This is a genomic window from Candidatus Thiopontia autotrophica, assembly GCA_014384675.1.
Taxonomy (GTDB): domain Bacteria; phylum Pseudomonadota; class Gammaproteobacteria.
Window position 1 is genome coordinate 1 of record JACNFK010000024.1, and the last position, 56,882, is coordinate 56,882.

Genomic DNA, 56,882 nt, shown 5'->3' on the forward strand with positions numbered 1-56,882 from the left:
ATAGGGGATCGTGTGCGCTTCTTCTGTACTGTATATGATCCTGCCAGTGGCGGTTATCGTTTTGATTACTCGATTTTTGTCAGTATGTTTATCGGCTTCATGATTATTGCCATTGGGGTCTATTTTCTGATCAAGGAGTTTGTGATTAACAAACGCAAATAACATTATGGAAATATTTTAGAAATATTTGAATAGTAATGTGACACGTGCAATATAATAAAGAGCTAAGTAAGGCCCAATAAAATTATCACTTATGACTAATCGTATACAAAAAATCAGAGAGTACACCGTCTCTACGATGGAGGGTTGGTTTAATATGTTCTTTACCAAAGAGCTGAACCCCATGTACCATCTGGGAGCCCTTACTGTATATCTATTCTGGATTGTTCTGGTAAGTGGAATATATGTTTTTGTGCTTTATGAATCCAGTATATTCGGGGCCTGGTCATCACTGGAATATATGAGCAATGAGTTGTGGTGGTCTGCTGGAATCATGCGTAGTCTCCACCGATATGCGTCTGATGCCGCAATCATTACCATTATCCTTCACCTGACTCGTGAGTTTGTGTTGGATCGGTTCCGCAGTTTTCGTTGGTTCTCATGGTTTTCCGGGGTGCCACTGCTCTGGATGACAGCATTGCTGGGTATCTCTGGGTACTGGATGGTATGGGATACCATGGCCCAGTATGTTGCAATTGCATCATCAGAGATGATGGACTGGCTGCCTATTTTTACCGAGCCCATGGCCAGGAACTTCCTGACCAACGATGACATGAATGATCGGTTCTTTACCCTGATTGCATTTATCCACGTTATCGGTCTGCCAATCTTTCTACTGTTCGGGATCTGGATTCATCTTCTGCGTATAAGCCGTTCAGTGATTAATCCACCACGTGGACTGGCTATTGGAACACTCGTTGCCCTGGTTGCGCTCTCACTGTACAAGCCTGCAGTGAGCCATGAACAGGCAAATCTTGATACTGTACCAACCGATATAAACCTGGACTGGTTCTATCTGAATATATATCCACTGGCTGATAATTGGCCAATGTGGGCGGTATGGTCTCTGGTGTGGGCAGTTAGTGCTCTGTTGATTATCCTTCCATGGTTCCCCAAGAAGAAGCAGCCACCAGTTGCCGAGATCTTCCCGGAGGAGTGCAATGGCTGTGGCCAGTGTGTGGATGACTGTCCATACAGTGCAATCACAATGGAGCCAAGAACTGATGATCTCCCTTATGATGAAGTTGCAGTAGTACACGATAGTTACTGTGCAAGTTGTGGTATCTGCGCTGGCTCTTGTCCATCATCAACTCCATTCAGAAAAATGGATCCACTGGTAACCGGCATCGATATGCCTCATGAGTCAGTCAATATGTTGCGTGAGGAGTGTAACTCCAAACTGGAAGAGCTGGATGGTGACACCAGTATTATTATCTTTGGTTGTGATCATGCAGCAGAGCTGGAGAGATACAAAGGTGGCGATACCGCAGTAGTTACCCTCCCGTGTACAGGAATGTTGCCAGCCTCATTCATTGATTATGCATTCAGGCGCGGCAATGTCGATGGTGTATTTATAACCGGTTGTCTGGAGAATAACTGTCACTATCGTCTAGGTAACCACTGGCTTGATGGGAGGATTCATAAGGACAGGAAGCCTGCGCTGCGCTCACGAGTTGATCGTAATCGTATCCGGATTTTCCGTGCCGAGAGCCCTGACCAGAAAAAACTTGATTCACAGATCAACGAGTTCCGTGATTATCTGCAGAGTTATAGCGGTGAGCAGGATGGTGAAGATGGCAGTGGAGAGGAGACTAAACAATGAACAAGGTTATGCAGATAATCGGTCAGGTTGTGCTCTATGGACTGTTTATGGCGGTAGTTGGATACCTCTCTACATCACCGTCATATAACCACATGGGTCCTGATACAGCACTGATCAAGATCAGTCTCGCTCACACCAGTGAACCAGCCGGGGAGTGTGTTAAACAGACCCCTGAGCAGCTCGCCAAACTTCCGCCAAACATGCGAATGCCTGTGGTATGTCCCAGAGAGCGTTCTCCAATTTTTATTGAACTGGAGCTTGATGGCGAGGTGGTTCACTCGGAGACCATCATGCCGTCAGGGCTACACCACGATGCTGCAGGCTATACCTATCAGAAGATAACAGTGCCGTCTGGTAAACACAGGCTTGGAGTGAAGATGCGTGATAGTGTAGACAGTGACGAGTTTGACTATATTGCTGAGAAGGATATTGAGATGGCTCCGGCAGAGATCGTAGTGGTGGATTTTGACGCAAAACATGGGAAGTTTATCTTTGAGTAATATTTATCTAAATTTACCGGAGGGGAGAGTATGGGGATACTGAGTAATTTTTTTGGTAAGAGACGTTGCCCAATGTATACGTACAAGGCAGTTGTCGATATATTCAAGAATGAGGACTACTGTGATACAGACTGCGAGGGTGGCTTCTACTCGGATATGACGATTCACTACTATGCAGATACTCTATGTAGTCTCGGAAGATTGATGAGAGTACGTGAGCCTGATCCTGGTAAGGTGACAATTTTTGAGATCAAGAATGGTAGAGAGATTGAGGTTCCCAAAACAAGCTATACCCAGGAGAATGGCAGCTGGCGCTCCAAGAACTCTCTGTGCGAAAGCAATAAGCGTTATGGGGTAAAGGTAAAATCCAATCAATAAAGTCTGGTAAATAGTCTCTGGTTAAGAGATTTGGACTCTATCGGCCAGACCATGGATAAGAGCCATTGTTCAGTAGCGCTCCATCTTCCGGCATCATGATATTCTCCATAATACTGAAAACAGTGACAGCAAGTATCAGGATAATCACAAAGAATATAACGCTTCTGTATGGAAGCACTTTTCCGTACATTGACTCCAGGTAACCTAGAATTCTGTCTGATACCAGATAGAGCACAACTGCTATTACTGTGTAGAGTACCATTTCCATACTTGCTATCTCCTATTGCAAAGCCATATATTAACGCCAACTAACCTCGTTTGGCACGAATTGATTTCCAGCATACCACCAGAAAAAGCACTCCGCCAACTACGGCCAGCAGTCCGCCAATGCGGGTAAAGCTGACACTCAGCGCACCGTAAAAATTATCTGCCCCTATAGAACCACCGACACTCTTTCGGGCTGCACCGTGGCCACCTGACAGCGCCAGTCCTGCAACATGCATAAGCTGCCCAACGGCATATATGTAAGGCTGTAGTGTGGCCATTTTTCCGCTTGGGGCGGTAAACCCAACTTTTGGCAACAAGATGTAAACCAGCCCCATGAAGGCGAGTGTTACCCCAACAATGGATCCATGATAATGGGCGGGAATAATGGTGTTGTATCCAGAGATCATAAATCCAATAATGCCGCCGGCGGCGAACAGGATGAATGATGCAACCAGGGAGGCGTGAAGAGGTCGCTGCTCAGCACTCTTTATACTGGTGCGGAACAGTCCAGCCAGCAGGAACAGCGATACAAGTATCGGCGCCACACTATTGCCATAACGCATCAGCCAGGTAAACCACCCACGGTACTCTGCAGAGAGCACCCCAAATGAGGCAAGAATCCAGGGCACAATAATCAGTGGGATAAAGCCGACAACCAGCATGGTTGCAGTGCTTCCTGGAGAGGGAAGAGTCTCCATCTTGAGCGCAGAACCCAATGCCAGCCAGGCAATTACCAGCAGGGTCGTATAGGTAAATTGCAGGATGTGTCCATCTGACCAGAACAGGATCTCATAATAGGTGACGGCCGCTCTATCTGGGTCTGGAGGGATGGATGTATAGGTATGGATAAATGTTATTGCCGCAATAACTGTTGCCAGCATGGCAAGCCATCCACCAAGCTGTATCAATCCCTTCCCACTATCTGGAAACAGCCTGGGGGGTCTCTTCATGATGGCTGGGGCCAGAAGGAGTATACCGACCGCAAAGAGACCAAGACCAAGATGAAAGATTGGATGGTCCAGTACCGGAATATAGTTGTTCATTATCGGAGTGGTTGCCCCCAGTAGTGGAGCAATTGATATGATCACCGTGCCAGCTACCGCCAGACGCAGCGACCATCTGGCAGCCATGGTTGGTGATGACAGCATGCTGGTCCACAACGCACCCCCGATAGCAAGAAACCAGACAAAGACAGAAAGGTCTACATGGACAACCAGTGCAGTACGAAACAGATCGGTCCATGATGCCGAATCAACTACCAATGTACGCAGCAACACCAGAAGTACAGCTGTCAGTCCGGGGACGATAAGTGAGGCCAACGCCAGATATATCCACCCTCTGATTAATGGCTGGACAGCTTCAGGGATGGTGGGTTGGTAATCGGGTTGTCTGTTCATTGTGGTAACTCTTCAGCACTTGCTCTACCGCAACAGTTTGTGATCCACTGCAGCAGGCAAGATTGTTGTTATTTGTTGCGGTTTTGCTCTTTAGTCTGTTTGTCTGGACGTTCCATTATTTTGAAGAGCCAGACAAATGCGGATATAACAACCCCAAGATTTAAAATGATGCCGATAATCCAGAACGTACTTAGCTCTCTCATCTCTTTTCTCTGTATTTGTGCCCGCAGTTAAAGATCCCCTAATTGTACATACCTTCACCTCTCGGACGATAGAATGTTTTGATCGCTCAACAGGTTGAAAAAATAGTATACTGCGGGCCACATATTCAGATCGCAACAAGCGATACCTGATCACCAAAAACTTGTCATTAGGAAATTTATCGGCTATGAAAAAAGTAATAGGCTTGATCCTGTTCCCACTATTTTTGATGGGATGCGAAGGGCTCACAGATGAGGATAGAAAGATCCGTGAGGAGAACTTTGTCAGAGTAACTGCAGATGGATCTGTGTACAGTGGTAGTGGAAATTATGCTGATGCCCCATGGGAGTGTGTATATGACAAATCAACAGGGCTTCACTGGGAGGTAAAGAGGCCTGAGCCAGGTGAGCTACGTTCTGCCGACAACACCTATACCTGGTATGACCCCGAGATGAGAGAGAATTTCATAGGTGTAGCCAATGGAGGCAGCTGTGCAGGGAGTGATTGTGATGCGATCTCTTATGTGGCAGAGGTTAACAAGGAGGGAATCTGTGGTCTGAATGATTGGCATCTGCCAGAGAATATAGAGATGGGTTCTATAGCATTTATCAGCAAGGACAGAAGTATTGACCCGAACTTTCGTAATTTCTTCCCTAATGGACATGCCGCTGATTATTGGACAGCTTCAACCTATGCGTTCCAGGGAGGAAGTGCATGGGCCTGGGATTTCAAGCTGGGCTATGATCATGTGGATTGGCAGAAAAACCCCAAACATATTCGCCTGGTTGCTGGAAAGGTAGATAACGAATATATTCAAGACAATAAAAATGAACTCTTTGGTGAGAGGCCAGAACGAAGAGAGCAGTAATAGATGAGGTTGAATATCCGTTATCTGGTTGTAATAACAGTTCTGCTGGTGGTGACCCTCAACTTTACCAGCTCGTATATCAGGCATGTAAAGTCCGGGCTGGAGTGTGTTGAACGGCCACTCTGTTATGGTGAGGTTGGAGTAACTGGTGAGGCCAAGGGTTTTGCCGGTATTGCCGAGGGTGAATACCATTTAGCAACCATGACACACCGCACCCTGGCTGGTGTTATTGCAATACTTGTGTTGCTGGTAAATATTGTATTGATTAGGGCTGGAGAGAGTGATGCCAGATTAAGGAAATATGCCGTGACCATGGGCGGTACTGTATTGTGGCTCGCAGGGCTGGGGATAACCGCAGGTGGATCACTTGGTCTCTGGGTGGTTATGGGTAACCTTTTGGGGGGAATGATTCTGTTGGGTTCTTCTGCCCTGTTGATGGCTGGAGTTTTTGGCTGGGAGCAGAGATTCTCATTGCAGAGGGTGGTTATGCTGGCCGGTGCCATGTTGCTACTGACCATGTTTATGCAGGGCGGGATGGTCTCTGCCAAATTTGCAGGCATGGCCTGTACAACCCTACCTGACTGCAATGGATATTGGTGGGCAGAAAATCCTTTAATTCAGATGCATATGATGCACAGATTCTCGGCAGCGGTTGCTATTCTCTATTTTGGGGTAATGTTGCTGCGTGCCCTCAGGAGAGGTGATTCAGGTCAGAGAAATTTTCTACTCATATTGCTACTGCTGCTATTTGTACAGATCAAGCTTGGTGGCCTCATGGTGGAGGAGCAGCTTCCACTGATTGTGACCTCAGTTCACTCTACACTTTCCCAATTGCTTATAGCTGCTCTGCTGATCTATTCTTCGGTTACTGGTGTGAGAACAGAGAAGGGGATAGAGAGCGGTGTATAGTTCTCTTTCAGCATATAACCACAATCGCCAGATCGGGATCTGGCTCCTTGCCGTCTGCCTGCTTATCTATGCGATGGTGGTGCTTGGCGGGATTACTCGTCTGACTGGCTCCGGCCTCTCAATGGTGGATTGGGATCCACTGATGGGGTGGATTCCGCCACTGACTCAGATGGAGTGGGAGCGTGTGTTTGACCTCTATCGTCAATCCCCCGAGTACCAGAAGATCAATATGGGGATGGACTTGGCAGGCTTCCAGTCAATCTTCCTGTTAGAGTATCTGCACAGGGTTCTGGGGCGTCTGATTGGCCTCGCCTTCCTGCTGCCATTCATCTACTTTTGGGTTACCGGCAAGATTCAGCGTTCGGCTATCCCACGATTTATTCTGATGTTCATCCTGGGTGGTCTTCAGGGTGTGTTGGGATGGTACATGGTCAAGAGTGGGTTGATTGATAACCCTCATGTTAGCCAGTATCGTCTGACTGCACATCTTGCGGCAGCATTCCTGATCTATGCATACCTGTTCTGGACCGCGCTTGGCTATCTGCTTCCTAATGCCAAATTCAGAATGGGCAGAAATCTCTCGGCTAAACTATATGGAACATCACGCTGGCTAACTATCCTGATTGTGATCACTATACTCTCGGGCGGGTTTGTTGCAGGTCTCAAGGCAGGGTATGGTTACAATACCTTTCCGGACATGAATGGAATGTATATCCCTGATGGTCTCTTCAGGGAGAGCCCGCTCTGGATCAACTTCTTTGAAAACAGAACCACAGTACAGTTTGACCACCGCATCCTGGCAATTACCGTATTGATAGCAACCATAACTGTCTGGTTCCGATATCGACAGGCAGAGCTCTCTAAATATGCCCGTAGCGGGATGAATGCACTGATGGTAATGGTGCTGATTCAGGTGGCTCTCGGAATCAGTACGCTTTTACTGGTTGTGCCAATTCATCTGGCATCAACCCATCAGGCAGGTGCTGTGGCACTCTTCACCATAACCCTGTTTGTCACCTATGCAGCTCGTCGTGGGATGAGATAGAGTTTCCGAGTACTAGTGGCTGGTACCCTCGGATTTGGTGATCTTGTTGAAGACATTATACTTGCCGACAGGTTTCTTCATGGGGATTCGTTTTATCTCCTCCAGGGTATCTCCGTCGTACACTATCAGAGCACCATCCTCCTCCCAGATACTGAGCAGGGCATAACGTCCATCACGGGTAAACTCGATATGGGCAGCGGTTTTCCCGGGGGCGGGACGTACTGTTTTGACAATCTCCAGTGACTGCTTGTCAATAATATGTACCAGGTCACGGTTGGGGCCGAAGAAGACATCAGCCCAGGCGTAACGGCTATTCTCATGGCTGCGCATAAAGAATCCAGGCCCCTTGGTCTTGATTTCCTCAATGGTTTTCCAGTTATTAACATCAATGATGGTAAGAGCACTTTTGCGCAGGTTTGGGGATGCCATTACAGTTTGATTACCACGCCTCCAGCTAATTCCTGATCCCAGATGGGGCATCCCCTCTAGTGAGATGTCTGCAATCTTTCTGCCCAGATCAAGATCAATTACCTGGCCCTGGCCTTTTCTGGATGATCCGATCAGATGTTTGTACTGTTGATCAAAGAAGAAGTCATCCAGAGTCTCTTGTAGCATGATTTTTCTGATGACGGGTTCTGGCTGAGCATCGGTAGGGAAGGGGATCTCCCATACCTCAGGCAGATCTTTGAGTGCAAGAATAAAGCTGTTACGTGGTGTGGCATCATAGACCGCACTGACCCGCGAGCTCTCTCCTCCAGACGCCACCTGAATCACACTCTTTAGAGATAGATCGTTGGCATTCAACAGAACCAGGTTATGTGGAAGGTAGTTGCCCACAGCAACTGTATTGCCATCACTGGAGACAGCAATATTACGGGTATTGATACCGGCTCTTATCTCGGCAACCATCTGCATGCTGTGGAGATCAAACAGGGTCACCCATCCATCACGTGAGGCAAAATAGACAAAACGTCCATCAGGTGAGTATTTGGCCCCTCCATGAAGCGCGAAGCGGGTCTTGAAACGGTGTATTGGTTCCAGTTTGTCGCCATCCAGAATAGTGGCATGGTGGTCTCCTGCCTCCACCACAAAAAAGAGATTTAGTGGGTCAGCATAGTGTTGAGGCTCTGTTGGTAGAGCGGTGAGAGGGGTGTAACTAATATAGCTCTTCTCTATCTCACTCTCGCCCCAGTCAGGAATATCCATTAGTGGAGTATAGATGTGCGAGACCAGTGCCTTGATCTGCTCACCACTTAACTTTTCGTCAAAAGGGGGCATCTGGGTGGACGGGCGTCCGTTGGTTACTGTCTCGATGGCAGCCTTCTTGCGCAGGCGTTTCAGGTTTTCCGGAAGCAGTGCAGGTCCTACCAGTCCAAGTCGATCGGCACCATGACAGGCAGCACAGTTCTGTTGATAGAGATCTTCATTAGCCAGGGTTGCTGACTGCTCTGCAGCCTGGAGGGGCGTTAGTATAAATAGTAGAGAGGCTATTAATGTTTTCATAAAACCCCAATCTCCTCATCAGTCAGATAACAACCGGGATCCTCTGCCCAGACATCACCACTGAGCTGCAGTGCACGTACTCTGGTGTTGCCGCCACATATTTTCAGATATGCGCACTCTCTGCAGCGCCCCTTCACATCTCGTGGTTGCTGTTTGAGACCAGCCATCAGAGGGTCACTGGTATCTTCCCAAATCTCGGAGAAAGGCCTCTCCCTGACGTTGCCAAGGTTATAGTCCCACCACATGGTGTCTGGATGTACATTTCCCAGATTATCGATATTCGAGATATTCACTCCAGACTGATTTCCTCCCCACTGCATCAGCTTCTCTTCAATATGATCAGCATGTTCAGGATAATTTTTTCTCGCCCAGTGCAGTAGATAGACGCCATCCGCATCATTGTTGCCAGTCACATACTCTCGTTTAATACCGTGCTGTACAGATTGCATGGCTGACTCAAACAGCAGATCCATAGCCCGTCTTGTGCTCTGGTGGTATGCATCATCCTCACGATTTTTGTTTCCCCGTCCTGCATAGTTGAGATGTGACAGATAAAACTTCTCGATATTTTTCATCTCCAGCATCTTCAGCATCTGGGGAAGTTCATTCTCATTGTCCTGGGTAAGGGTGAAGCGTAATCCAACCTTGATCTGATGTTGCATACATAGCCGTATTCCAGTCATTGCCTCCTCATAGGCTCCCTCTTTGCGACGAAACTGGTCATGGGTCTCACGCATCCCGTCGATACTGATTCCCACATAGTCATACCCAACAGCTGCAATCCGGTCTATGTTGTCATAGTCGATCAATGTTCCGTTGGTGGAGAGGCCGACGTAGAACCCCATCTCTTTGGCTCGGTGAGAGATCTCGAAGATATCCGGTCTCATCAGAGGTTCCCCTCCAGAGAGGATCAGCACCTTTACTCCATACTGTTTAAGATTATCCATCACCGTAAAAATCTCCTCAGTGGAGAGCTCTCCCTTGAAGTTGGTATCAGCAGAGATTGAGTAACAGTGTTTACAGGTTAGATTGCAGCGTCTGATCAGATTCCAGATCACAACTGGACCAGATGGAGCCCGAGTCGGTTGAATGGGTGTTGGAGTACGTAGCTCCTTCATGTATTGGCTGATTCTAAACATCCTGCACTCTCTACTCTTGGTTTTTATTATGTGCCTTGAGCAGGCGCAGCCCGGTTTTTTTCAGTACAGCATCACTGAAGAGAATGTCATGAGAGCGCACCGATTGCCCCATAATATCCTCAATCTGTTTAGCTTTTGACATTACCTCATTGCGGGTTTTTCCATGAACCATGGCAAACAGGTTATATGGCCATTCCGGCAGATGGCGAGGTCTCTGATAACAGTGGCTGACAAACTCAAGTTTTCCAATAGACTTGCCAAGAGTATCAATCTCCTCATCAGGTACATCCCATACTGTCATTCCATTGGACTTGTAACCAAGCTTGTAGTGGTTTGGGATTATACCGATTCTACGGATAATGCCACTCTCCAGCATGGCTCGCATTCTCTCCATTACATCCTCTGCAGAGAGTCCAAGCGACTCTGCCACCTCATGATAGGGGTGATTTACCAGGGGCAATCCAGACTGAGTGGCGGCAATTATTTTACGATCTATCTCATCCATATAAACTTCTCAGACGAAGAGTTTGAGCTCCAGAAAGTACTCTTTCTGCTTCGGCATATTGTAGACCTCGAGCCCGGTCTCCTGCGCTATCTCATCAAGTACCACGCTAATCTCCTCGCTACTCTCGGTTGATAGCACAAACCACATATTGAGGGGGGATGGTGAACGTCTGTAGTTATGGGCTACCTCATCATGGGCATTAACCAGTTCGGTTACACGTTCGAAATCATCCTCAGGCACCTTGATCGCAGCCAGAGTAACTGCCCCTCCAAGGGCCTCGGCATTATAGAGCGGCCCAAATCTTGAATAGATCTGATCGGTTTTCATAACCTCAAGCCGCCATAACAGCTCATCTTCCGTGATTCCGATTTTAAAGGCAATATCGCGGTATGGGGACTCAGTAACAGGAAACCCGCCCTGCAGGTTGTTTATGATTCTGCGATTAATAGTATCCAGAACAGGAGCATCTTCTCTCCTCATGATTATTCAGGCTTTAGCTCAGGAGCAACTGCAGTTGCCGCTCTGCTTGTGGATGAAAAGTAACGAGCACCTTGCTGTTTGAAGCGGCGACTACTGAATAGAATCTGGTGGTCAATATCCTTAACCGGAGATAGTGACAGCAGGGTATTTACCCTCTTCATTACACTCTCCCGGTCCTTGCCGTGAATCATGGTGTAGAGATTATATGGCCATACATCAGGATCAGTTTTTCGTTGATAACAGAGGGTAACAAAATCCAGCTTGGAGACCTTCTTCCCAAATTCGTCTACAAGAGTGGTCGGAAGGTTCCACACCACCATGGCATTTGCGTTGTATCCCAGGGGGCGGTGGTGGACGATAATTCCCATCCGCCGGATGATTCCGCCAAGCTGTAGCTGCTGAACCCTGTCAATGACCTCATGCTCACTCATCCCGATCATCTTGCCGATATCATCATACGGTCGTGGGGTGAGGGGTAATCCAGTCTGGATCGCAGCCAACAATCTCTTGTCCGCTTCTGTGATTTTCTTGATGGAGACATCCTTGTTGCTGATCATGAGAATGCCGCCGGGTGTACAGAGCCTGACTGTATGCTGAATGGATGTTTCCAGTCCAGCTTGAATCCCAGATCAATATGGAAGTCTTTTACCATGGGAAATGAGTGGACCTGGTATCCAGTCTCTCTCTCGATCCTCTGCAGAATCAGGTTTAGACTGTTTTCATCTTCAGCTGTTACCACAAACCAGATATTCATCTTGTTCTCTCGTTCATAGTTATGGTTAACCTGCGGTAGCTGGTTGATAAGCTCCACCACATCCTCGATTTTATCAGTGGGAATGCTCATTGCAGCCAATGTGCTGTAGCCAATGGTGTGGGGCTGAATTACCGCCCCTACCCGGCTGATCAATCCATCACCCTGGAGTCGTTTTATCTGTCCAAGTACCTCCTCCTCACTAGTGCCCAAGCGCTCAGCCAGATCTGCATAGGGGTGCGGGGAGAGGGGAAAGTGGTGCTGAAACTCATTCAGCAGGCGACGATCCTGTATTGATAATGGTTGGGACATATAGTGGACATTATCTACCTAACTGGAGGTGTCTGATTTGTTCTGGATCAATTTGTTAAGCAAAAATATCAGCAGATATTTCGGACGGTTTCTCTATTTACGAAAAAACCTTATAAAAAATATGTGTAACTACATGTTTTATATAATATCAGAACATAACTGTCATCTTATTTGATCTGTGTCAAATCAAAATTTAACTATACAGCGCTAAAAGATACCTGCTAAGAGTTATATGAGATTTTGGCTATTTGATGATGTGTCGGGTGGTCTGTTTCTCAAAAAGTACAATTTGTAATTGGATTTATAAAGTAATGAATATCTGTAGCGTAATCATACATGTCCGGCCAGAGAGAGCACCATCTGTAACTGCAGACATAGAGAAGCTACAGGGGGCAGAGGTTCATGGAGGTGCAGAGGATGGGAAATTGATCGTAACCGTTGAACATGATGATGATTCAGTAATGTCAGATACAGTCAATGGTTTTACCAGTATAGATGGTGTATTGAATGCCTCAATGATTTACCACCACTATGAAGAATTTGAAGTAGAGCAAGGAGTAGTCTAGATGAGTATGAATAGAAGAGATTTTATCAAGACCAATGCAATTGCTGCAGCAGCAGCAACTGCAGGGATCACCATTCCTGTCGTCACCCAGGCAAAGGATGGCATGGACAAGGACGGTATTCGCTGGGATAAGGCGGCATGTCGTTTTTGTGGTACAGGATGCAGTGTATTGATCGGAACCAAGGGCGGCAGGGTGGTTGCTACCCAGGGTGACCCGGATGCACCGGTTAACAAGGGGTTGAACTGTATTAAGGGATATTTCCTCTCCAAGATTATGTATGGAAAGGATCGTCTCACCAAGCCACTGCTTCGCAAGACCAATGGCCAATATGACAAGAATGGCGAATTTGAGGAGATCTCCTGGGATGAGGCCTTCAAGACCATGGCTGAGAAGTGGGTGACTGCCCGTAAGAAAGGACCAAAAGGGGTCGGTATGTTCGGCTCCGGTCAGTGGACCATATGGGAAGGTTATGCCGCCCAGAAGCTACTCAAGGCAGGTTTCCGCTCCAATAGTCTTGAGCCAAATGCCCGTCACTGTATGGCATCGGCTGTGGGATCATTTATGCGTACCTTCGGTATTGATGAGCCAATGGGTTGTTATGATGACCTTGAGCATGCAGATGCATTTGTACTCTGGGGTTCAAACATGTCTGAGATGCATCCAATTCTCTGGTCACGACTAACTGATACCCGTCTGAGCAAGAAGGATTCTGAGGTTCATGTGCTCTCTACCTTCAGACATCGTAGCTGTGACTTGGCTGATAATGAGCTTATCTTTATCCCCAATACTGACTTGGCAATTGCCAACTATATTGCCAACTATATCATTCAGACCAAGGCCTACAACCAGGCATTTATTGATAAGAATGTAAACTTCAAAAAGACCCCAACTGATATCGGTTATGGTCTGCGTGCATCACACCCTCTGGAGAAGGCAAAAACCGGAAAGGGCGGCAAGCTCTCTGGCATCACCTTTGAGGAGTATGCAAAGTCTGTTGAGCCATATACCCTGGAGCATGCTTCCAAGATCTCTGGCGTACCAAAAACCAGACTGAAGAAGTTGGCAAAACTCTACGCTGACCCCAACAAGAAGGTCACCTCATTCTGGACTATGGGAATGAATCAGCACACACGTGGTGTCTGGATGAACAGCCTGGTCTATAACATCCATCTGATGATGGGCAAGATCTCAGAGCCTGGCAACAGCCCATTTTCTCTGACCGGACAGCCATCAGCCTGTGGTACTGCACGTGAGGTTGGTACCTTTACCCACCGTCTGCCTGCTGATTATGTGGTCAAGAAGGATGCGCACTGTAAGTTTGCCGAGAAGATATGGAAGCTGCCGGCAGGTACCATCCCAAGAGCCAATGGCAAGACCGATGGTGCTGACCAGACTGACATCAGTGGCAAGCCAATGGGCAAGACCATGATCCATGCAGTTGCCATGCATCGTGCACTTAAAGATGGTGTGATGAACTGCTTCTGGGTTATGTGTAACAACAACCTGCAGGCTGCAGCAAACTTCAATGAGGAGTCTCTGCCTGGATGGCGTAATCCTGATAACTTCATTACTGTCTCTGATCCATATCCAACGATATCTGCGATGGGTGCAGACATGATTCTACCTACCTCAATGTGGGTGGAGAAAGAGGGTGCATACGGCAACTCCGAGCGTCGTACCCAGTTCTGGCGTCAGCAGACCAAGGGGCCTGGTGAGTCAAAATCAGATCTCTGGCAGGTTATGGAATTTGCCAAGTATGTGAAGACTGATGATGTTTGGGATGCGGATCTTCTGGCTGCAGCACCTGAGTACAAGGGTAAGACCCTATATGATGTGCTCTATGCCAATGGTCAGGTTGACAAGTTCCCTGCTCAGGAGGTCAAGGATCCAGAGGGTAATCTCTACGGTAATGATGAGATGGAGGACTTTGGGTACTATGTACAGAAAGGTCTTTTCGAAGAGTACCGTCGCTTCCAGTTTGAGGGTCCAAAGAAGGGTCATGAGATGGCACCATATGAGGACTACCATGCATCCCGTGGTATTCGCTGGCCGGTAATTGATGGCAAGGAGACGCTCTGGAGATATCGTGAAGGTTACGATGCTCTTGTACCCAAGGGTGCTGGTGTTAAATTCTATGGTAAGCCAGATGGCAAGGCCAATATCATTACTGCACCTTATGAGCCACCTGCGGAGAGTCCTGATAAAGAGTACGATCTCTGGCTATCCACCGGGCGTGTTCTTGAGCACTGGCACTCTGCTTCCATGACTCGCCGTGTACCTGAGCTCTACAAGGCTATGCCGGACGCAGTGATCTACATGCATCCAAAAGATGCCAAGAAGCGCAAGCTGCGTCGAGGCAAGTATGCCAAGGTAGTTAGTCGTCGTGGGGAGATTATGGCCAGGGTTGAGACCCGTGGTCGTAACAAACCACCACAGGGATTGATCTTTGTGCCATGGTTTGATGCCGGACGTCTGATTAATAAGGTAACACTGGATGCCACTGATCCACTCTCGAAAGAGACGGATTACAAAAAGTGCGCAGTTAAAGTGGTCAAGGCATAACAGGGAGAAGACAATGAAAAAATCAATTAAACTAATTGCTGGCGTTGCACTCTCCTGTTTTGTAGTGGGTGTTGCTGGTGCAGACGTAAGTTCACTTCGTGGTGGAAACGCTCTGGATGCAGGTGCGGAGAAGACCAAGAGGGCAAAGATAGAGAAGGTCTCTGGTGGTATTGCCCGAACCTGGGCAGAACAGCCTCCAATGATTCCTCATGATGTGGACAAATATCGGATCAGTATCAAGAACAATGGCTGCTTGAAATGCCATGGTGCTGCAACTTATGTGAAGGAGAAATCTCCCAAAGTTGGTGACAGCCATTTCTTGACCCGTGAGGATAAAGCTCTTGAAAAGGTCTCTAGTCGACGTTGGTTCTGTAGCCAGTGCCATGCGACACAGAAGAAGTTGACACCACTGGTTGCCAACACTTTTGAGACCGTTGATCGATCTGACTAGGATGTAGCAGGTAACAGCCGGTGGACCAGGATAGATATAATCCTGGTTCGCCGGTTTTTTTAGCAGACAAATTACCAATAGATAAGGAAAACCAGGCTATGAACAAGTCTTCAAAATTATTACTGACTGGGGGTGTGTTGGGCGTTATCTTCTGGGGCGGTTTCAATACTGCCATGGAGGCAACCAATACTGAGGCATTCTGTATATCCTGTCACGAGATGGAGGAGAATGTTTATCAGGAGTATCAGGATACTATCCACTACTCCAATCGTACTGGTGTTCGTGCTACCTGTCCGGACTGTCATGTTCCAAAAGAGTGGATACATATGGCGGCGTTCATGAGGATTTCGGCAATTCTGGGGAGGGCGTTCTGAAGGCCGTCGTCGAAAAGGAGATTGATGAGTTGATGCTGGTGGGTAGTCTGTTTGTGTTCGTCCATGGCTGGTGCTGTTTTGGTTTGAGCACCTTCAGTGTCCGGTCTTGGACGGACGCCAACAACCCCGGTTGTGGTGGGGGAGGTCGGCGCGCCGCCGCACTGGCAGCCGATTCCGCTACGCTCCATCGGCTGCCAGTGCGGCGAGCCTTTGCTGTGTAGCGGACTTTTACAGACGAATCTTTACACTACCAGTCCGCTTGACAGGATGGCCCAGCTGCCATCAGATCATGACAGTCATGGAAATGCCCCCAAGAGTCCTCGTTGTGGATAGCATGCCAATATGGGCGGTTATACGGCGTGCCGCCGTATATCATGCCAAAACGGGCCATTCTGGCGCGATGCGCGTCCAGTGGAAGAGCGCCAACAGGCTGAATACAAGGGAGTTGGGTTGATTTCCGAGAAAACAATGAAATCGAAAAAATGGAATGCTATACGGCGGCACGCCGTATAATCCAATGTTCGGCAACAACAACGAAAGGAGAAAGACAATGAGTTACGCAGGTTTTTGGAAGAGAGTAGCAGCAGCCATCATCGACGGAGTCATCACGACGATTGGTGGTTTCGTGATCGGCTTCGTGTTTGGCATGGTCATGGTGGTTGGTGGGACTGACGACCCCGCAGTTCTGGAAGGTATGGGGAATATACTTGGAATCATTCTTGGCTGGGTCTACTTTGCCGTGATGGAAAGCTCCCCCACCCAGGGAACCCTTGGGAAGATGGCTCTCGGCATTAAGGTGACTGATCTTGAAGGGAACAAGATCGGCTTTGGCAAAGCCACCGGAAGACACTTTGGCAAAATCATATCTGCCCTCATTTTGCTCATTGGCTTCATCATGGTCGCATTCACACAGAAGAAGCAAGGGCTTCACGACATGATGGCTGGCTGTCTCGTAGTAAACAAATGAAATGCCGAACAAGGCGCTGCACTGGACAGGGATTTCGCTGCGCTACATCCCCGCCAGTGAGCTTTAGCGGTAGCTGCTTTGCTCCATCACCTCTTTGTCTTTGATCATGAGTTGTGACATTTCAGCCATTCGGCCCTTGGGTGCTTCGTTGGTTGCGGGTCCATTCGATATGATCGCTTTCGGGCATCACCAGTTTCCAGGTCTTGCGACATACAGAGAGATTCTTGGTTCTTCGGATACGTCTTGCAGCTACCAAGCCAGTGGAGTCAACCGGGTGAGCCGGGTTCACGGGAGCTTCATTCACTCCTCGACTCCTTTTCTCTTCACGCCCGGTGACTCACTTTCACGGTAGCCCCTGAAACCATGTCCGCTCTACTTGCATACTTCGTCGCTCTTTTCGTGTGCCATATAGCGTACCTATTTGCGCAGATACCATTCGGCATACTGGCATTCGGCATACTGGCACCGATTGCGCGTCGTAGTCCCGGCGCCGCCAGCTATATCGGGACGCTCATGGGCTTTGGCGCAGCTTACGTCTCCGTGCCAGCATTGCTGTTGTTCTCATTGCCGTTCACCAAGACATGCCTTATCGCGCCTGCACTTGTTCGCCTCCTTTCTGATTTGTCGCGTTGGAGTCGATCGAGTGCCGCGTTTGCGGAGGCAGATCCAGCCACACAAAAGTAGTACGCAAGATCAAGGCATCCAATGAGCTCTACCACAAGATGATGGGGACTATAGATACTCCAGAGAAATTTGAAGAGAAACGGATGGAGTTGGCACAAAATGTCTGGAAAACAATGAAAGATACTGACTCAAGGGAGTGCAGAAACTGTCACGGCTTTGACTACATGGATTTTGATAAACAGGAAGAGCGTAGTGCAGACCGTCATGATGAGGCGATAGAGAACAGAGATCCGGATAATGAGGAGACTCATGGAGAGGGAGAGACCTGTATCGATTGTCACAAGGGAATCGCACATCGCCTGCCTGAGGGGTATGACCCTGCAGAGGATGACTCCTGAGGGGTCACAGGATGAAATACTATTGAAATATTTCAGTGAAAGAATAGCTGGTAAGGAGGGATGTAACAGGTAAGGAGTTTTAATGTGACAATGGGGAAACGTCTGGGCCGTAGAGAGTTTATGGTCGAAAGTGGAAGAGTGGTCGGTGGAGTTTCCCTGCTGGGGGCAATTATAAGCCTCTTTGGCAAACAGGCTGCATCAATGCCAGCTTATGCCATCAGGCCGCCAGGGGCAATTGCGGAAGAGAGCTTTCTTGGGGCCTGTACACGTTGTGGGATGTGTGTAAGTGATTGTCCTTACGATATTCTTCACCTTGCCGAACTTCAGGAGGGGGTTGCTCTTGGCACTCCATATTTTGTTGCACGTGAAATACCATGCGAGATGTGTGATGACATTCCCTGTGTCCGTAACTGTCCGACTGGAGCATTGGACAGGGATATGGAGGATATTGAAAAAGCAGAGATGGGGATAGCAGTTCTTGTTGACCGCGAGACATGCCTGAATATTCTGGGGCTGCGTTGTGATATCTGCTACCGGGTCTGTCCGGTTATGGATGAGGCCATTAGTCTGGAGCGGATCCCCAATCTTCGTACGGGCACCCATACTATTTTTGTTCCCACAGTTCACTCCGGCCGCTGTACTGGCTGCGGTCTCTGTGAGCATGCCTGCCCACTTCCTGTGGCAGCAATCAAAGTACTTCCTGAAACTATAGCTAAGGGGCAGATGGGAGAACACTATCGTCTGGGATGGAATGAAAAGGAGAAGGCAGGCAAGGCTCTGGTTACCCCAGATATTGAGCATAAATACAATCTCCCTGAGGGGTTCAGTTATGAGCTAATGGGCGAGGGTCTGATTGAGGTGCCGGACAGATGATCAAGGAGAGAGAGTAAAATGGCACGTAAGGAGATTGGCGCAGCAGCAATCGAAGAGAAGGGGTGGATCCGTTCCCACAAGTGGCTACTAATGAGGAGGATATCCCAGCTCTCCATTATAGGGCTGTTTCTGCTCGGTCCATTAGCCTCAATCTGGTTTTTGGGGAGGCTGGAAGAGGAGTTCTGGATCATCAAGGGCAACCTGGCATCCAGTGTAGTGCTGGATACAATTCCACTAACTGATCCCTTCATCTACCTGCAGACTCTGTTTGCAGGACAGGCCTTTGAGGCAACAGCCCTGGTTGGCGCTCTGATTGTGACAATCTTCTACCTGGTAGTGGGTGGACGAGTCTACTGCTCTTGGGTCTGTCCCATGAATATGGTGACCGATGCGGCGGGCTGGTTACGGCGCAGACTAGGGATAAAGAAAAAATGTGACTCCTCCCCCAATATTCGCTTCTGGATTCTTGGGATGGTGATGATCATAGCCATGTTCAGCGGTATTATGTTATGGGAACTGATAAATCCAGTCACTCTGTTGCAGCGAAGTATCTTCTATGGTTTTGGAATGGGTTGGATTATTGTGGTTACTCTCTTTTTCTACGATCTACTCTGGAGTCGTAATGGGTGGTGCGGTCACCTATGCCCTATGGGTGCTTTTTACAGTCTGTTGGGAAAATTCAGCCTGCTACGGGTACGTGCAGCAGAGCGCGCTGCCTGTGACGACTGTATGGACTGTTTTGCTGTCTGCCCGGAGCCTCAGGTTATAAGGCCGGCACTCAAGGGGGAGAGTGGAGAGAGCCCGGTCATTGATCACTCTCAGTGCACCAACTGTGGCCGCTGTATCGATATATGTGGACCAGATGTGTTTAGTTTTGGGAGTAGATTTAACAACAGACAGTATGATTTATAAGTAATATATTGCATTAATATCTTCTTAAAACATTATGTTCCTGCTGCCATTCTAAGGGATGTTGCAGTTATTAGTTGAATCTAGGCTAAAGCCCGATCTGCCCGGCACGGTTGGTAAAGAAGATGCCGCTGGGGCTCTCCATTGGCAGGCTCTTCAGTAGCTCAAATGTCTCTGTGTCATAGATCTCTACCAAGTTTTTGTCACGCACTGAAACCCATACCTCTTCACCTCTGGGGGTGAACTCCATATGCAGAACCCCTTTGCCTGGGTGCATCTGGTGGATTATATTCAGACTCTCTGCATCAATAATTTGCAGGGTGTCGTTGTGCGGGAATGCAAAATTTACCCAGATCTGACGGCCATCCGGACGGCTTATGGCAAATACGGGCTGGCTATGTACCTGAATTCGTCCGCTCTCTTGCCAGCTTCCGCTATCAACAACCAGTAGTTCGTGACGGCCCACAGCTGGCAGAAATGTTTTATCTCCAGCCTCTGCCCACCCCTCAAGATGAGGCATTTTGTATACCGGGAGTTTCTGTTCGCCACGTCCATAGTGGTCAAGAATACGTTTCACCCCATTTTCCGGGTGCCAGAGATCGAGCAGGGCGAGCCCATCCTCGCCAAACAGCCCGGCAATGTAGATTCGGCCATCAGGAGTAATCAATCCATCATATGGTTGTCGGCCGATATCGGTGAATTTTTTGATGGATGATGAGCCATCATCACTCATCTTGATAAGCCATATCTCGCCACTATCAAACAGACTGAATACAAAATGGTTTCCGGGGGCATCTACCAGACCAACCGTGCGAGACCTCTTCTGCTCTGAGAGTGCAGTTGCCTCGATATCTGCTACCAGCTCAAGGGTTTTGCTGTCAAAAATGCGTACACCACCAGGCTCATAGTTTGATACAGCAACCCATCTGCCGTCCTGAGAAATTGCCCCACCAATACTGTTGCCGCCCTGAATAATACGTTTTTCTATCTTTTTGCAGAGCAGGTCAATCTTGGTGAGGCCACCATCTCTACCGAAGATAAAGGCGTAGCGTGCATCGCGAGAGTAGACAGCGGAGGCGTGGGAGAGGTCACCAAGCTCCTCAACTCTTCCCAGTGATATACGTTCTGTGGTATCGACTATCTGCACAGAGCCACTGGCACGTTCGATTATTATGCCAAGGTCGCCGGTTCCTCTGGTCTCACAGGCGAGCAGTGAGGTATGAATAGTTCCCAGCAGGATAATTATTGGTATCAACAGGTTATTTCTCATACCAGGTGCCTTGCAGTAGATGTGTAGCAATATAGTGGATCTCATTGCCGGTTAAAATAGGGGCCCATGGAGGCATTGGAGTGCCGGGACGGCCATGAGATATGGTTATCTCCAGAAAATTCTCAGGGTATAGGTTGAGCCGGACCGGATCCAGACTTGGGCCCAATCCTCCCTTTAGGGTCAGGCCATGGCATGAGCCACAATCCTGTTTGACCATATGGGCAATCTCGGCCTTCCTCTTTTCAGTCAGGCCATTATCTGAGCTGTTATCTCCAGCCCCAATAGATACGGGAGAGATTGTGATGAGGAGTGGAATCAGCAGGAGAGATAGATATTTCATCCACAATACAGCCTGTTAGCCATGCAGGGAAGTGGTGGCAGATGGGTTCAACTCTTCATCAACCATCCCAAACCAGTCAAGCTCGTCACTGAGTTTTACAACCTTGCCTACAACAATCAGGGCAGGGGATTTTAACCCCTCTCTTTTGACCGCATCTTCAATGGTGTGGAGGGTTGCAATAGCCTTGCGTTGCTCCCTAGATGTGCCGTTCTCGATAACAGCGACAGGGGTGTCGGCAGAGAGTCCATGTCTGGTTAGATTGTCAGCAATCATGGATAGATTATGCAGCCCCATGTAGATCACAAGGGTTAATTCCGGGTTGGCCATTCCTCTCCAATCCAGCTCAACAGCCTCATCATTCTTGAAGTGCCCGGTAACGAATAGAACTCCCCTGGAGAGTGATCTATGAGTGACCGGGATCCCGGCATATGCTGAGGCGGCAATTCCAGAGGTGATTCCCGGGACGATCTCAAATCGGATCTTCTCTCTCTTGAGAACAAGAGCCTCCTCACTGCCACGACCGAAGATAAATGGATCACCTCCCTTGAGTCTAACAACACTACGCCCATTTTTGGCAAGATTAACCAGGGTCTGATTTATCTCATCCTGGGTCATTGAGTGTTTGCCACAACTCTTGCCTGCATATATGCGTGGCACCCCCTGGGGTATAAGATCAAGAATTTCCTGGCTTACCAGACGGTCATGAACTACTACCTCAGCCTGCTCAATACGTCGTAATGCCTTGATTGTAAGTAGGTCTGGGTCTCCAGGGCCGGCACCAATCAGGGAAACTACCGGTTCTCTATTAATACTCTTGTTCATATAGGCAAATGTAGTAGATAACAGAGTCTCCGTAATTGATTCATATCAATAACAATGCTCCATTATCTTCATAGAATGGATACCTGTAACCGCACTCGGAAGGGTTAATTTATATTAGTAATTTGTGGTTTGATCTAGATCAATGAACTGCAGGTGACTTTTGGTGGATCCTTAGTGGCGTGTGAAAAAACCTGACAACAGGAATGGGAATTATCTTTGTTCTCTACCTGCTGTTTTAACTTCTGTAAATTGTAAAGAGGGATATCCAAGATGATTGATGGTAAGAAGAGGAGTTTCAAGAGGGGTGCAACCCTGGGTCTGGCAATAGCCATTACTCTGGGATTATCAGGGTGTGGTGACTCTGGTGATTCAGGCGCATCAAAAACGGCAGCACCAGCACCGGCTCCAGCAGCAGCCCCAGCACCGGCTCCTGTCCCAGCAGCACCAGTCAAGGTGGCTGCGTCCGGGCCATCACTATCAGAGGCTGATTTTGAGCACTCCAAGAAGCTCTACTTCCAGCGCTGTGCAGGTTGTCACGGTGTACTGAGAAAAGGGGCGACAGGCAAGAGTCTGGAGCCAAAAGATACTCGTGAGCTAGGTCAGGAGCGTCTGGAGAAGATTCTGACTTACGGAACAGACGGTGGAATGAACAACTTTGATGATATCTTCAGCAAGGAAGAGATCTCAATGATGGCCACCTACATTCAGTTGGAGCCACCAATTCCACCAGAGATGTCACTGGCGATGATGAAGGAGCGTACCGAGGTATTTATTGATCCCAAGGACTATCCAACCAAGCCACTACATGGACGTAACTGGGAGAACTTCTTCGTAGTTATCGAGCGTGATGCTGGTAAGGCAGCAGTAATCGATGGTGATACCAAAGAGATTATCGACCATATTGACACTGGTTACGCAGTACACGTAATCAAGGCTACCGAGCACCATGAGACCGAGCATCCTGTTGGCGGTGTTGCCGGACGCTTCTGGTACACAATGGGTCGTGATGGCGTAATGAGCAAGATCGATCTGTGGCAGAACCCAGGAAGCATGCTGGTTGCCAAGACCCAGATTGCATATGATGCACGTGATGTTGCGATCTCTGGAGATGGTAAATATGTAATTGGTGGAGGCTACTGGCCACCACACTTCGTAATTGCCGATGCTGTTACCATGGAGCCACTGAAGGTAGTATCCACTCGTGGGGTAAATGTTGATGGTGAGTATGTAAATGAGTCACGTGTAGCTGCGGTCTACACCACTCCAAACGAGCCAACCTTCCTGGTTGCGGTCAAGGAGCTGGGGCAGATGTGGCAGGTTGACTACAGTGATATCGAGAATTTGGATATCACCAAAATCGACTCTGCGAAGTTCCTCCATGATGGATTCTTTGATCCAACCGGACGTTACTTCCAGATTGCGGCAAATGCATCCAACAAGATGGTTGTAGTAGATACCAAGACCCGCAAGCTTGAGGCGATGATTGATACCACTGGCAAGAAGCCACACCCTGGCCCTGGTGCAAACTGGGATGATCCAAAACATGGTCCTGTAGGTGCTACGGTCCATCTGGGAACAGGTATGGTAACTGTATGGGGTAATGATCCAGCCGGTACACCAAGCAAGGCCTGGAAGATCGTACGTGAGATTGAGACTGATGGAGCAGGTGCATTTATCCGTACCCATCCAAACTCCAAGTATGTATGGGCAGATCAGGTCAAGAACCCTGAGCCTGAGATACAGCAGTCTGTACAGGTTATCTCCAAGGAGACCGGCGAGATCGTCAAGACTATCCGGGTAACTGAAGAGCAGGGCAAGGCGGCACTCCATATTGAGTTTAACAAGGATGGAAGTGAGGCTTGGGTATCTGTCTGGAACCGTACAGATAACTCTAACCCAACTGGTGAGATCGTAGTCTACGATGCAGATACTCTTGAAGAGAAGGCTCGTATCAAGGGGCTGACCACACCAACCGGTAAGTTCAACGTTTATAGTAGAACTAACCACGTAACTTGATGAGAGAGGCCCCTTTAACCTGACTGGTGAAAGGGGCTTTTTACAAGAGGAGGTTTTTTGTTTTGTTTAGGAGAACTATAAAGATGAAGAAATTATCATTGACTGCATTAAGTCTTGCAGTAGGTGTTGCAATGGGAGGGGTTGGCACTACAGTAAGTGCTGGGCCATCACTATCAGAGGCTGATTTTGAGCACTCCAAGAAGCTCTACTTCCAGCGCTGTGCAGGTTGTCACGGTGTACTGAGAAAAGGGGCGACAGGCAAGAGTCTGGAGCCAAAAGATACTCGTGAGCTAGGTCAGGAGCGTCTGGAGAAGATTCTGACTTACGGAACAGACGGTGGAATGAACAACTTTGATGATATCTTCAGCAAGGAAGAGATCTCAATGATGGCCACCTACATTCAGTTGGAGCCACCAATTCCACCAGAGATGTCACTGGCGATGATGAAGGAGCGTACCGAGGTATTTATTGATCCCAAGGACTATCCAACCAAGCCACTACATGGACGTAACTGGGAGAACTTCTTCGTAGTTATCGAGCGTGATGCTGGTAAGGCAGCAGTAATCGATGGTGATACCAAAGAGATTATCGACCATATTGACACTGGTTACGCAGTACACGTAATCAAGGCTACCGAGCACCATGAGACCGAGCATCCTGTTGGCGGTGTTGCCGGACGCTTCTGGTACACAATGGGTCGTGATGGCGTAATGAGCAAGATCGATCTGTGGCAGAACCCAGGAAGCATGCTGGTTGCCAAGACCCAGATTGCATATGATGCACGTGATGTTGCGATCTCTGGAGATGGTAAATATGTAATTGGTGGAGGCTACTGGCCACCACACTTCGTAATTGCCGATGCTGTTACCATGGAGCCACTGAAGGTAGTATCCACTCGTGGGGTAAATGTTGATGGTGAGTATGTAAATGAGTCACGTGTAGCTGCGGTCTACACCACTCCAAACGAGCCAACCTTCCTGGTTGCGGTCAAGGAGCTGGGGCAGATGTGGCAGGTTGACTACAGTGATATCGAGAATTTGGATATCACCAAAATCGACTCTGCGAAGTTCCTCCATGATGGATTCTTTGATCCAACCGGACGTTACTTCCAGATTGCGGCAAATGCATCCAACAAGATGGTTGTAGTAGATACCAAGACCCGCAAGCTTGAGGCGATGATTGATACCACTGGCAAGAAGCCACACCCTGGCCCTGGTGCAAACTGGGATGATCCAAAACATGGTCCTGTAGGTGCTACGGTCCATCTGGGAACAGGTATGGTAACTGTATGGGGTAATGATCCAGCCGGTACACCAAGCAAGGCCTGGAAGATCGTACGTGAGATTGAGACTGATGGAGCAGGTGCATTTATCCGTACCCATCCAAACTCCAAGTATGTATGGGCAGATCAGGTCAAGAACCCTGAGCCTGAGATACAGCAGTCTGTACAGGTTATCTCCAAGGAGACCGGCGAGATCGTCAAGACTATCCGGGTAACTGAAGAGCAGGGCAAGGCGGCACTCCATATTGAGTTTAACAAGGATGGAAGTGAGGCTTGGGTATCTGTCTGGAACCGTACAGATAACTCTAACCCAACTGGTGAGATCGTAGTCTACGATGCAGATACTCTTGAAGAGAAGGCTCGTATCAAGGGGCTGACCACACCAACCGGTAAGTTCAACGTTTATAGTAGAACTAACCACGTAACCTAAGTAGAGTAGTGGCCGGCACCTGCATATCAGGTGCCGGTTTTTTTATATAATTTATTTGTACTGCCTGAGGAGCCTTTAATGCCGATTCCTGAAAGACCAAGTTTCAAAGAGAGAATAAAGGTGCTGTTTTCGCGTCGTTTGATCCTCAATACGACACTTGGAGGTGGTCTGGTGTTTGCCCTGTTTGGAATTATCTTTTGGGGTGGATTCAATACGGCAATGGAGGTAACAAATACCCTGGAGTTCTGTATCTCATGTCATGAGATGGAGGACAATGTATACAAGGAGTACCAAAAGACTATCCACTATGCGAATCGTACTGGAGTACGGGCAACCTGTTCGGATTGTCATGTGCCTGATCCATGGATACATAAGGTAGCCAGAAAGATTGAGGCCAGTAACGAGGTGTTACACAAGATGTTGGGGACTATTGATACCCCTGAAAAGTTTGATGCAAAACGTCTGCAGTTGGCAAAAAATGTATGGCGTTCGATGAAGAGTACTGACTCCAGAGAGTGTCGGAACTGTCACAATTTTGAGGCGATGAATGGAGACATGCAGAAGCCTCGTGCGATGAATCAACATACCAATGCGCTCAGGTCAGGACAGACCTGTATCGACTGCCATAAGGGTATTGCGCACAAAGGGGTTCATAAGCTGTTGAGTGATGAAGAGAAGGAGGCGATGGAGGCCCCTGATGAGTCACTGGCGAAACCTGAGGCAAAACTGTTCCAGCTGGCTGATCTGGATCCGGTAGCTGCGGCAGCAGCCAAGGCTGCAGCAGAGAAGGCAGCAGCAGAGGCAGCAGCAGAGGCAGCAGCCTCGGCCCAGGCAGGTAATTGGGAGACTATTGTGGGACGAGAGATTCACCTCATCTATCCTGGCCAGACATCCATAGAGTGGGTGCTGAATGGAACAGATCACGGTGGAGCAAATGCCTTTAAAAAGGGTGGAGATCGATGCGTTACCTGTCATGACAAAGAGGCCAAGATTATGGGCGACCGTATAGTTGGTGGCACGCATGAGAAGGCGATGGAGCCAACTCCGATTGCTGGCAAGCGGGGTGGAGTTCCTGTCATGGTGAAGGCCGCTCATGATGGCGATAATCTATACATGCAGTTTACCTGGCATGATGTTGACCACCATACAGCGGGGCATAAGTCGGTTGTTGAGGCTGAGCGGATGGATCCCGAGAACCCTGTCAAGCTGGCGATAATGTTTGCGACCGATCAAGTAGAGTTTGCAGACCGTTCAGGATGTTGGGGAACTTGTCACCATGATGCCAATGGCATGCCCCATCAGCCAGAGGGTACAGATGTAACCAAGTACACCAAGGAGTCACGCACCAAGATTGAGGTCAAGGGGCGTCGTGGCAAGAAGCGTGGTGGCTGGGACAAGTTGAGAAAGCCTGAAGAGATTAAGGCTGCACTTGATCAGAAAAAGATCATGGATCTTGTGCGCTACAAGGCTGGCAGCAACCAGGCAGAAGATGGAATGATCCTGGCCAGCCGTGATATGAGTGGTAACAGTGATGACCTTGAGTTTGAGGGCAAGAGAGATGACCAGGGAAACTGGGTGGTAGAGATGAAGCGTAAGCTGAATTCCGGTGATGCAGATGATCTGTCACTGGCGCTGGACCAAGTCTATAATTTTGGTTTTGCTATCCATGATGACTACACCAATGGACGCTTCCACCATGTCTCATTTGGTTACAAGCTTGGGTTTGATGACCCAAAAGCGGAGATCAATGCTGTAAAATGGTGAGATGATAATTATTAATTACAGGCCTCTCATGCTTCTGCTGGGAGGCCTTTTTTTTGTTTCAGGATGTTCAAATGATCTGCCTGTGCCAAAGGTGGTTGAGATTGAGATCATTAATTATGGATACCAACCACAAACTGTGACCATTAATCCCGGTGATACAGTACGCTGGATTAACCGTGAGAAGAGACAGTACCACTCGGTAAAACTTGATGGTGATGGTGGCGGTGGTTCGGTTAATTCAGAGTATCTCTTTCCTGGGGAGAGCTGGGAGCATACCTTCAGTCAAGAAGGGGTGTACAACTATATGTGTGGCCCACATTCGGAAATGGTTGGAGCTGTGAAGGTGAAATCACTCATCTAGGGTTTCTCGCATCTTCTCGGCATTGAGGATGTGGACCTCGTAGCCATGAACCTCAATCATCTTGTTCTTTTTCAGTTTCCCAAGAATGCGAGAGAAGGTCTCTCTCTGAATCGAGAGTCTGGAGGCAATTACACTTTTCTGGGTCGGTAACTGAAAGGTGCCTTCATTGTCCTCGGCAGGAATGAAGGTGAGCAGATAGCTTATCAATCTGTGGGTGGCATTATGCAGGCATAGGCCATCTATCTCCTGTACATAACTCTGTAGTCGCATACTAAGGTCAGACATGATCGAGAAGGTAGTGTCCGGATCTGAGCGCAAGATATTTTTGTATATCTTACTGTTGAAAACAAAGATCTCTCCACTCTCCAGGAACTGGCTGTTGACAGGGTAGGTGCCACCATCCATAAACATCATCGCCTCAGCAAAGGATTGGCCAGCCTGGAGAATATTTACCGTCTTCTCACCGCCGTCGAGGGCTAGTAGATAAAGTCGAATGGTGCCGGTTCTTACGATAAAGAAATGGGTTGCTGCTTCATCTTTAAGGAACAGGGTCTCATTTGGTTTTTTTCTGATTAGTTCGGATGTCTCCAACATCTCTTGCATGGACTCTTTGGTGAGAGAGGCAAAAAGCGGAGAGCGGCGAAGTTCACGCTCAAAAACAGTGGATAGAGACATAGGTTATTTGGTAATTGTGTTTTATAATTTTCGCTATAGTGTATAGGTATTATCTGGGCTTGTTAAGGTTTTGATGTAAATCAAATCACAAAAAATGGTATCTTAGGTACACTATGGTTAGTTCTGTTTAACCCCTGAGAGGAATGAGTTTTATGAAGAAAAGTTACTCTATGTTTGCGCTATTTTCATTAATCATTATAGCGCTGGTAGTTGTCTTTCTGGGGTTCGTGGTATTTGGCCCGGGTAATCCGGTTCCATGGGTAATATTGGTTATTCTGGCATTGATCCCATACTTTCATGAACGCAGTGTGCGCAAGGAGTATATAGAGTGGAGTAGCCAGTACGAGGTTGGTGTCAAATTAATTGACCATGACCACCAGAAGTTGGTTGGGCTGTTAAACCAGGTTGTCAGTGCCTCTCACTATAATATGGGGAAGGGGTATGTGAAGGGTGTCATTGAGGAGCTGATCGAATATACCAAATACCACTTCGAGCGCGAGGAGGGGTTGATGCGGGATAACAACTGGACTGATATTGATGCCCATATGAAACAGCACAGGGATATGGTGGATAAAGTGGAGGCCTTTAGTAGTAAATATACAGGGGATCTGGATGGTCAGGAGGAGCTCAGTACAGAGATTCACCACTTCCTGAAGGATTGGTTGCTTGACCATATTGTACGTACCGATAAAGAGCTTGGTCAATTCCTGATATCCAGTGGAGTGAAGTAGAGTTAGATGAGATATCCAGGCAGGCTATTTGGGGTTGGTGCACTACTCCTCTCCTTTGCGATCTATGCTGATGCACCGCTGGATAATGAGCTTACTCTTGCAATGGCAGCCACCCCAAACGTGGAGTCGGGCAGAGAGGTTTTTAGACTCTGTGTTGTCTGTCACCAGATTAACTCATGGGGAACTATTGATGGCAGCTATCCACAACTGGCGGGACAGCATAGCAGTGTAATCATCAAGCAGATTGCCGATATCAGGGCAGGCAATCGGGATAATCCATCCATGCTGATAATAGCCCAGGAGAAGGTGATGGGTGGCCCCCAGGCAATTGCAGATGTAACTGCCTATATCCAGACGTTACCTATGACCCCGACCCCTGGCGTTGGCCCGGGACACAAACTGGGTAAGGCAGAACGTACATATTTCAGAAAATGTGCCGAGTGTCATGGTGGTGATGGTGGTGGAGATTCGGGTAGATATTTCCCCCGCCTTCAAGGGCAGCACTATGCCTATCTGTTGAGACAGTTACAGTGGATCCGTGATGACAAGAGACGCAATGCCAATAGCGAGATGATGCGCAGGGTTAGCAAGATGAAGGATGCCGAGCTTTCAATCCTGGCGGACTATATCTCCAGAATCAGGCCGCCTGCAGAGGATATGGCACCAGAGGGTTGGAAGAACCCGGATTTTTAATCTGCTATCGGGGGCGACAGGTTGATCTGACGTTGAAAACTTCTTTACTGTTGTCGGCAGCTTTTTCAGGCATGGCTATGGTTATCAAAAAATCACCATCTGCTGTTGTCTCCGTCTTGGTAGTAAACCCAAGCTCATTAAGATGGCCGTAGAGTGGGTGTGGCTCAACAGAGATATGGAGCTGGAATGAGTCACCTGGCTGCAGTGTCATTGCCATTGATGTAGCCTGCTTGAAAGGTTCGGGACACTTTAGTCCGCGCACATCAATAACGGCTATAGGTTGATTGCTTCTCATTGAGTGGCATTATCCTACGGTTTCTCCTCTATAGTAAATAGCTATTAATAATTGCGATTACTGTCGCAAGGATCAGTCGTAAGGATCAATACTTGGGAATCTCTAAAAAAGTTTAATAGGATGGGGGTTTGGGGGATTTGACAAAATCTCTCTGATCCGGGCAGCCATATCATTGGCTGATATGCCATGAGCCAGTTTTGTTATGAATTCACCATTGGGAGCCATCAGAAAGACCCCTGAGGAGTGGTCCATAATGTATTGCTCAGGATCTCTCGATTCGTCCACAACCTTCTCATACTTCACATTATATATCCGGGCGACTCGGTCAGTCATGGCCTGAGTGCCGGTTAGTCCTGTCAGGGCAGGGTGAAAATAGTTAACATAGGTGCTTAGTACATCAGGGGTGTCTCTGGCAGGATCAACCGTAATAAAGTATGGCTGAATCTGCTCTGCATCATCCCCTATCCTGTTTAGTGCTGAAGAGATGGTGAGTAGTGAGGTTGGGCAGACATCGGGGCAGAAGGTGTATCCAAAGTAGACCAGGTGAAATTTCCCCAACATATCCTGATCAGTAAAGAGTTTGCCGTGATGATCACGTAGCATGAATTTGCCGCCAATATAGCTGGACGGTGTAGTGTCTTGGGCGCTGTTTTTAGCCACCTCTTTTGCAGACTCCTCTACAATTGAGTCATCCACATACTTGAGGCACTGTTTGATGGTGACTGTATTATGCTCCATCAACTTGAAGTAGTGGTCTTCTCCAGCCTCTATCCTTGATCCAAAACTGTCCAGTAGACCAATATTTAGAGTGGTTCCATCGGTAAGCAGAGATAGTGCATCTGGATCAATCTGTTGTTCAGTCAACAGACAGCTGTAGTCACCGCTCTTGAGCCGGGCTCTGTTTTGCAGAAATGAGAGCCCTCTGACTGGTGTCATTGGGGACTCTGCAACTACCCCTCGAATTTTTAGTGCATATGCCTGTTCAAAGTACTGCAAGGTATCATAGTAGGCCATTCCAATGCCGCTCTTCAATCCACGGTATCCATACTCCAGACGACGATCCAGTTCAGCCAGTCTTCTCAATAGATTGCGACGGTTGTTTTCATATAGTGACTTACGTTCTGGATCAAGCTTTGTCAGCGCCCTGGCAAGTTCATCGGTAATGATGAGAATATTGCGGCTATCAAGCCAGATGAATGGATCACGCCTCTCCTTGTTCCAGCGTGATGTAAGGACCTTGATCTCCTCATTGTCGAGCAGGGTAAAGAGGGTGGTGTTTGGGCCAAGCAGCTCTAGCTGATTAACCATAAACTGCTCCAGCTCGGGCCCTATCCATACAACCATATCTGCATCTCTGAGAGCATGTTGTTTGGATTTTGAGAGAGTTGCCGTGTATGGCGACTGCTGGTTGTCTACAAGTAGCTCGGGTGGGCGTGTATCTGCCAGTAGACCAGAGAGAATTGAGTGGATTGGTTTTATGGTAGTGACAACCTTGAGCGGCTCACCACTCCAGGTAGCTGAAGAGAAGATCAGTAGTGCAAAGATGGAGAGCAGTCTCAAAACAGCTTCTCCTGATGGTTCAGAAATCCTGTTTCCAGCTGCTCAATACTGCTATCAACCTGCTGACTGAGCTCTTTTTCACTGGGACATTGGGTTCCTGATTTTATAATGGCGAGAAAGGATTTGTTGGTTGCCTCGTCAAAAGCTATCCCGATAACCCTGATCTTGGGGACCGTTGCAACCATGGACCGCTTCATTCTACGGGTCTCATCGATGTATCCACAATTAAGAGCAATACCGTTAAGCTCACCCAGCTGCTTCACTCTCTCAAGTTGTTGGTCACTGACGGCATAAGCTGGTGCAGTCAGCAGTGCAAGACAAGGTATAAGGTATCTTTTTTTCATGGGGGTGAACTATCGGTTGTTGAGGAGTTGTTACTTGCAGACAATCTTACCAAATGCGAGACTGATATCGTGTTGATCAAGATCAAAAGTAGATATTCATGAGCTCCCCATGGCTACAGGCTGTACGCCCCAAAACCCTCTCAATGGCGGTAATTCCCGTTCTTCTGGGGGCTGTGGTAGCCCATACAGAGAGCGCTCTATTTAAACCGCTACTACTCTCCCTTGTCCTTCTGGCTGCTCTTCTTATCCAGATTGGAACAAATCTATACAATGATGTTGGGGATGCAGAGCGTGGGGCAGATGGGCCAGACCGTCTGGGTCCAAAGCGGATGGTAGCGGCAGGGGTGTTGAGTGCGGGCAGTGTTCGAAAGGCTGCGATTCTCTCTTTTTTTGGTGCTTTTGTAATAGGTGTGGCCCTGGTTGTGGTTGGTGGGTTGCCAATCATCTTTATCGGGTTGTCATCAATTGCCGCAGGGATCGCCTATACCGGAGGCAGACTTCCCATTGCCTACACATTTATGGGGGAGCTGTTTGTCTTTCTCTTCTTTGGGGTTGTTGCAGTTATGGGTACTACCTATCTCATCACTCTGCAGTGGAGCTCTACAGCACTGTTGGTTGGGTCCGTCATAGGGTTGTTGGCGGCGGCAGTTCTGGTTGTAAATAACTATCGGGATATTGATACTGACCGTGCGGTGGGGAAGAATACCCTGGCAGTCACTCTTGGAGCAGCGCTCACCAGGGTTCTCTATCTCACGCTTTTATTGACCCCATTTCTGGTGTTGCTGGTGCTCTCTGAACAACTTCAGAAGCCGCTACTGATCTGGGTTATGATGCCGGCACTGCCGGTTTCACTCTATCTGGGGAGAAAGATATATCTTCTCCCTCACGGTCGAGGGTTAAACCAGCTGTTGGCGCAGACGGCTCAGCTGCAGCTTCTGTTCGGGATATTGATGATGTTTGGACTTTACCTATGAAAATAAAAAATATAGCCATTGTAGCCGCTCTTTTACTCTCACCCCTCTCTCTTGCCGACACCCACAGTCAGGAGCATGAGGCATCAGTTCTGCTCCCCCCAACATCCATTGCCCAGTGGTACAAGCCACAAAACAAGCGACAGGTATGGCTTCATACCATGTTCCGTCTACGCCGCGCTATGCTGGCAATCCAGGAGTATACGGCTCTGCAGGATGAGAAGCTGCTGGACAAGTGGGGCTCACAATTTATCAAGGACTACAGAAGTATCACCGAGATGGTTCCAGAGTGGGGTGACGAGATTGAGCCAGGGTGGATTAATCGACTTGAGCAGGTGATCAGAGATAGAGATTGGGAGGCTATGGGTGGGGCACTCAGAAAGGTGGGGATGACCTGTAGCTCATGCCATGATGACTATCGTGCAGTTACTGCGGCACTATACAGAACCCCGGATTTTGAGAAGGTGATGGTTGAGGATAGTGAGACCATGGAGGATCTATCTTATAAAGAGACAATGAATAACCTTACAACTTCCATGAACCGTTTCAAGATAGCGGTTGAGGATGGTCGCAAAACTGCTGCAACGGAGTATCTTGAGATGTTCTCAATCAGGGTAATTGATCTGGGTGAGAGCTGTAGCGGATGCCACCGTGATGAACAACCTCGTGAACGCATTCTTGGTGAGGAGACAGAGTTCCTGCTGGAGGAGCTATCGGTTCTGCTGGCCGAAAATCCCGAAGGGGTTGGGAGAAAACTGGGTGAGGTGGGGGTTGCTGTCTGTGCTCGCTGTCACGGTGTTCATCGTACCCTCGCAGATCTGAGAAGAGTGGTTGAGCCATGAGTGACAAGGGAGAGCAGCTTTCGCAGACCTTCGGTTACTCCAGGGTTGATGAGCAGGAGCGTGAAAAGAAGATACGTGCCGTTTTTCAGGCGGTCGCCCCCCGTTATGATCTGATGAACGATATGATGAGCTTTGGTATCCACCGCCTCTGGAAGCGTCGTTTGGTAAAGATGGTCAACCCACAGAGCGCTGAGCTGATAGTCGATCTGGCTGGTGGTACCGGCGACATTGCCGAGAAGATGGCGGCAGAGGGGCGTACGGTTGTTGTAATAGACCCCAGTGAGGCGATGATGGCAGAGGGGAAGAGGCGAGGTATCAGGGGAGTCGAGTTCCGGGTGGGAACAGGGGAGTCCATACCCCTGCCTGACAGCTCGGTTGATCGTCTTACCATCTCCTTTGGTATCCGCAATATGACAAATATGGGGCAAGCTCTGAGTGAGATCAATCGTGTGTTAAAGCCTGGTGGAAAAATGTACTGCCTTGAGTTCTCCAGACCCCACTGGTTGATCAAGCCTTTTTATGATCTCCACTCCTTTTATCTGATCCCACGTCTGGGAGCATGGGTGGCCAAGGCGCCAATCGCCTACAATTATCTGGTGGAGTCAATTCGCCGCTTCCCCGATCAGGAGGAGATGAAGAGGATGATGGAGCAGGCAGGATTCACCAATGTCAGTTACAGAAACCTCACCTTTGGAATTGCCGCCATTCATACTGGTGAGAAATGAGTGTTGATGAAGTAGATATCACCCTGGAGACCAGTGGCACCGAGGGTGTTGCAAAACAAGTCAGCTTCTCTGTAGAGAGATTGCGAGCCAGTGCCCGCATGGGGCGAGCGTTGGAGGATCTTCAGTCTGGTGACTGCTGGCTTAACTGTCTGCCACTGAACCATGTTGGTGGTCTCTCTATCAAGTATCGCTGTGAAGAGGCAGGAGCCGCCATGCTGCTTCATGAGGGCTTTGACCCGGAAAAAATTTATGGTGATCTAAAGCGGCACTTTGTTACTCATATTTCACTGGTTCCGGTAATGCTCTCGAAATTGCTGGACTATTTTGGAGATAAGCCCGCCCCTACATATCTAAAGACGGTACTGATCGGTGGAGACCATCTGCCAAAGTCACTGGCCCAGCGTGCTGTAGAGAGGGGGTGGCCCATTGTGGTCTCCTATGGGCTGACAGAGACTGCATCAAGGATCACCATGTTGCGACTCTCTGGTGAAAATATTGCGGCATGGGATGATAGTGATGTAGGTCCTCCTCTGCCTGGAGTCTCTGTAACCATAGGGGGGCAGGGTGAGATCAGGATAAGGAGTGATCAGCTGCTGGGTGATCATGAGGTTGTAACCGCTGACCATGGGGCAGTTGATGACAGCGGTCACCTTCATGTTTATGGAAGGCTGGACTGTCGGATTATCTCGGGAGGCGTGACTATTGATCCTGTAACCATAGAGCAGCTGATGATCTCTGCACCAGGGGTAAAAGATGTGGGTGTAGGCTCTGTTCCTGACAAGGAGTGGGGTGAGCGTATTGTTGCAGTTATAGCTGGTGATATGAATCAGGACATTGTGGCTGGCTGGATGAGAGAGAATATTCCATCTGGTCTGCGCCCACGAGAACTGCTGTTGGTCTCCGAGTTAAGACGCAATCGTCTGGGCAAGCTGGATCGAGAGTGGTTAAAAAATCAGGCAGAGAGTGCGTTTAGCATACCCTGAATCTTTAGTCCGATCTCTGCTATCTCGTCTTCAGCAACTGACCCCTTAACAATGCCGGCACCGGCGTAGAGAATAGCTTTTTCATCTTCAACCATTGCGCAGCGTAGTAGCACATGGATCTCTCCATCTCCATCAGGATCAATCCAGCCGGCACCACCACAATACCCGCCACGGTAGCTGTTGTTGTGTTCAGTTAGCCACTGGAGAGCCGCTGTTCTTGGGGTTCCACAGATTGCAGGGCTCTGGTGAAGGGCCTCAATCAGCTCAAATATGGAGGTACTGTCTCTTCCGTCTTCTGTTTTCAGCCTCCCCTTGATCGCGGTCAGTAGATGTTGAATATTCTCAAGCTTGTGAATGGTTGGCGTGGCTGGTATATCTACGGTCTCACAGAGTGGTAGCAGTGCACTGCCGACAGCATCAACCACCAGCTGGTGTTCATGACGTAGCTTGGGATTCTTGAGCAGGAGCTGTTCCTGCATACTCTCCTCTTCTTCACTGCTGCCCCGGGGAAGGGTGCCTGCCAGGGCGTCAGACTCCACGTCGGCTCCTCGCTTGGAGAAGAGGCGTTCAGGAGGTGCGGCAATAAAATGTCTCCCTTCTATGGAGAACGAGAACTGCGCGGTTGATGGGCTGCTCCGTTCCAGTTTTTTCAGGGTTCGCTCTGTGCCTATCGGATTGGAGAAGTGAAACCGTTGCTGCTCTCCTATTACCAGCTTCTCGATTGTGTTGGAGTAAATGGTCTCAATAGCATCCCTGAAAATCTGATCTGCCGAATCAAGGCTGTTGTCCGGAGTAATGGTTGATGGGGCGCCTGGAGGAGGGTGGTTATCTAGAATTTCTCTCAGCTGGTTGATATCCTCCTGCCAGTTTTCCAGGATCTCTTCCTCTGCTATCCCCTCTCTCTGGTGTGAAAAAATGACACTCTGTCTCCCGCTCTGGTTGATGAGCTGAACGCGTGGCAGCATAAGTAGGGTGTTGGGGAACCCGTGCCACTCATTCTGCATTGGATCATCCTCATGGAATGCGTAATGAAACAGAGTTCTTGGTGAGGCTCCGGTCTCTTCCGGGTCAAAAACAGCCCATGAGTTTGTGAGTTGCAGAAACTGTTCCCTGGCCTCGGTAAAGCGTTCTCTCCCTCTCAGCTCTCTCTGCCATCCGCTCTGCAGTGCGAGCAGCCTTACCCCTTCACGTGGGCTCCTCCAGTAGATACCATTTTTTAGGGGTGGTGGGGCAGTGAATGGGCGCTCATTGAATGGCAGAATGATGCTGATAACCTGATCAATTTGGCTGTCACTGTTATTATAAACTAGATTAAGTTCATGTTTTAACTTATTGATCATTGGGTGTTGTCTAAGTAAAAACCTGGACTAGGTTCTTCGCTTGTGCTTTGTGAAGTCTGGCGGACGTTTTTCATTAAAGGCATTACGGCCTTCCTGTCCTTCGTCTGACATGTAAAAGAGGGCAGTGGCGTTACCTGCCAGCTCCTGAATTCCGGCAAGCCCATCGGTATCTGCATTAAATCCAGCCTTGAGAAGACGTAGTGCTGTTGGACTGTGCTGCAACATCTCCTGGCACCAACGGATGCTCTCCTCCTCCAGCTTGTCAGCGGGGACAACACGGTTGACTAGCCCCATATCCAGTGCCTCCCCGGCACTGTATTGACGACAGAGAAACCAGATCTCTTTTGCCTTTTTCATCCCTACGGTGCGTGCCAACAGACCCGCTCCAAGACCTGCATCAAAACTTCCGACCTTGGGGCCGGTCTGTCCAAAGATGGCACTGTCGGATGCGATGGAGAGATCACAGATCAGATGGAGGACATGGCCACCACCTATGGCGTATCCATTTACCATCGCCACTACCGGCTTTGGCAAGGTACGTATCTGACGCTGCAGGTCGAGTACATTGAGATGCTCTCCACCACTCTCATCCTTGTAGCCGCTAGCGCCACGAATCTTCTGGTCACCACCTGAGCAGAATGCCTTCTCTCCTGCACCGGTCAGGATAATGGCTCCTATCTCACTGTCCATATGTGCGCGGTGAAATGCATCTATCATCTCCTCTACAGTCTCCGGGCGGAAGGCGTTATGTACCTGGGGACGGTTGATGGTGATTTTGGCAATCCCCTCTGCACTATCGTAGAGGATATCCCGGTAGTTGGAATCGATATCTCTTATCCACTCAATCAATGTAGTGACTCCCAGTATTGGTGATGGTTACGGTTGCTGATATTGCGATCAATGGTCAATTCTATCAGTTTGGGATGGGGCTGTTGGAGCACCTCATCCAGGTATAGTGCCAGGCCATCTCTATCTGTTACCTCTCTGTAGGGGATATCATAGAGGGCGGCAACTCTCTTGAACTCTACCGTAGTTGGGGTTAGCCAAAGTGACTCAAATTCAGGTAGCTGGGCTGGGGGAAGATGGCTGAAGATGTTGCCGCCACCATTATTGATCACAATAATTGTCAGATCCATCTCCAGCTCTTTTGCCAGATAGAGGGCGTTCAGATTGTGAAAGAGGGTAAGGTCACCTAGTAGTGCAACAACAGGGGTGTCGGGGTCTGTAACTGCACGAATGCCACAGACGGTGGCAAGGTTGCCATCAATCCCGCTGGCCCCGCGATTTGCAAACAGTTTTAGAGGCTCCTCTCTTTGAGTCATCCAACCATCGATATCTCTGATCACCATGGAGTTTCCACTAAACAGAATGGTGCCGCCAGGCAGTTGTCGGTTTAGCGTCCTGATTACCTGATCTTCACTCAGGTCGTCAGGGTTGCTTCTCCATTCTGCCGCTAACCGCTCCTTCTCTTTTAGTGTATGAAGATGGCTATTACCAGCCTGTGGCTGTGGGCGTCCAGAGGGACACCCGCAAGGCGAAGCGGGGAGATTGTCTGTAGGGTTGGGGTCTGCATACTGTAGTAACTGTTGGCAGAAGGTTGCAGGGGAGGTAGAGATTTTTGTATTGGATAGTGATAGTGGATCGCTCCAGACAGTTTTGTGGTGCACGGTGATGTAGCGTTTTGGCAGGCTCTCTTGTAGCAGAGTAGCTACCGCTTTCGATAGCGGAAAACGACCAAACTGGATAACCCACTCTGGACGACATAACCTGCGGTTCTTCTCATTACGGAGGATTCCGTCGTAGTGGGTAAAGAACAGTTGATTGTCGTCATCTCCCCAGCGCAGGTTGGAGAGTGGGTCTGCAAAAACTGGAGCCCCAAGACTCTCGGCAAGCTGGTTCAGTACTGTATTGAAGCCCTTGGGATAATGTGACTCTCCACACAAGATAACCCCTGGTTTGCCACTGACCTCCTGGCATATCTCCTGGTAGTCAATAACAGGGATGGTGTTATCAGCATGGTCCCTGGCGGCATATTGCAGGCCACTATTGTGCCACTTGATCTGCTTGCTGTTGCGGGCAAGAAGTGGTTCTCTAAACGGGATATTCAGGTGGACGGGCCCCGGTGCCGGATTCTCCATTGACTCAATCATCTGTGGAACCAGCTCTGTCAGCTGAGTAACTGGATCATCTATCTCATCCGGGGGAGGGGTGGTGTATCTGGCACTAACCTGTTCCCCAAAGATATTGTTCTGGGCAATGGTCTGGTTGGCCCCACAGTTGTGAAGTTCTGGTGGGCGATCTGCAGAGAGTAGCAGAAGAGGGGTGGATGAGTGGTATGCCTCAATAACGGCAGGGAGCCAGTTTGCAACCGCAGTTCCAGAGGTGCAGATCAGAGCTGTTGGGACTTCTCTCTTTTTGCTCTGTCCAAGTGCCATGAAGGCTGCATCACGTTCATCTACGATGACCCAATATTTTGTATCGGGGTGACGAGCTACAGCAAGAGCCAGAGGAGTTGATCTGGAACCGGGTGAGATAACAAAGTGGGTTATGCCGCCATCCACCAGAGCCTGTATCAGGGTGGCAGACCACTGCAGGTTTATAGCACCTATATCACTCATATCTCTGCAAAATATCTCTGAGAGCATCAGGGAGGGGTATCTTCTCTCCACTATCAATAGAGGTGGTTACATGGGTAGTTGTAACTGTGGCCTTGAGTTGTGGCTTGCCGCCATCATCAAAACCATGCGTCAGGGTTTTCAGGGTAAATGAGTGGTTGCCAATGGCTGTCACCTGAATAGTAAGGGTAAGGGTTTCACCAAGTTTTATCGGTTGGTGATAATCCGCATCGGCATGGACCAGAGGGATGGCCTCTCCTCTCTGTTGAATAATGTTGTGAAGAGGCAGGTTGTTGCTGAATAGCATCTCCTCATAGGCATTGTGGGTCAGCCTGAAGAGCTCTCCATAGAAGAGCAGGCCGGCGCCATCAATCTCGTGAAGTTGAACTCTATGGGGGTAGGAGAAAAAATTATTCATGGCAGGGTCAGTATCCCGTTTTTTATCGGTAGAGCCAACATAAGATCTTCTGCTAGCAGTGATGAGGTTGCAAGCCCGTGAGCATGTCTCTGTTCCGGGTCAACAGCTCCAGCACAGTATGCTGCCGAGATTATGCCCACGCTACTCTCCAGTGCTGAGGTGATGATGACATCAACCCCTCTCTCTTTAAACTGAGTGGCAATCTTGAAAGTTGTATATGGTCCTCCCATCAGAGCAGGCTTAAGGACAACACGCTGGAGCTGTTCATTTTTTAGTAATGTCTCAACCCCAAAGTCAGACACTGATTCATCCAGTGCCAGCGGGAAGGGTGTCTCTCTCTGTAGTTTATTAATAGTCTCAAGGGTGGGGTTTTTAAGTGGCTCTTCCAGAGACTCTATATTTATGGGCATGGGTAGCGCTTGAATGGCAGAGATAAATTGAGATGCTTCCGTTATGCTCCATGCCTGGTTTGCATCAAGCCTTATTTCAGTGTGCTGTGGCAGTGTTGCAGCTAAGCTGTACAGTTGTGCAACCTCTTCATCAATAGATGACAGGCCAACCTTTACCTTTATAACTGATTCACCATCAACTGGTTCTGTTGCTTTGGCAAGAGTACCGGCAGGGTGGTTGACCCTGATTTTATTGGTGGCATTGGGGGATATCCAGCTGCCTGGGGTCAGGCCGCATCTTTTCGCCAGTATTGTAATCAGGGCAGACTCTACCCCACAACAGGCTGCAGGAGAGGTGTTGCGTAGATCTGGAAGTCTGGCCAGCAGGTCATCGACAGAGATGTTGTCTGCCTCTTCCTTTAATAGCTCCAGAGTTTTGCGGCACTGTTCCAGTGATTCGCTACCCATCTCTGGTAGAGGTGCCGCATCTCCCAGCCCTGCTACGCTATCCTGCTCACTTATCTCTACAAGAAAACCTGCACGATTGTTGATGGTTCCATGGCTAGTTACCCATGGATGCCTGAGTGGCAAGTGATAGGGGAGGATGAAGAGTGAATTAATCATCATCCAGGATGGATAGATAGGCCAGCAGGTTGTGAATATCTTCCTCGCTATACTCGTTGAAGAGGGATTCATTTGTCTCCTCATTGTCATGAACCCTGTTGCCATCCCTGTAGGCGAAGATCTGTTTCAATAGATATGCACTATATTGTCCAGTTAGTAGAGGAATACTCTTTTTAGGTTTCCCCTCCCCATGACGGCCATGACAGCTTGCACACTCTTGGTTGTAGAGCTTTTCTCCTGCATTCACATCACCTTCGAGCCTGGGTATGGTGAGTAGCTTCTTACTTAGTAGCAGACGTTCATAGGCATCAAAGTTCTCTTCATCTATTGGCGGAAGTTTTGAATAGAGTTGTATGGTCGGGAGGTATGCAGATACATCCAGCAGATCCTCCTCCGGCAGCTCTCGCTCCTTGGTGTATGGAATCATGGGGTGGTTGAGACGTTCACGACTTTTGAAACGACGTAGCTCCTCTGCAATGTATTTTTCCGGCAGTCCTGCTAGACGGGGATACTCTCCCTCCTTGCCCCCTTCGGCATATTCACCATGACAGCCTGCACATACCTCGTTGATCTCCTCACCAATCTCAAGATTTGCAGCAGATGAGATACCTGATACAACCACAATGGCCATTGCTCTGAATGTCTGTTTGATTCCTTCCATGGCAGGTATTCAGGATGGTAGAGTTGCTAAAGTTGATCACCACGGCGGAACAGCATATATCCGACAGAGGCAGCGACTGTACCTAGTACAAGAGGGTATGCCATAGCCCATACCAGATACCAGAACTCGCCAAAATGGTCGAGAATGAGATAGGCTGAGGGGCCGAGCAGAACAAGCTGAGGATCAAACAGCAGCATCGATGCGGTACGAAAAACCTGTAGTGGGTTGCTCAGTGCGATGGCAACAATAGTATCCGAGGGGATCTGTTGCTGAATCATTATGCCAAGCAGAATAAGATCCAGAAACAGTAGCAGGAAGAGCCAGATCATGAAGGCGCTACCCTGAGCCACATCTGGTGACCTGGCAATGGTGGAGATTAGCATCCCAATACCAAGGAAGCACCACGATAGAGAGAAGAGCATGGCTGTGTAGAAGAGGAAGATGGACCATGGAATCTCCATATCCTGAATAACTCCCCATGCAATTGCCCCTGCCATGGCAAGGAAAACAGGAAGGAAGACTACGGTAAAGCGACCAAACATCTTTCCCCAGAACCATGAGGAGAGAGATATGGGTAGTGAGAGCAGGTACTCAAAGATTCCTGCATCACGATCACCGGCGACAGAGCGTACTGTGGTTATCAGAATAAATATCGGGAGAATAGCCATTGATAGCTGAATGTATGTAATCAGGAGGCGGGAGAGTCCGACAAACCCCATTATTCTGGATTCAGTCAATCCAAAGGCAAATAGCAGGGCAATAATTCCCCCAAAGACAATTGAATATATAAGGAACCACTTGCTACGCAGTGACTCGGAGATATCTGCCTTTGCTGTCATCAAGGTGTGCTTCATGGTTTGCTACCATCCTGTGGCTGTTTGGGGCGATTGGCCTCTTCGGCACGGTGGGCAAGACGAGCCTTTAGTGAGGCATAGTAGCTCTCCTCCTGACTGAAGACAGAACTTCTCATCTCCAGGAAGCCGACTGAATCCTGAGTGGCTTTGGGTTGCGCACTAAAGCCATAATTCATCGGGGTATGGGTAACTTTTACATATTGTGCCTCTCTGGCGTTTAGCCACCCTCCATCTTGATAGTTGTTTACCCATATCTCGGTTTTTGGGTCATCTCTCCATGGCTGCTCTTCGAGCCAGAGTAGAGCACAGCCTATATCATCAAAAGTATATGGCTTATGGTGTTTGCCACCACGAATCTGGGCAGAGTGGTTGCGATCACTAAGTGCCATCATGCAACGATCACAATTGTCGCGATCCCAGGTGACATCAACCGGGCCTGTTGCGGGATCACCGCTACAACCAGCAAGAGAGAGCAATAGGGCCAGAGATGCCATCTTCAGTGAGTTTATGGTTGCCCATCTCACTGTCTGCTCTCCTCGATATTGACTGTTGCCAGCAAGGCGGCATAGCGTGAAAGTACTCCCAGAAAACGGAGGCGATCTGGTCCTGGAATAGTTCCAGTCCACTCTGTTTCAGAGTCCTGGTTGCTGAATCCCCATGAGCTGATGGCGGCAGAAAATGCTGGTTCGATACGAGTGGTCTTGATGGTGCAGTTGAGCAGGCTGGATAGCTCAACACTATCATCAACTCGATCATCCAGAATTACCTTGCCTCGATCCAGCTCAATCACCCGGTTTACCAGTGATGCAACCTCATCAAGTCGATGGCTGGAGATCAGCATTGCGGTCTCTTTTCTCTTCTTCTCAAGCATGGAGAAGAGGATATGTCTGGCCTCAGGATCAAGGTTGGCAGCCGGCTCATCCATTATGAGTAGATTGGTAGGGCGCCCAAGCGCTATGGCAATCAGCAGTTTCTGTTTCTGCCCGCCAGAGAGTTTTACAAATGGCCTTTTTTTGATGGTATCCAGTCCGAGCCCCAACTGTTCAGCTACTGATGCCATCTCTTCTGTGGAGCACCCACAGACACTGGCAGAGAAATCGAGAAGTTGTTGAACCGGCATCTTTAGTGGTGGAGGGAGTTGGGGTACAAATCCTATCCGTGAGAGAACCTCTTTTCTCTCCTTGCGAGGGCTCTTGCCATCAAGGGTGATCTCTCCATCGCAGCTGTATTCACCGAGCAGACAGCGGATCAGAGTTGTCTTGCCGGCACCATTGGAGCCGATAAGGGCAACCCTGTCACCAGTCTTGATCTCCAGATCAAGCTCCTGCAGAACTGTGGTGCGTCTGAAGCTCTTTGATACCCCCTGCAAGATGATCATTTTTTCTTGCTCAGCCCTTTGAAGTGGTAGCTTAGAGAGTCTGTTGGACAGACATCTACACACATGCCGCACCTGGTGCAGTCGGGACCTATGCCCACATTCACATCTGGTGCACGTCCCTTGATTGTCCACTCCAGCACATGTGGAACCAGACAGACCTTGCGGCAGTCTCCTTCATGGTGGCAGGCGTCAACATTGTAGTTGATCTTCAATGGGGAGAAGATACCAACAAAGCCATAGGTAAGGCCGATAGGGCAGGCATAGCGACACCAGGCTCTGCGCGAGTAGAGGATCTCTACAGTAAGCAGAAACAGTACCCAGAGCAGCGCAACTGTAGGGCCATAAATCAGTGCTCGACTCAGAATTCCCGTGGGGGAGATCGCCTCAAAAATCGTGTAACCGGTACCAAGTGCCAGGGCAATAAAGATGATATATAGGTAGAGGCGTGCCTTACGGTTAAAGAGATGGTTTTTGATTATCTTCTTTTCAACCAGTTTAATATGGATCATCTCGGCAAATTCCGAGAGCAGATGGTATGGGCAGACCCAGGAGCAGAAGGTGCGTCCGCCCAATAATAGCCAGAGGATAAGGATAGTGACAGTTCCAATAAGCAGGTTGATTACAACTGTCTTGAAGGCGAGCATCACCTGCAGAGCTGAGTTTAGGTCAGCCATATGGAATCCAAGAAAACGGGATGCAGTTAGTGCGCCCTCCAATACCTGGATATCCAGCGTATAGGAGACGACAAAAAGGAGGTTAATCAGGATTAGAGTGGTCCAGCGTCTTTTGCGCCACTTTTTGTTGTGAGTTTCACGATATATCTGGTGCTCTTCACGTGCCTTTACCTTATCTATATCGCCATTTTTTCTCTTGCGCTCATGGAGCTCTTGCGCCGCGGCAGAAATTTTTTCAGGAGGAGTTTTGGCGGGGCTTTTCCCCATCATTATGTTGACGCAATACTTGCCGATCTTCATGCGACATCCTCCCACACTTTTCTCTCATCTATGACAATTGATGGAGCAGCAGTTGGGCAGACCATCTCGCAGACTCCGCATCCTACACATCCCTCCAGCACGGTAGGGCGGTAACGCAGGCCACCATCTGGCTTCTTCTCTACGGAAAGCATGATTGCCCGGTGTGGAGGACACTGATTCTTGTCTCCGGACGGTGGTTTACCTGCATCACACTGGTTGGCCCGTATCTCTATTGGACAGAGGCGAACGCAAAGATCACAGAGTGGCAGATCAAAATGTTGTTCATTAAGTTGTTGTGGCTCCCAGCGGTCAATCTCGTCAAAGCGAAGCTTGCCGTTGTACTCGGGCCCACGGGTAATCCCCCTGAACCCCTCTTTTTTCATCGCAAGACATTCATCTGGCAGTTCAAGGCGCGCGATCCCCATCCTGGTTTCATGGGAGTAGTTGATCTCATGGGTCAGTGCACCGGTTGGGCATGCCAGAACACACTGCAAGCCATCACAGGAGAAGTCACAAGCCTGGTCACGGGCATCAATATAGGCTGCCCCCTGACCCTGGCCATCAAAAATATCTGCCAACTCAATGGCCTCTACCGGACATACCTGAACACACTGCCCGCACTTGATGCAGGAGGCCAGGTACTCCTTCTCATCGAGGGCGCCGGGGGGGCGTAATCTAGGGGCAGTATTGCTTACTGTGGGTAGCAGGGTAAGTAATGAGAATCCTGTAACCCCAACAACCATGGCTGAGGTTCTCATGAACTCTCGACGCTCCCTCTCTTTTCTTGATAGACGCTTAGGTCTCTTCTCTGATTCGCTCATTGCAGGCTATTCTCAAGTAGTCTTAGTGATGATGACCAATCCTTTTTGGCCTGTTTTTCATCTTCAATTGTAGCTTCCTCTATTAAATCGTTCAGCTCTGCTGTTGTCTCGGCAACACGATTTTCACTGTTTAGTATACGGCTATCCAGGGATGCCAATAGTGGTTTTTCATCCCTCAACAGTAGTGTTGGTTCAGAGAATGGGGCAAGCTGCTCAAGAAAATCAAGTGATGCAAGAAGTGGTGTTCCCATAAAGAAGCGGGCATCAGGGCGGTCCATCCAGAGTCGATCAGCATAGGCGTAGAGCTCGTAGGGCGTATCTCCAGTGCCGTCACTATTCTGATCAAATCCCTCATAGTCATCCCAGTGATTTCCTTCCCACACATTTTTGGTGGCACCGCCGTTTCCATCGACAGCCACCTGCGTGATGTTGTCCTTGAAGCTATTATTGCGCGCAACATTTCCCCACCACGGGGTATGGAAGAGCATACCGATGCCATTAAAGGCAATCAGGTTGTCCTCCATCAGGTTGATGGTATCTGGTTGGTATGGGGATACATCACTATAGATGCCGGTGGCACAGTATAGAATCTTGTTGCCGGTGATTTTAACGTCACTGGTCTCCTTGAGCCCTATCCCCATCCCTGTTGTCCCCTGAGAGTGGGCTATATAGTTGTTTTTGATTACTGCACTATCACTGTACATCAGGAATATACCTACAGAGTTGTCTGTATACTCATTCTCCTCAATCAGATTTCCCTGTGAGTACATAAAGTGGAGAGCATAGCGTCCACCGGATGATCTGTTGCGAGCAATGGTGTTGTCTTTCGAGTACCAGACAACCATATCTCGAGAGTTGGTAATAATGTTATCGGTGACCTGGTTATCAAAGCTATACCAGAGTCGGACCGAGTCCCCCTGAAGACCAAGAGCCCGATCACTTTTAGAGCTGATTTTGTTGCGACGAATAATGTTGTTCTTTGATTGGCTCAGGTCGATCCCGAACAGACACTCTTCTATGGAGTTGTCCTTCACTACATTAAAGTCTCCCTTAACCTGAACCCCGGAATCTACATCATTATGAGAACCGCCAGAATTGATTAGGCGGAGATTCTGTAGAGTTGCTCCATCAGTATCCAGGTAAATTACACTTCCTTTTCCACCTGCATCAATGGTAACCCCATTCTTTCCATCAATGGTGATAGGGGTCTCAATGGTGACGGGACCAGCATATATTCCTGCTGGTGGTGTCAACAGACCACCCTTTGGGGTGGCATCTACAAGATCCTGAAAGGAGGGAAGATCTGTAGCCTTAGACTGAGGCATGATCACAGAAAGAGTTACAGTTAATGCTGTTAACAGTAACCAGCGTGTAGTGAGATGAGGTCGGTTCCAGCTCTCCACCATCACTTGTTTCACGTTTACGGACTTCGACTAAATCGATCGGTTTTAATTGTGCGATGATTTCAGGCGAATCAGTGCAACTGCAGCCAGAACTACAGAGTTGAGCATGATTAGTCCAAAACCATAATTTGGGTATGAGTAGGTGGCAAACTGGGCAACCTTGCCAACCCCAAATACGGTTGGCATAAATGGTTTTACAGTAAATGCACCCATCTCACTCAGATTGTGACCAAACCACCAGAGCCATCCGGCGTAATCCATAATAAAGAATATTGGCAGTGCCATGGGAACAAGAATCAGTATCCAGGTAAAGATTTTCTCCATCTTCCAGAGGCCAATTATAATCAGTGCCATGGCAGCCAGCAGTCCGCCAAAGACAATATTGGTAATGGTCATAATTAGCTCGGTACGCTCAATATCAGTCATTCCTACCTTGTCTGCCATAATCCCGCAACGAGACATAAATTCACTCTGTTGCTGTTCGGTAGTCATGGATGAGTCACTCTGAATCATCTTGTACATTTCATGGAAGGTGGACATGACGGCAGGGGTCGCACCAGCGTTGACCAGGAGATCATTCAGATCTTCAAAAGGACGCTCCTGAGTTGCATATAGGTCAACATAGGTCATCTTTTCTGCATAACTGTCACAATCCACCCCAATGGTTGGGAAGTAGCGTGCCAGGGCCTCTTCATAACTCGCCTCGATAGCCTGGGTTCCGCTCCAGCTCTCTATCTCTTCAGGATTTAGTTGCATGGTGCTCATCAAGTCGTCACGATAGGGAGAAGACTGCATATTCAATCCACCTTCGGTGTAAAGGGTGGTGTATGCCCAGCCAGCTATTACAATGGAACCAGCCCCCATCAGCATGATACGTTGTCGATTATTGGGTATGGCAAAGGCGATAATCATCAGCCCAAGCAAAACAAATACAAATGGAGATACCGCACGCTCTACCGGGGCACCGGCAGCAATTGGATACATTCCCACATAGTGGTTGATGGCGTCCATCTCATGTTTGCAGTTGAGAGCCTCCTCCTCAAATTTCTCTTCGGTCTCGACTTTCTCGCAACCATTAAAGACACCATTGACGTGGAAGTGGATGCGAATCCCCTGAGGGAATGCAGCTTCTGGATACTGCGGCGCCTTTAGTGATACCCACCAAACCGGGCTATAGAAGATGGAGATCAGCAGACCGATGGCAACCATGGAGAGGGTGCCGATAATAAAGTGCTGTTTTGTGCTGGTAGTGCTCATGTTGTAAAAACCCTTATATCTTTTGTTGTCTGGTTTTATTGCCCTGTCTTGTTCTATACGTCGTTACTCACTCCTCCATGAGAAAATCTGGATTCACCCTCCTGTAGGGGAGGGTGAATCAAACATTAGTCGTAGTCGGGGTTGATCCAGCCAACAGCCCCCAGATCCTCTGCAGGTACAGGGATACGGGATGTATAGTCTATAACCGCCTTCATATCTGCATCACTGAATTCGGCAATCTGCTTGACCATGTCAGGGTTGGCATTACGGCGCTTGCCATCACGAATCCACTCGAACTGACGCAACATATAGGCATAGTGCTGCCCATGGATCTTGGGATAGAACTTCTCCTGGTTGCCCTCACCATTGTCACCATGACACTGTGTGCAGTTTTTCTTGTAGAGCTCTTCGCCTCGGGCAAGATCTGTTCCGTCACCCTTGCCATTGTCCGGGTTCATTGGCAGTTTGGCGATGTAGTCGGTTACATCTGCAATTGCCTGCTCGTCACCAATCGACTCAGGAAGGGCAAAAGGGTACATTGTTGGGTTATCACGATTCAGGGCACGAATATCTGCCAACTGTTTGATCAGTACATTTTTGTGCTGTCCTGCCAGTTGGGGGAATGTTCCGTTCTGCATCCCCCACCCCTCCAGAAGGTGACATGCAGAGCAGACCTCGTATACCTCGATTCCATTCTCACGGTCAGGAGTAAGTGTCATTGCAACACTCTGCTCACCTTCACCGGTATTCCAGTCCTTTACATCGGTAACCTGTCCACCGGCTGATACCGAGGCGTTAACTCCTATTCCAATAAATGCGACCCCAGCCACAATTGCCGTAATTTTCTTCATCAATATCTCTCCACTATGTTCTGTTTATTCAGGCGTTCTATAGATTATGTGATAGAGCCATTTTTTGCTTTGATCTGTGTCAATGCTCTCTTTTTACTTCAGGGTTGATAGCCACTCGGCAATCTCTGCCATCTCTGTCTCATTAACCAGCCCCATTACACCTTGCATGGCGGCAGCACCGCCGTTATTACGAACTCCGGACTTGATATCCTTCATCTGATTAAGAGCATACTCTTTGCTCTGGCCAGCCAGTTTTGGGTATGTAGGAAGTACAGGGGTCTGTGCATCCTTTCCATGACATGCCCAGCATGTCTTGCTCTCATAGAGTGCTGCACCATCTGCCGATGCTGTTGTAGCCATTGTAGATAACATGGCTATTGATGTTGCTACCAGGAGAGTTTTACTAATATTCATTATCTATTCCTCTGTTCAATTATTGTCAAACTGCATTAGATCCTATTCAAACTTTATTTCCAAACTATTTCAGAACAGTTTTTCAAGGAATTTTTATTAAAAAAGGGGAGAGCAATAAATGCTCTCCCCTTAAGGACTAACAGTGTGTTAGTTGCGCATTATTTAGCTTGCACAACCGCACCGTGTTGTTCCAGGTAGGTTTTGGCGCGCAGACCAATGTCCGCAGCCTTCACCTGGTACTGCCACCACTGACCAGCCTGCAGAGTTGCATTCTGGAAGTCGTTGGCAGCTGCAGATTCCTCTGCCTTTTTCTGCCATGCTGCAGCAAAGCCCAACTGATCAACGGCATCCTCAACCAGTGCAGTTACTGGTGCGAAGTCCTTGAAGTTGGTGCTGGTGATATAACCTACAACACTGTCGATAATGGCTTGCGTATCCAGATTGGTCTGGTACTGCTTGTCATAGTCTGCCTTGTTATAGGTTGTACCATCAACAATCTCACCCTCTACAGCCTTGTAGCCTTTGGGTTTGACCAGCAGATAGCCTTCCATCTCAAGGTGGAGTGCTGAACAGAACTCAGTACAGTAGTAGGGGAATACGCCCTCTGTGTCTGCCATGAATGTTGCAGATACAGTCTTTCCTGGTTCCAGTGAGAGGTTTACATTGGTGCCGTTGATTGCGAAACCGTGGGTCTCATCCTCAGCACGCTCCAGGTTGGTAAGGTGAATAATTACCTTGTCACCAACCTCGGCCTCAATGGTCTCTGGAGTGATATGTGAACGGATCACAGTACCAAATACCTCAACAGTACAGTTGTCACCATCACAGGTGCGAGATGTCTTCTCACGACCAGCACGGGTCTTGTAAGGAGAGCGCTTGTCGGAGCGGCTATCCCAACCAGACTTGTAGCGGATAGCTGGCTTAAGCTTGTCTGCCTTAATCGCAACCGCGTAGTGCGGTTCGCCCAGTGGTATAGGCATATCATAGAGCAGCTCCATCTTGTCGCCACTGATATCGATCAGCTGGTGGTTCTGTGGATGGAGTGGGCCGACAGGATTGAATCGGTCAATCGCCAGCTTGTCCAGTGCTACCAGATACTTGCCGTCTGGAGATGCAGAGTCACCCTCCATAGTCATCAGATGGCCAATATTGTAGTGAATGGAGAGCTTGTCCAGAATCTCACCAGTACAGTAGTTCCACTTGGTGACCTGAGAGTCTACGTAGATAGAGGTGTAGACAGTACAGTCTTTGGAGTCATACTGCGTATGCAGTGGCCCAAGACCAACCTGTACCTGTCTTTCCAAAGCATCTTCCAGAGAGACAATGGGGATACCATAGTCATCACGAGCCTCATATTTACCGGCACTGTGTGCAGCCATCATCTTCGCGAAGCTGTATACATATGCGTGGCTATCCAGCTTGCCGGATACGATCATGAACTTGCCGTCAGGAGAGACGTCAACACCATGAGGACTCTTTGGTTCAGGAACCAGGAATAGAGCATTGTTCTCAACCATGGTCTCCATGGAGAGCACATCCATGCCATTCACTGATTTACCCTTGCCGGCCTTGTAGAGCTCTACTGCCTTCTTCCAGTTAACTGCATGGAGGAAGTCAGTATCCTTCTGCGAACAGCCTGCCTCATAAGGAGGACGCCCCTTCTCGATACCGCCTACGTAGCGCTCGGAACAGAATGAGTTGGTGAAGGACCAGCCATCACTACCAAACTTGCCGAAGTCGGAGAGGTCCTGACTGTATGGAGGCATCTCAACTGTAAATGATTGAGATGGATCAAGGCGACCTATCTCACGGTTGAATTTCCAGTAGGTAACACCGCCACGATAGCGGTCATTGAACTGCTCCAGAGGTACATACTCATCCTCAAATGGTGCAGGGTACTGGGCTGCCTCAATTACATAGTCAGTATTTGGAGTTACAAATGCACCACCATGCTCATTATTAAAGTGTGGGTTGACTACAATCTGTTTGGTTTCGAAATCATGTAGATCAACTACCGCCAGACGAGGGTTGTTCTTGTCATTAATGAATAGATACTGTCCATCATACTCAGCGTTGGTTTCGGAGATCGCTGGATGGTGGGTATCACCAAAGTTGATATCCTTACCGTTGATTCTTCCTTGAGCCAGGACTGCCTTGGACTCATCATCAAAGCCGTAACCCTGCCACGGCTCTGGGGTGAATACCGCAACGTATTTGAGAATACGCATTGAGGGAATTCCGTAGACAATTAACTGACCACTTTGACCACCAGAACTGAAGGCGAGATACTCATCACGACCTCCAGAAGGGGTGTAGGTTTTTGCTGCCGCCAATAGATCCTTTTGTGTAAGGCCACGGGCCTCCATCACATCGTCCAGCGCGGATGACCACGCTGCACTTCCGGTTCCGAGCGACATTCCGATGGCCATTGCCATTGTGAGTGTCTTTTTAAACATAAGTTGTTGACTCCTGATTGTTTTTTTATCGCCTCGATCTCCTGGGAGAGAAATCTGGGCGCATGATTTCAAAACTAAGTTGAACTTAGTACCCGTGAGAGTAATACATTAGAGCACCAACTCACTTTGACCTAGATCAATTTGGTTGTTTAATATAGCCTGAACACAGCATTACACCATTCTGTTACGGAGTGTTTATGTTGCAGGATTCAACCGTTCAGTTATAGTTGGTCGCTACAGCTTTAAAAACCACCGACGGAGAGAACAATAATGAAAAAAGTGATTGGAGCAATTTTGTTGGCAGGCAGCTTTGGTGCCTATGCTGATACCCAGTTGAGTTGTGATCTGGACGAGATTGATAGCTATTCAGGCGAGGTGACTCATAATGCTGATGTCAAGGTCTCGGTACCTGACAACCATTTCCGTGACAAGCGTGTCAGTGAACATGATGAGGATTATGTCATTTATGAGGAGTGGGTAATCAACCCGCAGGCCTCGATCTACCGTCTCAGAGGCAAACTGGATGGTGAATTGGTCACTCTGGAGAAAAGCATGATTGAGGCAGGTACAGGGATTGTGCGCGGAGAGATTCGCCACAAGGAGCTGGGTAGTCGTCCAAGAAAGAACACTACCTATGAGGGACGTTGTTATCTGGATGAGTAGTGTTTAGGAAATATATTGACCCAAAAAAGCCGTTACGTGTAACGGCTTTTTTTATGTGTCTGGTTGTTATTACTGGGTTTTTATAACAATGGAAGAGGCTGCACGGTTGGCCTTTTCCCGTGCCTGGTCTGTGGATTTGTCACGTGATAGCACAACCCCCATTCTGCGTCGCCCACTTACCTCAGGCTTGCCAAACAGTCTGAGTTGAGTGTCAGATTCAGCCATGGAAGATTCAATGCACTGGTAGCAGATCTCGTCTGATTCACCCTCTACAAGCAGGACGCTTGATGCAGATGGTCCATGTTGATGAATGTTCGGTATGGGAAGCCCAAGGATCGCACGGGCATGGAGAGCAAACTCGGAGAGGTCTTGTGAGATAAGGGTAACCAGACCGGTATCGTGGGGGCGGGGAGAGACCTCACTGAATATTACCTGGCCCCCCTTTATGAATAGCTCAACCCCAAACAGGCCACGTCCACCCAGTGCATCAGTAACCTTTTTTGCCATCTCTTCGGCAGCTGCCAGGGCATCAGGGGTCATTTGTTGTGGCTGCCATGACTCTCTATAATCTCCATCTTCCTGGCGGTGACCTATTGGTTGGCAATATGAGGTGCCATCATTGTGACGAATAGTCAGCATGGTTATCTCGTAATCAAAATCGACAAATCCCTCAATTATGATTCGCCCAGCACCAGTACGACCTCCCTCTTGAGAGTAGTTCCAGGATGACTCTATATCATCCTCACACCTAACTGTGCTCTGCCCCTTGCCGGATGATGACATGATTGGTTTGACAACGCAGGGTATTCCGATATCTCTGATTGCCTCCAGATACTCCTCTCTGCTCTCTGCAAAACGGTATGGGGATGTCTCTATTCCTAGCTCTTCGGCGGCTAGACGACGAATTCCCTCCCGGTTCATGGTCAGTTGTGCGGCCCGGGCAGTTGGTATTACGGTAAAGCCCTCATGTTCAAGCTCAACCAGGGTATCAGTTGCTATTGCCTCGATCTCGGGGACAATAAGATCTGGTTTCTCCTGCTCAACAACCTCTCGTAGAGCTGAGCCATCTAGCATGGAGATAACATGGGAGCGGTGGGCGACCTGCATTGCCGGTGCGTTTGGATAGCGGTCAACAGCGATAACCTCAACCCCAAGGCGTTGCAGCTCTATGGCTACCTCCTTGCCAAGTTCGCCACTTCCACAAAGCAGGACACGGGTTGATGTAGATGAGAGCGGGGTTCCAATAGTAGTCATGATTGCAATAATACCATCTACCCAAACCTCGGTTCAGAGGATAGAATGCTCCGCATTCAATTTTTATGGAGAAGAGATATGTTTAGAACGGTAGCAGCATCAATTTTGGTTCTGGCAATGGCTGGGTGTTCCGACAGTGGTAATGCTGTAGAAGAGATTGCAGTCTCCCCAGGGTTTGAGATGACGACGCTAAAGGATGGTAGCGGAGCAGGCGCCAAGCCTGGTGATATTGTCTCTGTTCACTATACAGGAACCCTGACTGACGGCACCAAATTTGACTCCAGTCATGATCGTAACGAGCCTTTCAGCTTTACTCTGGGTGCTGGAAATGTGATCAAAGGGTGGGATCATGGTGTCAAGGGGATGAAGCGCGGAGAGCAGCGCAAGCTGGTGATTCCGCCAGAGATGGGGTATGGCAGCCGTTCAATGGGGCCAATTCCTGCGAGTTCTACCCTGCTGTTTGATGTGGAGCTGATAGATATCCTGAGCTATACAGATATCAACAATGAAGAGTTACAGACGTTGTTGAAAGAGGACGATATTGTGCTGGTAGATATCCGCCGACCAGAGGAGTGGAAAAAGACAGGTATTGTCGAGGAGTCAGAAATGATTACAGCCTTTACCAAACGCGGCAGTCTCCATCCTGAGTTTAACGAGAAATTCCTGAAACGCTTCAAGGCAGATGATCGAGTCATCATTATCTGCCGTACCGGAAACAGGACAGCTCGTCTGGCTCAGGCTTTGGTAGGGGAGATGGGTTGGAAGAATGTATATAATGTAAAGAGAGGTATTACTGACTGGATCAAGAAGGGGTATCCAGTAGTAAAACCATAGAGTGTTATAGCCTGTAGAAACAATAATTAAGGAGAGTAATTATGAAGAGAACAATTTCAGCAACACTGGTTGCAGGCATGCTTACTATGCCGTTGGCCGCATCAGCAGACAGAACCGATCAGTATGTAAATGAGAGTCGTGCTGCCGTTAAGTCACTATTCAAGACTCTGAAGGGTAATCTTGTCGGAGCGATGAAAGCTGGTGGACCAATCAAGGCTATTGAGGCCTGTAACCTCAGTGCCCAGCCATTGACTGTGGCGGAGGCAGGGCGCCTCGGTTACGATATTGGCAGAACCAGTCTGCGTCTGCGTAACCCTGTTAATGAGGCGGATGCGTGGGAGATCAAGGTGCTGCAGCAATTTGAGGCTCGCAAGTCTGCTGGTGAAGACCTCAAGAAGATGGATTACTACGAGGTTGTTGATAGTGGTGGTGGCAAGACATTCCGTTACATGAAGGCTATTCCCGCGGGTAAGCCATGCATGGTATGTCATGGCGATATGGTTGCACCGAAGGTTCTGGAGAAGATTCGTAGCCACTATCCACTTGATCAGGCAACCGGCTTTAAACCAGGAGACCTGAGAGGGGCGTTTACTATCTCAAGAAAGATGTAATTCAGGAGAGAGAAAAACAGTGTATTTTTTGGTCTGAGCGTATAAAATGCGCCACACTTTTGCGAGCGTGGTGGAATTGGTAGACACGCCAGATTTAGGTTCTGGTGCCGCAAGGTGTGAGAGTTCGAGTCTCTCCGCTCGCACCATATATAAAAAAGGGGCAACCACTGTTGGTTGCCCCTTTTTATTTCTACCGGCTGTGAGCCTGTCAGGTTGTAGTTACTCTGTTGTAGCGTCACCTGTTGTTGCTGTCTCGGCAGAACTATCAGCCTCCTCACCCTTCGGCCTTCTTGGGTAGCGATCAGTCAGATCCGCTGCAGGTGGTTGCTGAGGAGCACTCCAGCCCTGTTGCGGACCATACCCATAAGGTTGTTGCTGACCCCATCCTCTGTTGCCTCCCCAGGGCATGCCGCCCCAGCCTCCATTGTTTCCACCACCCCAGGGCATTCCACCCCAGCCGCCACGGTCACCGCCTCCCCAAGGCATGCCACCACCACGGCCACCCCACGGGCTGCCCCCGCCCCAGCCAGGCTGTGATCCCCAGGGGGTCTGCCATCCGCTTGGACCCCACTGCTTCATATCTTGCCCCCAATACTCTTTTTTCCATTCGCGAGCCTCAGGCGGGCCATCCCACTTGTCCCATCCGCCCCATTTGTCCATCTTCCAGTCCTCGGGATCGACAAAGGCATTTGCGCTGGTGGTAAAACTGGCAACTGCTGCAAGCAGAAGTGCGGTTGTGAGTTTGTTGGTTTTTTTCATGGCAGGCTCCTCAGTTTATTGTTCTGTTATTTGACAGAAGCTACCACCATGCGGGGTTTAATACAAATTTGGTACCGAGGGGGGGACTTGAACCCCCAAGACATTGCTGCCGGCGGATTTTGAATCCGCTGCGTCTACCAATTCCGCCACCTCGGCATTGAGGGTGCGGATTATAGGCGCAGTGTGTTGATGATACAACGGGATTATTGACAATGAATGGTTGCACTGTACAATGCCCATTCGACTTTACAGGCGCGTAACTCAGTTGGTTAGAGTGTCACCTTGACATGGTGGAAGTCGGTGGTTCGAATCCACTCGCGCCTACCAAATTTTTTAAGATTTTTTATTATTAACATGCGGCCTTTGGTGTGGGTCGCCACTGGAGATTGATAATGCCTTTG

The 56,882-nt window shown here is 48.8% G+C and carries 61 protein-coding genes, 3 tRNA genes and 1 pseudogene (1 of these 65 running past the window's edge); 31 read left to right on the forward strand and 34 right to left on the reverse strand.

The window, feature by feature from the left end; genetic code table 11:
• The 4 genes from H8D24_03600 to H8D24_03615 all read left to right on the forward strand — a co-directional run.
• A partial coding sequence (locus H8D24_03600; protein ID MBC8519478.1) for an SCO family protein occupies positions 1–162 on the forward strand: 162 nt, incomplete at its 5' end.
• Positions 163–253: 91 nt separating this feature from the next.
• Positions 254–1,822, forward strand: coding sequence for a hydrogenase iron-sulfur subunit (locus H8D24_03605; protein ID MBC8519479.1), 1,569 nt, complete (start codon positions 254–256; stop codon positions 1,820–1,822).
• A complete protein-coding gene (locus tag H8D24_03610) occupies positions 1,819–2,322 on the forward strand; it encodes a hypothetical protein (protein MBC8519480.1) in 504 nt (167 codons plus the stop codon). Before H8D24_03605 ends, H8D24_03610 begins: the two co-directional genes overlap by 4 nt.
• A gap of 72 nt (positions 2,323–2,394) precedes the next feature.
• Positions 2,395–2,700 carry a hypothetical protein gene (locus H8D24_03615; GenBank protein MBC8519481.1) on the forward strand — a complete coding sequence of 102 codons (306 nt, stop codon included), beginning with the start codon at positions 2,395–2,397 and terminating at the stop codon, positions 2,698–2,700.
• A gap of 37 nt (positions 2,701–2,737) precedes the next feature.
• Here H8D24_03615 and H8D24_03620 read toward each other — a convergent pair whose 3' ends face one another.
• Complete coding sequence (locus tag H8D24_03620) at positions 2,738–2,968, reverse strand: hypothetical protein (GenBank protein MBC8519482.1); 231 nt, start codon at positions 2,966–2,968, stop codon at positions 2,738–2,740.
• A 40-nt stretch (positions 2,969–3,008) separates the two neighbouring features.
• Positions 3,009–4,364, reverse strand: a complete 1,356-nt coding sequence (locus H8D24_03625; GenBank protein ID MBC8519483.1) for a cbb3-type cytochrome c oxidase subunit I — start codon at positions 4,362–4,364, stop codon at positions 3,009–3,011.
• A 388-nt stretch (positions 4,365–4,752) separates the two neighbouring features.
• Between H8D24_03625 and H8D24_03630 the strand changes: the two genes are divergently transcribed.
• The 3 genes from H8D24_03630 to H8D24_03640 all read left to right on the forward strand — a co-directional run bounded on the left by H8D24_03630 (position 4,753) and on the right by H8D24_03640 (position 7,387).
• Positions 4,753–5,433 carry a DUF1566 domain-containing protein gene (locus tag H8D24_03630; GenBank protein MBC8519484.1) on the forward strand — a complete coding sequence of 227 codons (681 nt, stop codon included), beginning with the start codon at positions 4,753–4,755 and terminating at the stop codon, positions 5,431–5,433.
• A gap of 3 nt (positions 5,434–5,436) precedes the next feature.
• A complete protein-coding gene (locus H8D24_03635) occupies positions 5,437–6,342 on the forward strand; it encodes a COX15/CtaA family protein (protein ID MBC8519485.1) in 906 nt (301 codons plus the stop codon).
• 73 nt (positions 6,343–6,415) lie between these two features.
• A complete protein-coding gene (locus H8D24_03640; GenBank protein ID MBC8519486.1) occupies positions 6,416–7,387 on the forward strand; it encodes a COX15/CtaA family protein in 972 nt (323 codons plus the stop codon).
• Positions 7,388–7,399: 12 nt separating this feature from the next.
• Here the strand turns inward: H8D24_03640 and H8D24_03645 are convergent, their stop codons facing one another.
• The 6 genes from H8D24_03645 to H8D24_03670 are packed head-to-tail and all read right to left on the reverse strand — an operon-like array spanning position 7,400 to position 12,077.
• On the reverse strand, positions 7,400–8,890 hold the full coding sequence (locus tag H8D24_03645) for a c-type cytochrome (GenBank protein MBC8519487.1): 1,491 nt from the start codon (positions 8,888–8,890) through the stop codon (positions 7,400–7,402).
• The gene (gene nirJ / locus H8D24_03650; GenBank protein MBC8519488.1) at positions 8,887–10,029 is read right to left on the reverse strand and encodes a heme d1 biosynthesis radical SAM protein NirJ; all 1,143 of its coding nucleotides are present in this window, start codon (positions 10,027–10,029) and stop codon (positions 8,887–8,889) included. Before nirJ ends, H8D24_03645 begins: the two co-directional genes overlap by 4 nt.
• Positions 10,030–10,039: 10 nt before the next feature.
• Positions 10,040–10,534: an AsnC family transcriptional regulator gene (locus tag H8D24_03655; GenBank protein MBC8519489.1), complete on the reverse strand. Its 495-nt coding sequence runs from the start codon at positions 10,532–10,534 to the stop codon at positions 10,040–10,042.
• A 9-nt stretch (positions 10,535–10,543) separates the two neighbouring features.
• On the reverse strand, positions 10,544–10,990 hold the full coding sequence (locus H8D24_03660) for an Lrp/AsnC family transcriptional regulator (GenBank protein ID MBC8519490.1): 447 nt from the start codon (positions 10,988–10,990) through the stop codon (positions 10,544–10,546).
• Between the two features lie 26 nt (positions 10,991–11,016).
• A complete protein-coding gene (locus H8D24_03665) occupies positions 11,017–11,571 on the reverse strand; it encodes an Lrp/AsnC family transcriptional regulator (protein MBC8519491.1) in 555 nt (184 codons plus the stop codon).
• Positions 11,568–12,077, reverse strand: coding sequence for an Lrp/AsnC family transcriptional regulator (locus H8D24_03670; GenBank protein MBC8519492.1), 510 nt, complete (start codon positions 12,075–12,077; stop codon positions 11,568–11,570). Before H8D24_03670 ends, H8D24_03665 begins: the two co-directional genes overlap by 4 nt.
• A 311-nt stretch (positions 12,078–12,388) precedes the next feature.
• On the opposite strand from H8D24_03670, the gene H8D24_03675 reads away from it, so the two are divergent.
• The 8 genes and pseudogenes from H8D24_03675 to napH all read left to right on the forward strand — a co-directional run bounded on the left by H8D24_03675 (position 12,389) and on the right by napH (position 19,804).
• Positions 12,389–12,643, forward strand: a complete 255-nt coding sequence (locus tag H8D24_03675; protein ID MBC8519493.1) for a chaperone NapD — start codon at positions 12,389–12,391, stop codon at positions 12,641–12,643.
• The gene (gene napA / locus H8D24_03680) at positions 12,644–15,205 is read left to right on the forward strand and encodes a nitrate reductase catalytic subunit NapA (GenBank protein ID MBC8519494.1); all 2,562 of its coding nucleotides are present in this window, start codon (positions 12,644–12,646) and stop codon (positions 15,203–15,205) included.
• Between the two features lie 13 nt (positions 15,206–15,218).
• Positions 15,219–15,656 (forward strand): nitrate reductase cytochrome c-type subunit, encoded by a 438-nt coding sequence (locus H8D24_03685; GenBank protein ID MBC8519495.1) that lies wholly within the window; start codon positions 15,219–15,221, stop codon positions 15,654–15,656.
• A 98-nt stretch (positions 15,657–15,754) separates the two neighbouring features.
• Positions 15,755–15,982 (forward strand): annotated as a pseudogene (locus H8D24_03690) (NapC/NirT family cytochrome c).
• A gap of 598 nt (positions 15,983–16,580) precedes the next feature.
• Positions 16,581–16,997 carry an RDD family protein gene (locus H8D24_03695; GenBank protein MBC8519496.1) on the forward strand — a complete coding sequence of 139 codons (417 nt, stop codon included), beginning with the start codon at positions 16,581–16,583 and terminating at the stop codon, positions 16,995–16,997.
• Between the two features lie 629 nt (positions 16,998–17,626).
• Positions 17,627–18,019, forward strand: coding sequence for a NapC/NirT family cytochrome c (locus H8D24_03700; GenBank protein MBC8519497.1), 393 nt, complete (start codon positions 17,627–17,629; stop codon positions 18,017–18,019).
• A gap of 90 nt (positions 18,020–18,109) precedes the next feature.
• Entirely contained in the window at positions 18,110–18,892 is a 783-nt protein-coding gene (gene napG / locus H8D24_03705; protein ID MBC8519498.1) for a ferredoxin-type protein NapG, read from the forward strand.
• An 18-nt stretch (positions 18,893–18,910) separates the two neighbouring features.
• Positions 18,911–19,804, forward strand: coding sequence for a quinol dehydrogenase ferredoxin subunit NapH (napH, locus tag H8D24_03710; GenBank protein ID MBC8519499.1), 894 nt, complete (start codon positions 18,911–18,913; stop codon positions 19,802–19,804).
• A gap of 85 nt (positions 19,805–19,889) precedes the next feature.
• On the opposite strand, the gene H8D24_03715 is transcribed toward napH, so the two are convergent.
• Genes H8D24_03715 through cobA form a run of 3 tightly spaced genes read right to left on the reverse strand, consistent with a single transcriptional unit; the run spans position 19,890 to position 22,233 of the window.
• Positions 19,890–21,071 (reverse strand): protein nirF, encoded by a 1,182-nt coding sequence (locus tag H8D24_03715; GenBank protein MBC8519500.1) that lies wholly within the window; start codon positions 21,069–21,071, stop codon positions 19,890–19,892.
• Entirely contained in the window at positions 21,061–21,411 is a 351-nt protein-coding gene (locus H8D24_03720; protein ID MBC8519501.1) for a cytochrome c, read from the reverse strand. The genes H8D24_03715 and H8D24_03720 overlap by 11 nt, the downstream gene beginning before the upstream one ends.
• Before the next feature lie 15 nt (positions 21,412–21,426).
• Positions 21,427–22,233, reverse strand: coding sequence for a uroporphyrinogen-III C-methyltransferase (cobA, locus tag H8D24_03725; protein ID MBC8519502.1), 807 nt, complete (start codon positions 22,231–22,233; stop codon positions 21,427–21,429).
• Positions 22,234–22,503: 270 nt separating this feature from the next.
• Between cobA and H8D24_03730 the strand changes: the two genes are divergently transcribed.
• The 4 genes from H8D24_03730 (at position 22,504) to H8D24_03745 (ending at position 28,086) form a co-directional block, all read left to right on the forward strand.
• A complete protein-coding gene (locus H8D24_03730) occupies positions 22,504–24,249 on the forward strand; it encodes a c-type cytochrome (protein ID MBC8519503.1) in 1,746 nt (581 codons plus the stop codon).
• An 83-nt stretch (positions 24,250–24,332) separates the two neighbouring features.
• A complete protein-coding gene (locus tag H8D24_03735; GenBank protein MBC8519504.1) occupies positions 24,333–25,961 on the forward strand; it encodes a c-type cytochrome in 1,629 nt (542 codons plus the stop codon).
• A gap of 78 nt (positions 25,962–26,039) precedes the next feature.
• Positions 26,040–27,725 (forward strand): NapC/NirT family cytochrome c, encoded by a 1,686-nt coding sequence (locus tag H8D24_03740; protein MBC8519505.1) that lies wholly within the window; start codon positions 26,040–26,042, stop codon positions 27,723–27,725.
• A gap of 1 nt (position 27,726) precedes the next feature.
• Positions 27,727–28,086 (forward strand): cupredoxin domain-containing protein, encoded by a 360-nt coding sequence (locus H8D24_03745; protein MBC8519506.1) that lies wholly within the window; start codon positions 27,727–27,729, stop codon positions 28,084–28,086.
• Here the strand turns inward: H8D24_03745 and H8D24_03750 are convergent.
• Entirely contained in the window at positions 28,075–28,761 is a 687-nt protein-coding gene (locus H8D24_03750; protein ID MBC8519507.1) for a Crp/Fnr family transcriptional regulator, read from the reverse strand. The two genes, H8D24_03745 and H8D24_03750, sit on opposite strands and share 12 nt — an antisense overlap.
• Before the next feature lie 152 nt (positions 28,762–28,913).
• Here H8D24_03750 and H8D24_03755 point away from each other — a divergent pair, with 152 nt between their 5' ends.
• Positions 28,914–29,492: a hemerythrin family protein gene (locus H8D24_03755; GenBank protein ID MBC8519508.1), complete on the forward strand. Its 579-nt coding sequence runs from the start codon at positions 28,914–28,916 to the stop codon at positions 29,490–29,492.
• A 6-nt stretch (positions 29,493–29,498) separates the two neighbouring features.
• Complete coding sequence (locus tag H8D24_03760) at positions 29,499–30,185, forward strand: c-type cytochrome (protein MBC8519509.1); 687 nt, start codon at positions 29,499–29,501, stop codon at positions 30,183–30,185.
• A 4-nt stretch (positions 30,186–30,189) separates the two neighbouring features.
• Here H8D24_03760 and H8D24_03765 read toward each other — a convergent pair whose 3' ends face one another.
• The 3 genes from H8D24_03765 to H8D24_03775 form a co-directional block, all read right to left on the reverse strand.
• Positions 30,190–30,480, reverse strand: coding sequence for a DUF2249 domain-containing protein (locus tag H8D24_03765; GenBank protein ID MBC8519510.1), 291 nt, complete (start codon positions 30,478–30,480; stop codon positions 30,190–30,192).
• A gap of 102 nt (positions 30,481–30,582) precedes the next feature.
• Entirely contained in the window at positions 30,583–32,040 is a 1,458-nt protein-coding gene (locus tag H8D24_03770; GenBank protein ID MBC8519511.1) for an SCO family protein, read from the reverse strand.
• On the reverse strand, positions 32,037–32,384 hold the full coding sequence (locus tag H8D24_03775) for a hypothetical protein (protein ID MBC8519512.1): 348 nt from the start codon (positions 32,382–32,384) through the stop codon (positions 32,037–32,039). Before H8D24_03775 ends, H8D24_03770 begins: the two co-directional genes overlap by 4 nt.
• Positions 32,385–32,482: 98 nt before the next feature.
• Here H8D24_03775 and H8D24_03780 point away from each other — a divergent pair, with 98 nt between their 5' ends.
• The 4 genes from H8D24_03780 to H8D24_03795 are packed head-to-tail and all read left to right on the forward strand — an operon-like array spanning position 32,483 to position 35,905.
• Entirely contained in the window at positions 32,483–33,358 is an 876-nt protein-coding gene (locus tag H8D24_03780; protein MBC8519513.1) for a 1,4-dihydroxy-2-naphthoate polyprenyltransferase, read from the forward strand.
• Positions 33,355–34,197: a cytochrome c gene (locus H8D24_03785; protein MBC8519514.1), complete on the forward strand. Its 843-nt coding sequence runs from the start codon at positions 33,355–33,357 to the stop codon at positions 34,195–34,197. Before H8D24_03780 ends, H8D24_03785 begins: the two co-directional genes overlap by 4 nt.
• Complete coding sequence (gene ubiE / locus H8D24_03790; protein MBC8519515.1) at positions 34,194–34,922, forward strand: bifunctional demethylmenaquinone methyltransferase/2-methoxy-6-polyprenyl-1,4-benzoquinol methylase UbiE; 729 nt, start codon at positions 34,194–34,196, stop codon at positions 34,920–34,922. The genes H8D24_03785 and ubiE overlap by 4 nt, the downstream gene beginning before the upstream one ends.
• A complete protein-coding gene (locus tag H8D24_03795; GenBank protein ID MBC8519516.1) occupies positions 34,919–35,905 on the forward strand; it encodes an AMP-binding protein in 987 nt (328 codons plus the stop codon). Before ubiE ends, H8D24_03795 begins: the two co-directional genes overlap by 4 nt.
• Here H8D24_03795 and H8D24_03800 read toward each other — a convergent pair.
• The 16 genes from H8D24_03800 to nosZ form a co-directional block, all read right to left on the reverse strand.
• Positions 35,875–37,245, reverse strand: a complete 1,371-nt coding sequence (locus H8D24_03800) for an isochorismate synthase (GenBank protein MBC8519517.1) — start codon at positions 37,243–37,245, stop codon at positions 35,875–35,877. The genes H8D24_03795 and H8D24_03800 overlap by 31 nt on opposite strands.
• 27 nt (positions 37,246–37,272) lie before the next feature.
• Entirely contained in the window at positions 37,273–38,094 is an 822-nt protein-coding gene (gene menB / locus H8D24_03805) for a 1,4-dihydroxy-2-naphthoyl-CoA synthase (protein MBC8519518.1), read from the reverse strand.
• Positions 38,091–39,863 (reverse strand): 2-succinyl-5-enolpyruvyl-6-hydroxy-3-cyclohexene-1-carboxylic-acid synthase, encoded by a 1,773-nt coding sequence (menD, locus tag H8D24_03810; GenBank protein ID MBC8519519.1) that lies wholly within the window; start codon positions 39,861–39,863, stop codon positions 38,091–38,093. The genes menB and menD overlap by 4 nt, the downstream gene beginning before the upstream one ends.
• Entirely contained in the window at positions 39,856–40,278 is a 423-nt protein-coding gene (locus H8D24_03815) for an acyl-CoA thioesterase (protein ID MBC8519520.1), read from the reverse strand. The genes menD and H8D24_03815 overlap by 8 nt, the downstream gene beginning before the upstream one ends.
• Positions 40,275–41,294: an o-succinylbenzoate synthase gene (gene menC / locus H8D24_03820; protein ID MBC8519521.1), complete on the reverse strand. Its 1,020-nt coding sequence runs from the start codon at positions 41,292–41,294 to the stop codon at positions 40,275–40,277. The genes H8D24_03815 and menC overlap by 4 nt, the downstream gene beginning before the upstream one ends.
• The gene (locus H8D24_03825; GenBank protein MBC8519522.1) at positions 41,284–41,952 is read right to left on the reverse strand and encodes a c-type cytochrome; all 669 of its coding nucleotides are present in this window, start codon (positions 41,950–41,952) and stop codon (positions 41,284–41,286) included. Before H8D24_03825 ends, menC begins: the two co-directional genes overlap by 11 nt.
• 26 nt (positions 41,953–41,978) lie before the next feature.
• Positions 41,979–42,806, reverse strand: a complete 828-nt coding sequence (locus tag H8D24_03830; GenBank protein MBC8519523.1) for an ABC transporter permease subunit — start codon at positions 42,804–42,806, stop codon at positions 41,979–41,981.
• Positions 42,803–43,330, reverse strand: coding sequence for a protein NosL (locus tag H8D24_03835; GenBank protein MBC8519524.1), 528 nt, complete (start codon positions 43,328–43,330; stop codon positions 42,803–42,805). Before H8D24_03835 ends, H8D24_03830 begins: the two co-directional genes overlap by 4 nt.
• The gene (locus tag H8D24_03840; GenBank protein ID MBC8519525.1) at positions 43,327–44,184 is read right to left on the reverse strand and encodes an ABC transporter ATP-binding protein; all 858 of its coding nucleotides are present in this window, start codon (positions 44,182–44,184) and stop codon (positions 43,327–43,329) included. Before H8D24_03840 ends, H8D24_03835 begins: the two co-directional genes overlap by 4 nt.
• A complete protein-coding gene (locus H8D24_03845; protein ID MBC8519526.1) occupies positions 44,181–45,158 on the reverse strand; it encodes a NapH/MauN family ferredoxin-type protein in 978 nt (325 codons plus the stop codon). Before H8D24_03845 ends, H8D24_03840 begins: the two co-directional genes overlap by 4 nt.
• Entirely contained in the window at positions 45,155–45,979 is an 825-nt protein-coding gene (locus tag H8D24_03850) for a 4Fe-4S binding protein (protein MBC8519527.1), read from the reverse strand. Before H8D24_03850 ends, H8D24_03845 begins: the two co-directional genes overlap by 4 nt.
• On the reverse strand, positions 45,976–47,304 hold the full coding sequence (gene nosD / locus H8D24_03855; protein ID MBC8519528.1) for a nitrous oxide reductase family maturation protein NosD: 1,329 nt from the start codon (positions 47,302–47,304) through the stop codon (positions 45,976–45,978). The genes H8D24_03850 and nosD overlap by 4 nt, the downstream gene beginning before the upstream one ends.
• Before the next feature lie 123 nt (positions 47,305–47,427).
• Positions 47,428–48,639 (reverse strand): hypothetical protein, encoded by a 1,212-nt coding sequence (locus H8D24_03860; protein MBC8519529.1) that lies wholly within the window; start codon positions 48,637–48,639, stop codon positions 47,428–47,430.
• Between the two features lie 125 nt (positions 48,640–48,764).
• Entirely contained in the window at positions 48,765–49,490 is a 726-nt protein-coding gene (locus H8D24_03865) for a c-type cytochrome (GenBank protein ID MBC8519530.1), read from the reverse strand.
• A 93-nt stretch (positions 49,491–49,583) separates the two neighbouring features.
• Positions 49,584–49,904 carry a c-type cytochrome gene (locus H8D24_03870; GenBank protein ID MBC8519531.1) on the reverse strand — a complete coding sequence of 107 codons (321 nt, stop codon included), beginning with the start codon at positions 49,902–49,904 and terminating at the stop codon, positions 49,584–49,586.
• A gap of 158 nt (positions 49,905–50,062) precedes the next feature.
• Positions 50,063–52,360: a Sec-dependent nitrous-oxide reductase gene (gene nosZ, locus H8D24_03875; protein MBC8519532.1), complete on the reverse strand. Its 2,298-nt coding sequence runs from the start codon at positions 52,358–52,360 to the stop codon at positions 50,063–50,065.
• 270 nt (positions 52,361–52,630) lie between these two features.
• On the opposite strand from nosZ, the gene H8D24_03880 reads away from it, so the two are divergent.
• Positions 52,631–53,023: a hypothetical protein gene (locus H8D24_03880; protein MBC8519533.1), complete on the forward strand. Its 393-nt coding sequence runs from the start codon at positions 52,631–52,633 to the stop codon at positions 53,021–53,023.
• Positions 53,024–53,092: 69 nt separating this feature from the next.
• Here the strand turns inward: H8D24_03880 and purT are convergent, their stop codons facing one another.
• On the reverse strand, positions 53,093–54,277 hold the full coding sequence (purT, locus tag H8D24_03885) for a formate-dependent phosphoribosylglycinamide formyltransferase (GenBank protein ID MBC8519534.1): 1,185 nt from the start codon (positions 54,275–54,277) through the stop codon (positions 53,093–53,095).
• Between the two features lie 45 nt (positions 54,278–54,322).
• On the opposite strand from purT, the gene H8D24_03890 reads away from it, so the two are divergent.
• The 3 genes from H8D24_03890 (at position 54,323) to H8D24_03900 (ending at position 55,868) form a co-directional block, all read left to right on the forward strand.
• Complete coding sequence (locus tag H8D24_03890; protein MBC8519535.1) at positions 54,323–55,111, forward strand: FKBP-type peptidyl-prolyl cis-trans isomerase; 789 nt, start codon at positions 54,323–54,325, stop codon at positions 55,109–55,111.
• 41 nt (positions 55,112–55,152) lie between these two features.
• Positions 55,153–55,722 carry a DUF3365 domain-containing protein gene (locus H8D24_03895; protein MBC8519536.1) on the forward strand — a complete coding sequence of 190 codons (570 nt, stop codon included), beginning with the start codon at positions 55,153–55,155 and terminating at the stop codon, positions 55,720–55,722.
• A 61-nt stretch (positions 55,723–55,783) separates the two neighbouring features.
• Positions 55,784–55,868, forward strand: a tRNA-Leu gene (locus H8D24_03900).
• Positions 55,869–55,941: 73 nt separating this feature from the next.
• Here the strand turns inward: H8D24_03900 and H8D24_03905 are convergent.
• Positions 55,942–56,481 carry a hypothetical protein gene (locus H8D24_03905; GenBank protein ID MBC8519537.1) on the reverse strand — a complete coding sequence of 180 codons (540 nt, stop codon included), beginning with the start codon at positions 56,479–56,481 and terminating at the stop codon, positions 55,942–55,944.
• A gap of 69 nt (positions 56,482–56,550) precedes the next feature.
• Positions 56,551–56,637, reverse strand: a tRNA-Leu gene (locus H8D24_03910).
• Positions 56,638–56,731: 94 nt separating this feature from the next.
• On the opposite strand from H8D24_03910, the gene H8D24_03915 reads away from it, so the two are divergent.
• Positions 56,732–56,808 (forward strand) — tRNA-Val (locus H8D24_03915).
• Positions 56,809–56,873: 65 nt separating this feature from the next.
• On the forward strand, positions 56,874–56,882 hold the 5' portion of the coding sequence (gene thrS / locus H8D24_03920) for a threonine--tRNA ligase (GenBank protein MBC8519538.1). Its footprint extends 1,905 nt past the window's final position; the window shows 9 of its 1,914 coding nt (coding positions 1–9); its start codon is at positions 56,874–56,876; its stop codon lies beyond the right edge, outside the window.

Bases quoted from the DNA above. Each gene is read 5' to 3' on its own strand.
- H8D24_03630 (MBC8519484.1), top strand. From the start codon at position 4,753: ATGAAAAAAGTAATAGGCTTGATCCTGTTCCCACTATTTTTGATGGGA.
- H8D24_03610 (MBC8519480.1), top strand. From the start codon at position 1,819: ATGAACAAGGTTATGCAGATAATCGGTCAGGTTGTGCTCTATGGACTG.
- H8D24_03740 (MBC8519505.1), top strand. From the start codon at position 26,040: ATGCCGATTCCTGAAAGACCAAGTTTCAAAGAGAGAATAAAGGTGCTG.
- H8D24_03890 (MBC8519535.1), top strand. From the start codon at position 54,323: ATGCTCCGCATTCAATTTTTATGGAGAAGAGATATGTTTAGAACGGTA.
- H8D24_03695 (MBC8519496.1), top strand. From the start codon at position 16,581: ATGAGTTACGCAGGTTTTTGGAAGAGAGTAGCAGCAGCCATCATCGAC.
- H8D24_03795 (MBC8519516.1), top strand. From the start codon at position 34,919: ATGAGTGTTGATGAAGTAGATATCACCCTGGAGACCAGTGGCACCGAG.
- H8D24_03715 (MBC8519500.1), bottom strand. From the start codon at position 21,071: ATGAGAAATAACCTGTTGATACCAATAATTATCCTGCTGGGAACTATT.
- H8D24_03775 (MBC8519512.1), bottom strand. From the start codon at position 32,384: ATGAAAAAAAGATACCTTATACCTTGTCTTGCACTGCTGACTGCACCA.
- menD (MBC8519519.1), bottom strand. From the start codon at position 39,863: ATGAGTGATATAGGTGCTATAAACCTGCAGTGGTCTGCCACCCTGATA.
- H8D24_03605 (MBC8519479.1), top strand. From the start codon at position 254: ATGACTAATCGTATACAAAAAATCAGAGAGTACACCGTCTCTACGATG.
- napG (MBC8519498.1), top strand. From the start codon at position 18,110: ATGGGGAAACGTCTGGGCCGTAGAGAGTTTATGGTCGAAAGTGGAAGA.
- H8D24_03895 (MBC8519536.1), top strand. From the start codon at position 55,153: ATGAAGAGAACAATTTCAGCAACACTGGTTGCAGGCATGCTTACTATG.
- H8D24_03735 (MBC8519504.1), top strand. From the start codon at position 24,333: ATGAAGAAATTATCATTGACTGCATTAAGTCTTGCAGTAGGTGTTGCA.
- H8D24_03865 (MBC8519530.1), bottom strand. From the start codon at position 49,490: ATGAAGAAAATTACGGCAATTGTGGCTGGGGTCGCATTTATTGGAATA.
- H8D24_03780 (MBC8519513.1), top strand. From the start codon at position 32,483: ATGAGCTCCCCATGGCTACAGGCTGTACGCCCCAAAACCCTCTCAATG.
- H8D24_03840 (MBC8519525.1), bottom strand. From the start codon at position 44,184: ATGATCATCTTGCAGGGGGTATCAAAGAGCTTCAGACGCACCACAGTT.
- H8D24_03635 (MBC8519485.1), top strand. From the start codon at position 5,437: ATGAGGTTGAATATCCGTTATCTGGTTGTAATAACAGTTCTGCTGGTG.
- ubiE (MBC8519515.1), top strand. From the start codon at position 34,194: ATGAGTGACAAGGGAGAGCAGCTTTCGCAGACCTTCGGTTACTCCAGG.
- H8D24_03655 (MBC8519489.1), bottom strand. From the start codon at position 10,534: ATGGATGAGATAGATCGTAAAATAATTGCCGCCACTCAGTCTGGATTG.
- H8D24_03730 (MBC8519503.1), top strand. From the start codon at position 22,504: ATGATTGATGGTAAGAAGAGGAGTTTCAAGAGGGGTGCAACCCTGGGT.
- H8D24_03850 (MBC8519527.1), bottom strand. From the start codon at position 45,979: ATGAGCGAATCAGAGAAGAGACCTAAGCGTCTATCAAGAAAAGAGAGG.
- H8D24_03670 (MBC8519492.1), bottom strand. From the start codon at position 12,077: ATGTCCCAACCATTATCAATACAGGATCGTCGCCTGCTGAATGAGTTT.
- H8D24_03830 (MBC8519523.1), bottom strand. From the start codon at position 42,806: ATGAAGCACACCTTGATGACAGCAAAGGCAGATATCTCCGAGTCACTG.
- H8D24_03905 (MBC8519537.1), bottom strand. From the start codon at position 56,481: ATGAAAAAAACCAACAAACTCACAACCGCACTTCTGCTTGCAGCAGTT.
- nosD (MBC8519528.1), bottom strand. From the start codon at position 47,304: ATGCCTCAGTCTAAGGCTACAGATCTTCCCTCCTTTCAGGATCTTGTA.
- H8D24_03645 (MBC8519487.1), bottom strand. From the start codon at position 8,890: ATGAAAACATTAATAGCCTCTCTACTATTTATACTAACGCCCCTCCAG.
- H8D24_03620 (MBC8519482.1), bottom strand. From the start codon at position 2,968: ATGGAAATGGTACTCTACACAGTAATAGCAGTTGTGCTCTATCTGGTA.
- H8D24_03675 (MBC8519493.1), top strand. From the start codon at position 12,389: ATGAATATCTGTAGCGTAATCATACATGTCCGGCCAGAGAGAGCACCA.
- H8D24_03665 (MBC8519491.1), bottom strand. From the start codon at position 11,571: ATGATCAGCAACAAGGATGTCTCCATCAAGAAAATCACAGAAGCGGAC.
- purT (MBC8519534.1), bottom strand. From the start codon at position 54,277: ATGACTACTATTGGAACCCCGCTCTCATCTACATCAACCCGTGTCCTG.
- H8D24_03825 (MBC8519522.1), bottom strand. From the start codon at position 41,952: ATGGAAGGAATCAAACAGACATTCAGAGCAATGGCCATTGTGGTTGTA.
- H8D24_03625 (MBC8519483.1), bottom strand. From the start codon at position 4,364: ATGAACAGACAACCCGATTACCAACCCACCATCCCTGAAGCTGTCCAG.
- H8D24_03870 (MBC8519531.1), bottom strand. From the start codon at position 49,904: ATGAATATTAGTAAAACTCTCCTGGTAGCAACATCAATAGCCATGTTA.
- nirJ (MBC8519488.1), bottom strand. From the start codon at position 10,029: ATGTTTAGAATCAGCCAATACATGAAGGAGCTACGTACTCCAACACCC.
- H8D24_03745 (MBC8519506.1), top strand. From the start codon at position 27,727: ATGATAATTATTAATTACAGGCCTCTCATGCTTCTGCTGGGAGGCCTT.
- H8D24_03845 (MBC8519526.1), bottom strand. From the start codon at position 45,158: ATGAAGATCGGCAAGTATTGCGTCAACATAATGATGGGGAAAAGCCCC.
- H8D24_03615 (MBC8519481.1), top strand. From the start codon at position 2,395: ATGTATACGTACAAGGCAGTTGTCGATATATTCAAGAATGAGGACTAC.
- cobA (MBC8519502.1), bottom strand. From the start codon at position 22,233: ATGAACAAGAGTATTAATAGAGAACCGGTAGTTTCCCTGATTGGTGCC.
- H8D24_03685 (MBC8519495.1), top strand. From the start codon at position 15,219: ATGAAAAAATCAATTAAACTAATTGCTGGCGTTGCACTCTCCTGTTTT.
- H8D24_03760 (MBC8519509.1), top strand. From the start codon at position 29,499: ATGAGATATCCAGGCAGGCTATTTGGGGTTGGTGCACTACTCCTCTCC.
- menC (MBC8519521.1), bottom strand. From the start codon at position 41,294: ATGATGATTAATTCACTCTTCATCCTCCCCTATCACTTGCCACTCAGG.
- napH (MBC8519499.1), top strand. From the start codon at position 18,911: ATGGCACGTAAGGAGATTGGCGCAGCAGCAATCGAAGAGAAGGGGTGG.
- H8D24_03765 (MBC8519510.1), bottom strand. From the start codon at position 30,480: ATGAGAAGCAATCAACCTATAGCCGTTATTGATGTGCGCGGACTAAAG.
- H8D24_03860 (MBC8519529.1), bottom strand. From the start codon at position 48,639: ATGAGCACTACCAGCACAAAACAGCACTTTATTATCGGCACCCTCTCC.
- H8D24_03640 (MBC8519486.1), top strand. From the start codon at position 6,416: ATGGTGGTGCTTGGCGGGATTACTCGTCTGACTGGCTCCGGCCTCTCA.
- H8D24_03755 (MBC8519508.1), top strand. From the start codon at position 28,914: ATGAAGAAAAGTTACTCTATGTTTGCGCTATTTTCATTAATCATTATA.
- H8D24_03720 (MBC8519501.1), bottom strand. From the start codon at position 21,411: ATGAAATATCTATCTCTCCTGCTGATTCCACTCCTCATCACAATCTCT.
- H8D24_03750 (MBC8519507.1), bottom strand. From the start codon at position 28,761: ATGTCTCTATCCACTGTTTTTGAGCGTGAACTTCGCCGCTCTCCGCTT.
- napA (MBC8519494.1), top strand. From the start codon at position 12,644: ATGAGTATGAATAGAAGAGATTTTATCAAGACCAATGCAATTGCTGCA.
- H8D24_03815 (MBC8519520.1), bottom strand. From the start codon at position 40,278: ATGAATAATTTTTTCTCCTACCCCCATAGAGTTCAACTTCACGAGATT.
- H8D24_03785 (MBC8519514.1), top strand. From the start codon at position 33,355: ATGAAAATAAAAAATATAGCCATTGTAGCCGCTCTTTTACTCTCACCC.
- H8D24_03800 (MBC8519517.1), bottom strand. From the start codon at position 37,245: ATGATCAATAAGTTAAAACATGAACTTAATCTAGTTTATAATAACAGT.
- nosZ (MBC8519532.1), bottom strand. From the start codon at position 52,360: ATGTTTAAAAAGACACTCACAATGGCAATGGCCATCGGAATGTCGCTC.
- H8D24_03880 (MBC8519533.1), top strand. From the start codon at position 52,631: ATGAAAAAAGTGATTGGAGCAATTTTGTTGGCAGGCAGCTTTGGTGCC.